Genomic DNA, 52,894 nt, shown 5'->3' with positions numbered 1-52,894 from the left:
GCGCAGCGACCATGACAGGACGGTATGGCATCCGAAGTGGCAACCATACGGTCCCACTGGGAGGTGGCGTTTACGGCCTGACTCAATGGGAAATCACGATGGCCGAGATGCTGAAGGATGTAGGATACAGCACGGCCATGTACGGGAAATGGCACCTTGGATGGACCGAAGGGCGCTATCCAACGAATCAAGGATTCGATGAGTTTTACGGCGTTGAGACCACTGATGTCACAGTCTGGCGCACGCTTCCGGTTTTGCCGATGCCAACATGGATGAGCCGGTTGTGATGCAGGGTGTTGCAGGTGAGCCAGCAACCATCGCTCAAGACTACGATCTGGACTATCGCGGCGAAATAGATGGCGACCTGACGAAAAAGGCCATCGAGTTTATCGAAGCAAAGAGTACCGAAGACGCGCCGTTTTTCATCTATCTTGCTTATACTCAGACCCACTATCCAAACATCGTGTCCGAGGAGTTCGAAGGCGCCACTGGAAACGGCGTCTGGGCCGACATTCTGTTTCAAACAGATAGCTATATCGGGCGCATTGTTGATGCGATTGAGGCAGCAGGCGTTTCCGACGACACCGTGGTGATATTTACTGCTGACAACGGCCCCGAAGCTCTTCCGGTTGGGAACGCCAACGTCTCGCCAGTTCCTGCGGTACATGGTACGGCCGGACCTTGGCGCGGTACTCTATTCACCAGCCTCGAAGGAAGTATGCGTGTACCCTTTGCAATCAAGTGGCCGGGAAAGATCCCTGCCGGTTCTGAAAGCAACGATGTTGTCCACTCAATGGATCTCTATCCGACACTTGCGGCTTTCGCAGGGGGCAAGGTACCTGATGACAGAGCCTTTGATGGTGTCGACCAGTCAAAGTTCTTTCTTGGTGACCAACCAAACTCAAACCGAGAAGGCGTGATCGTCTACATGGGTGAGCAGATATTCGGCGTAAAATGGAAGGATTGGAAAGTTCTTTTCAAAGAGAATACAACGGCTTTTGGTGCAACGGAGTCTTTCGACACACCAAGGCTCTATAACCTTTTGAATGACCCACACGAGCGTGAAAGCGTACTCTTCCCGCACACATGGGCGGCTGAAAAGGCTCTGCCACAGTTGCAGGAGCACCTCGATACATTCGAGAAGTTTCCTCCGATCCCCCCGGGAACGCCGGATCCCTATGAACCACCCAATGACTGAGTGACGGCTTTGTACGCCCAGCCGACGCTCGGACCCAAACCACCCTCGCAGCTTTCAGCGAGGGTGTTTTCCTTGTGAGGGCTCGTTGCGCCTTGCGTAGTTCTTGAATATACAACACTTCCGGTAAGAGGCTTGACGAAACGCCCGCACTCTTTTCAAGCTCTACAATGTCAATTTAGGTTCCGGTGTTCCCAATCACCGCCGACGATCTCTCCGCGAGCTCATCGGCTGGAAGGCCACGCCCACATGCGCTTCGCAGTACGGCTTACCTGCCTCAACCGGCAGGCCGCAGAACCAGAAATCCTCGGTTGCGGGGTCGCCGACGGGCCATTTGCAGGTTTTCTCAGTCAGTTCCATCAGCGTCAGCTTCTTGGCCTTTTTCTCGACCTCGTTGACCTTGGCCAGAGCCTCGGGGCTGATTTCGTTGGCCGAAGGCTGCGGCGGCAGCGGTTGACCGGCCGGGATGATCTGGCGGCGGGCGGGCACGGCGGGCTTCGCCTCGGCCGTCGGAGCGGGTGCGGGGCGCGCGGGCTCGGTCTTGGGCGCGGGTTTCGGTTTGGCCTCGGCCTTGGGCGCAGCGGGTGCCGGTTTTTCCTTCGGTTCGGCCTTGGCCGGGGTCGCGCCGGTTGCGCGGTTCGACAGGCCCAGACGGTGAACCTTGCCGATCACCGCATTGCGGGTCACGCCGCCCAGTTCTTTGGCGATCTGGCTGGCCGACTGGCCCTCGCCCCACATCTTTTTCAGCAGTTCTACACGCTCGTCAGTCCAGGACATCATTTGCCTTTCAAAAGCGGAAAGCGGCCCCGGATTCGGGCCGCCTTGGGAAATCATCTCGGCGCCCTATTCTAATCACTGCCGCCCGAGTTACAAGCGGTTCTCGAATCAGCTATGGGGTGGGTCATGCAGAATCTGATCGAACAGGACGCGCGCCGCTTTGGCGCGGTGAATTGGATGGGCCTTTTCACCCTCGCGCAACGCGAAACGCTTCGGTTCATGGGGGTGTGGACACAGACCCTTTTGGCCCCTTTGGTAACGGCGGGCCTGTTTCTGCTGATCTTCAACATCGCCATCGGCCCCAGCCGTTCGGACGTTATGGGTGTGCCGTTCCTGACCTTTCTAGCGCCCGGGATCATGATGATGACCGTGATCCAGAACGCTTTTGCCAATACCTCCTCGTCGATGGTGATCGCCAAGGTGCAGGGCAACATTGTCGATACGCTGATGCCGCCCTTATCGCCGCTGGAGATCCTGTTGGGTTATCTGGCAGGCGGGATTGCGCGGGGCGTTCTGATCGCGCTGGTGGTCGCCTTGGCTTTGGCCCTGGTGTTGGGGATCGTGCCGCAATACCCGCTTATCGCGTTGATTTTTGTGGTACTGGGCGGGGCTTTCATGGGCGCACTTGGCCTGTTTGCCGGGATTTTCGCCAATAAATTCGACCAGATGGCGGCGATCACCAATTTTATCGTCACACCACTGGCATTCCTGTCGGGCACATTTTACTCGGTAGAGGCTCTACCACCCGTATTGAACCGCCTGAGCCACGTGAACCCGGTTTTCTATCTGATCGACGGGCTGCGATATGGGATGATCGGGGTGTCCGATAGCTCTGCGTGGCTGGGGATGGTTATCTGCGCAGGCGCAACCCTTTTGGTAGGCGCGGCGACCTGGCAGATGTTGCGAACAGGTTATCGGCTCAAGGCCTGACGCTGCCGTCCTTCGCGCCAGACGAGGATCAGACCTCCGGTCAGGATGATCGTGGCGCCCAGCGTGCTAATCCAATCAGGCACAACGCGGAAAATGGCGAAATCATAGAACGCGGCAAAGATGAGCGTGACATAGCTGATCGGTGCTACAAATGATGCGTCCGCCCGCGCCATTCCGTTGACGAAACACGCCTGTGCACAGGCCATCAGCACTCCGATTCCGGCCAGCGCCGCCCATTGCTGCGAGGTGGGCATCTGGAACACGAAGCTGACCGCGACCGAGGCGATGGTCAGACCCATTGCATTGTTGATCAGCAGAATCTGGATGGGAATCTCTCGGCCCGAGAGCTTTTTGATGAAAATCAGCTCCATCCCGATCACCACGGCAGCCGTCAGCGCCAGCAACGCGGCGGGTTGAAAACTGTCGGGGGTTGGGCGCAGTAAGATCAAAGCTCCGGCCAAAGCGACTGCTGCAGCAAGCCAGCGCCAAGGGCCGATGGTCTCCCTCAGTAACGGAATGGCCAGAATCATGGCGAAAACCGGGTTCAGGAAGGATATCGCAGTGGCATCGGCGAGCGGGATAAACGCGACCGAGGCGAACATCAGCGTGATCCCGACCCATCCGAAACTGGTGCGCCCGATATGCAGCCCCCAATGCGGGCGGCTCAGGCGCGGGCGCAGAATGCCAACTGCGCTGACAATGACCATAAACGCGAACATAAACCGCCCGTGGCTGATCTGCATCGGGTGCAGGGCTGGGCCCAACTCATCTGTTCCCAACGCCTTGGCCAGCAGGGTTGTCCCGGCAAGAAGCGCGCTGGCTGCAATGATCAGCAAGGCCGCGAGCGGCGGGTTATGGCGGGCGGGTGTCATGGGCCAGCGGTGCGCCAAGGAGCTTCAAATAGCAAGGGACAAGTTCGCCTTTGGATGGAAATTCGACCACGCGTCCATTTCGGGGTTCCCAGTTGGTGCAGACCTCGCTATACGCGCTTGCATGATCAAGACTGCACATATCCTGCGCCTCCGACGTCGACGCATCACTGCGTAACCGGCCTGTTTGATCTATTGCGCACTGTAATTCTGCGCAAACTCCACCAAATCTGTTGACGAATAGGGCCTTCGTGTTTCACTCACGAGGCTCAACTGATCCAAAAAGGATGATCCCATGATCCCGTCCGTTCTGCCGACCTATAATCGCGCGCCTCTGACCTTCGTGAAAGGTGAGGGCGCCTGGCTGACCGAGGCGGATGGCCGACGTTTCCTTGATCTTGGCGCCGGGATCGCCGTGAACGCGCTGGGCCATGCGCATCCGGCGCTGGTGAACGCGTTGTCCGAACAGGCGCATGCGCTGTGGCACGTGTCGAACCTCTATCACATTCCCCAGCAGCAGGCCTTGGCCGACAAGCTGGTGGAACATACCTTTGCTGATACGGTGTTTTTCACCAATTCCGGAACGGAATCCTGTGAACTGGCCGTGAAAATGGCCCGCAAGCATTTCTATGACAAAGGTCAGCCAGAACGGGTCGAGATCATCACATTCGACGGTTCGTTCCACGGTCGCTCCTCGGCAGGTATCGCCGCTGCGGGGTCCGAGAAGATGACCAAGGGCTTTGGCCCGCTGCTGCCTGGCTTCGTGCACCTGACATTTGGCGATCTGGACGGTGTAACCAACGCCATCACCGAGAAAACCGCCGCGATTCTGATCGAACCGGTGCAGGGCGAAGGCGGTATCCGCCCTGTCCCCGACGCGGAAATGAAAGCGCTGCGCCAGATATGCGACGACAATGGCCTGCTGTTGATCCTTGACGAAGTGCAATGCGGCGTGGGCCGAACCGGCAAGCTCTTCGCCCACGAATGGGCTGGGATCACGCCGGATATCATGATGGTTGCCAAAGGCATAGGCGGAGGGTTCCCCCTGGGCGCCGTCCTGGCCACCGAAGACGCCGCCAACGGCATGACCGCAGGCACTCATGGATCGACCTATGGCGGCAACCCGCTGGGCTGCGCCGTGGGCTGCGCAGTGATTGACCAAGTGGCAACCCCTGCCTTCCTCGAAGGTGTGAACCGCAAGGCGGGCCTTCTGCGTCAGAAACTCGAAGGGCTGATTGCCGACCACCCGGATGTTTTCGAAGAGGTGCGCGGCACTGGTCTGATGCTGGGCCTGAAATGTAAGCCCACCAATATCGACGTGGTGAATGCGGGCTATGACAATGAGGTCATCACCGTCCCTGCTGCCGACAATGTGATCCGCCTGTTGCCACCGCTGACCCTGACCGAGGACGATATCGCGCAAGCCATGATCCGCCTGGAAAAAGCGGCGCTGCAGGTCCAGGCCAATCTGACCACTGCCTGATCCTTCTTATGTTCAAAAATACCTCGGGGGCCGCCATTCGGGCGCCATTGGTTCAAGATCCAATGACGACGGGCAGCGCCCCCGGCAACCAAAAGCCAAAAGCGAAACGAAATGAACCATTTTCTCGACATTCACAAAACCGAAGCAAGCGACCTGCGGGCTATGATCGACCAGGCCGGGGCAATGAAACAGGCGCGCCTTGGCCGCCCCAAAGCCGCCGTTGATGATGAACAACCCCTCAAGGATCGGATGGTTGCTCTGATCTTCGAAAAACCTTCGACCCGGACGCGCGTGTCTTTCGATGTCGGCGTGCGCCAAATGGGCGGGCAAACGATGGTGCTGTCCGGCAAAGACATGCAACTGGGTCACGGAGAAACTATTGCCGACACCGCGCGCGTGCTGTCGCGCTATGTCGACATGATCATGATCCGTACCTTTGACGAGACGATCCTTACGGAAATGGCCGAATTCTCGGATGTGCCGGTCATCAACGGCCTGACCGACCGCACCCACCCCTGTCAGATCATGGCCGATGTCCTGACATTTGAAGAACATCGCGGGCCGATCGCAGGAAAAAAGGTGGTCTGGACCGGCGACGGCAACAATGTCTGCGCGTCCTTTCTTCATGCGGCCGGTCAATTTGGCTTTGACCTCACATTCACAGGCCCCCCACAGCTTGACCCCGAGGAAGAGTTCATGGGATTCGCCCGCCAAAAAGGGTCGCAGATTGTGGTCGAGCGTGATCCGTTCAAAGCCGTCCAAGGCGCCGATCTGGTTGTAGCCGACACGTGGGTCTCGATGCATGACAGCCAGTCTGCCAAGGAACGCCGCCACAACCTTCTGCGCCCCTATCAGGTCAATACCGAACTGATGTCACATGCTAAGCCGGACGCGCTGTTCATGCATTGCCTGCCGGCCCACCGCGAAGAAGAGGCGACATCCGAGGTCATGGACGGCTCGAACTCGGTGATCTTTGACGAGGCCGAAAACCGTCTGCACGCGCAAAAGGCTGTGATGCGCTGGTGTCTGGGCGTCTAACGCCTGCGCAGGTCCCATACACGCAATCTGGCGAGCGTCCAAACGCTCGTCACCAGAACCAAACCACATAGGGCGGCTTTGGTCAAAACCTCCATCGTGCCTTCAATCAGGAGCGCATGAGCGACGGTCCCGGCAATTGTCACAGAGGCTAAAACGGTGTGCAAAAGCCGCCAGATGCGAAACCGCAGGGCCAGCCGCTGCCTCAAAACGCCCAACCCACAAGCCACGAATGCAGTCCACATGGAGATGACGCCCCACACTGAGAATGGAGTGGGTGATGTGAAGGTCAAAGCATCTACAACATCCGGCGGACTGGTGATCCACAATCCGGCGACGTGGATGATTATGGCACCGATCAAAATCAGGCCAACCCAGCGGTGCAGGCGGCGGCTGAGAAGTGGCGCTACTCCCGGTAGAGCTTTTGAGGCCAATAGCGGCTGCAACAACAATAAGCTCAGCGACAGCACCCCCGCGAAACCTGCAACGATGTAGATAGGGCTTCGCCAGGCCAGATAGGGGCTGAAGCCAGCAGCAATGACTGGCGCCAAAAGCGCAACAAACAAGGCCACCCAGACCAATGCGGTGCGACGAGCCACTTAGATCGGTTGCAACACGAAATGCGCCGCAAGGGTTTTGTCCCGTGCACTGGACATCACAGGGCGTAGGAAAACCGTCTCAAATTCGCCGCTATCATAGGCCAGATGCCCATGCGGTTGCCCAAAAGCAGGCACTATCTGCGGCATCTCCAGCCGGAATGCACCTTCCGCGTCGGTTAAGGTTGCGCCGTGGCTTTGGGGGTCGCGCTCATGACCTTCGGTTGTGTGCGCCCAGATTTGAATGCGTTGACCGGGCAGAGGGGCACCGTCACCTGCGCGGCGCACGGTACCCGTCATCCAGAACCCGCCGCCACCAATCCGTTCGACCACAGGTGCGCCGGGGCGATAGTTGTTCGATCCTCCGCGCATCGACGGCGTCGGCGCCAACCCTTTGGCGCGCGCAGGAACCAAAAGGCCCGAGGCCAACACAGCCCCGCCTCCTGCGATCAGAGAACGACGATTGAGGGGCGAACCGGTCATGCAATCCTCCTGCGGTTTGACGCTAGATATAAAATAGCACGATCTCAGCTTATTCCGAGGAGGATATGCGAATTGTGAAGTGGCTCTAGGATGCGGGGGCCACTTCTGGGCGTTCGGAGCAGGGTTTCTTTGCCGCGACTAATCGAATGGTATGTGATAACATAATTGCAATGAAATGATGTAACTCGCAATGCGCACTAGTTATGTGCAAAAATCGCAGTATTCATGATGCTTTTTGGGTTATATGTTGCATTCACGAACAGAACCTACGTTTGCAACTGAGGACACCGGAATGAGTTGGAACCCCACCCACAGCCCCGAATGCCTGTCTGAGAGCGCCGCGCTTGAAACACTGATCATTCCTCGGGCTCGCGATCTCGGCGGGTTTGAGGTGCGACGGGCGCTGCCTTCGGTAAAACGTCAGCTTGTCGGACCATTTATTTTCTTCGACCAGATGGGCCCGGCGGAATTTATCACCGATGGTGGCATTGACGTGCGCCCGCACCCGCATATTGGGCTGGGTACCGTGACTTACCTGTATCAGGGTGAATTCGAACATCGCGACAGTCTGGGCACCCATCAGATGATCTATCCAGGCGAGGTGAACTGGATGGTGGCGGGGCGCGGTGTGACCCATTCGGAACGCACAAGCGCCGAAACACGCGGCAAAAAGCACAGCCTGTTCGGCATCCAGACCTGGATCGCACTGCCGGACCAGCACGAGGATATGTCCCCCGATTTCGAACATCACAAGCAAGGTGCGTTGCCGCATATTCAGGACACAGGGGTCAGTGCGAGGCTCATCCTTGGATCGGCCTATGGCGCGTCCAGCCCCGTAAACATGCTGTCCGAAACTTTTTATCTGGATGTTCAACTTGACCCCGGCGCGGCCATTCCCTTGCCCGACGATCACGAGGATAGGGGCGTCTACGTGACGCAGGGCTCGATCGAAGTTGCAGGCGACGTTTTCGAAGCCGGCCGCATGATGGTGTTCCGGCCAGGCGATCGCCTTTCGGTCAGGGCAGGACCAGCAGGGGCGCGGCTGATGCTGTTAGGGGGCGCAACATTGGGGCAAGATCGGTATATCTGGTGGAATTTTGTCTCATCCTCGAAGGAAAAGATCGAGACCGCCACGCGGGAATGGCAGGCCGCCGATTGGGCGAAGGGTGCTTTTCAACTGCCCCCCGGAGATGACGCCGAATATATCGAGATTTCTGAACAGCTTGCACGCACGAAGCCCAGATTGGCGCGGTGACGGCACGTCACGTGACCTTGCCCCAGTGGCCTATCCCGGCAATTCTTGTCTGAAGGGGAGGGCGCCATGAAAATCGCCATAGCGGGTGCAGGCAGTATCGGGTGTTATTGCGGCGGGTTGCTTGCTAGTGCCGGTCACGAGGTCACTCTGCTAGGGCGTGCCCGCGTTTTGGATCCGATCCGGGAACATGGCCTGACCCTTACGGATTTTGCCGGGCAGAACCGGCACATTGACACTTTGACCCTAGCCGAGGATCCGGTGTGCATGGCAGATGCCGAGGTGGTCATCGTCACCGTCAAATCCGGAGCGACGGCAGATATGGCTGCGCTGATTGGGCAATATGCGCCGCAGTCGGTAGTGCTGTCCTGGCAAAACGGGATCGAGAATGCGCGTGTACTGCGCGCTGCCTTGCCCGATCAGGATGTCCGCGCCGGAATGGTGCCGTTCAACGTTGTTCCTATGGAGGGCGGGCGGTTTCACCGGGCCACCTCGGGCGAGATTGTCATCCAATCCGGCGCAGGAGGTTTGGGGCAGGCGCTGGGATCTGCGGAATTGCCTGTTGTCGAAAGAGACAGGATCGAGGCCGTTCAGTTGGGCAAGCTGGTCATCAACCTCAACAATGCGCTGAACGCCTTGTCCGGGATGACGTTGAAACAGCAGTTGATGGACCGGAACTGGCGTCAGCTCATGGCCGACCAAATGGCCGAGGCTCTGGCTGTTCTCAGGGCTGCGGATCATCCCGTTGCATCGACCACACCGTTGCCTGCTTGGGCTATCCCGCATGTTCTTCGCCTGCCGACGCCGTTGTTTTCAAAAATTGCGGCGCGGATGCTGACGATAGATCCTAATGCGCGCACCTCTATGGCATATGACCTGATGGCCGGGCGCGTTACCGAGATCGACAGCCTGCAAGGCGAGATTATCCGCCTCGGAGTGCAGCATGGCGTGGCGACGCCGTATTGCGCGGGTGTGCAGGCTTTGATCGAAGAGGCGCAGGATCAGCCTTTATCCGTTGATCAGGTCAGGCGCGCTGTGGATTAGTGGAAGGCCGTCAGAAGGCCGAAGATCATCGCCGACATGACGGCCGAGGCGGGTACTGTCACGATCCACGCCCCAAGGATCGTCATGAAATGCGACCGGCGGACAAGCTTGCGGCGTTGGCGTTCCTCGCGGGCACGTCGTTGCTCGGGCGGGCGCTGTTGGTTGGACTTTTTCCAGCGGCGATCTGTCTCCCATTCGCGGAAGAAACCCACCCCGAATACTGCGCCGATAGCGATATGGGTGGTGCTCACGGGTAAGCCCAGCCAACTGGCCAGAATGACGGTCAGAGCCGTGGCGAGGGCGATGCAAAAGGCGCGCACCGGGTTCAGTTTCGTGATCTGGGTACCCACCATGCGGATCAGGCGCGGGCCGAACAGGAATAAACCGAAAGAGATTCCAAACGCGCCGATCAGCATGATCCATTGCGGCACGGCTACAGTGGCGGCAAGGTCGTGGAATTCGGACACGTGGACGATCCCGGCCAAAGGGCCAATCGCGTTCGCCACGTCATTTGCCCCATGCGCGAAGCTGAGGAAAATGGCAGCGATGATCAGAGGAAGGCCAAACAGAGATTTCATCGCCCGGCGGCGGTTCTCTATGTTGCGGGTCCGCCTGTGCACCCATGGGATCGTAAGTCGCCAGAAAACAAGCCCCAAACCTCCACCGGCGCTCAATGCGATGACAGGATCAACTTGGACGACCCGCTCTAACCCTTTTACCGCCATATAGGTCGCAAAAGCGCCTGCCATCAGCCCCACCAAAATAGGAACCCAGCGGCGCGCGGCGGTGATTTTGTCGTCCTGGCGCAGAATGCGCGCGCGGATAAAAGCCAGGAACATGGCGGCGACCGCGCCGCCAATCACGGGCGAGACCATCCAACTGAGTGCTATGGTGCCGACGGTGCTCCAGTTCACGGCGCTCAGACCTGCGGCTGCGACGCCTGCGCCGACCACGCCCCCAACGACCGAATGCGTGGTCGAAACCGGGGCCCTCACCCAAGTGGCGATATTGACCCACAACGCCGCCGACATCAGGGCCGCCAACATGGCCCAGATAAAGTGCGCTTCTGTTGTGACCGAAGCCGGATGTACGATATCGCGCGAAATAGTCGTCACGACATCACCCCCGGCCAGCAGCGCACCTGCGCTTTCGGCGATGGCGGCGATTGTGATGGCGACACCCATCGGCAACGCGTTGGCGCCCACGGCGGGGCCCATGTTGTTGGCGACATCGTTGGCGCCCACATTGATCGCCATATAGGCGCCGAATACGGCGGCTGCGACCACAACCAGACGCCCGTCGGCCTGCCCAAACAACACTGCAGCGGTCAATCCCGCCAACACCACAAAGGCCAACGCAACGCCGGAGGCCAGCAGCGGGCGCGCAACGAACGCATTCGCGTGTTCAATACGCGAAATGCGGTGCAGGTCGCTGTCCAGCGCCTTCCATCGGCTGTTGGTGTGGATTTCAGTCATTGGGTTTTGCAAGTGGTTGCGGGCTAGCGCAGGCCGATACAAGGTTCGGGCCTGCTATTCAACCTTCTGCCCTTTCAGGGCTTGCGAATGTGTTAATACCGACGAAGAAGCGCACGCAATTCGGGCTCGTTCACCCGCTCTGCCGCCTCGGACGGGCGAACCCAGTGCCGCTCGCGCTGGCCGAGCTCCGGGAACTCGTCCGCCAACTCCTCTACCTCAATTCGGTACACGCTGGTCAGAACCGGAAGCAAAGATCCGTCGTTTAGCTTTTTGTCATATGTATAGCGCCCCACCGGGTCCCGGTGGATATGTGCGGCCTGAACGCCGGCCTCTTCCCATGCCTCTTGCGCAGCCGTTTCCGCACCGTCTTTGCCATCCATGGGCCAGCCCTTTGGGATGATCCAGCGACCGGTGTCGCGGCTGGTGATCAGTAGCACCTCGATCCCACTATCGGTTTGGCGCGTGCACAACGCTGCGACCTGCACCCTGCGGGGACGCAGGAACAGGGGGCGAAGGATCTCCTCCCAGGTATTTCGCAACCAATGTGACATGTATTTTTTACGTCGGCCTGCCCGAGCGCCTCCTCAAGCGGTCAAATAACAACGAAAGAAGATATATTCAATAAACCGGAGGGGCAGGCCTAATTGCGTCGTTTCGCACGCAAGGTTGGGTCGGCCTGTGTGGGGTCTTCGGGCCAGGGGTGTTTGGGGTATTGCGCGCGCATGTCCTTTCGGACATCAGCGTAGGAGCCCGCCCAGAACCCCGGCAGGTCGCGTGTGATCTGAATGGGGCGTTGGGCCGGGGACAGCAGGGTGATCTTCAGCGGTTCGCCTCCGACAACCGGATGGCGCGTGACACCGAACAGTTCCTGCAACCGGACCGAGATTTCCGGGATCGCCCCGCCATAATCAATCGGTACCTTGCGGCCCAACGGCGTCTGAAACGCGCCCGGCGCACGTCGGTCCAGTTCCTGCGTCTGGGTCCAGTCTAGCCGTGCACGCAGGGCAGGCAGCAGATCAAACCGCTTCCAGTCCTCGGCCGAACGCACGCCCGACAGCATGGGCAGCAGCCAGTCCTCTAGAGTGTTCGTCAGCCCCTCGGCTGAGAAATCGGGCAGGTTGGCACCTTCGGCGCGGACAAGTTCAACCCGCGCCGCCAGCCGGGCGGAGGCCCCTTCGAGCCGCAAGCCGAGGTCGCGGACACCGTCCAACATCGCCAGTGCCAAGGTTTCGTCGGGCACGTCCTTCCAGATACGGTCATCCAAGGTGATCGCGCCCAACCGTTCCTGCCTGCGGGCGATGACGCGGCGGTCGCGTTTGGACCACGCACAACTTTCGACCCAGGCGATCTGATCCGCGAAGAGATCACGGATTTCACGTTCCGAGATCTGCGCAGCCATGCGCACGCGCGCCTCGCGCGGATTGCCGTCGGTGTCGGTGACAACCAGATAGGGGGCTGCGGCCAGGGTGTCCGTGCTGTCCAGCACCACTCCCTTGCCACCCGACAAGACATAGCGCGGCTCATCGCCTTTGCGGCGTTGGCCGATGCGGTCGGGATAGGCCAGCGCGGCCATGGCGGCGGGGCTCAGGTCGGATGGGCTGCCCTTGCTGCGCAGCCGCTTGGCCTCGGCCTTGATGCGATCAAGCGCACCCGTATTTACTTGCCAGACGCGGTCGCGTTGAAAAGTGCGCAGGTCACGCAAGGTCTCATACCGCAACAACATATCAACAGGCGCGCCAAGCAGCGGGTCGCGCTCGGCCATCAACGCGGCCAGAGGGGCGGCGTCCGGCCCGGCACGTTCCAGCATATGTCCCAGCCTTGGGTGCAGGGGCAGGGCAGCCAGCGCGCGACCGTGATCGGTGATCCGCCCCTTGCGGTCCAGTGCGCCCAGCATGGTCAGCAAGGCGCGGGCCTCAGACATCGTGCCTTCGGGCGGAGGGGTCAGAAAGGCCAGATCACCCGGTTCTGCCCCCCAAAGCGCCAGTTCCAGCGCCAGACCAGTCAGGTCGGCTGCCTCGATCTCGGCCGGAGGGTAGGCGGAAAGGGCGCCCTCTTCGCCCTTGGACCAAAGGCGATAGCAAACGCCTTCAGCCACGCGTCCGGCACGGCCCGTGCGTTGGGTTGCCTCGGCGCGCGTGACGCGTTCCGTCACCAGCCGCGACATGCCTGATCCTGGATCAAACCGCGCCCGCCGTGCCTGTCCCATATCGACCACAACGCGGATGTCGGGAATGGTTAGAGAGGTTTCGGCAATCGACGTGGCCAGAACGACCTTGCGCCCCGTCTCGACCGGACCAATCGCCTTGCGTTGGGCGGCGAAGGGCATCGCGCCGAATAGGGGGCGCACAACACACACATCGGGCAAGCGCCCGGCCAAGGCGTTTTCGGCGCGGCGAATCTCGCCCTCGCCTGGCAGGAAAACCAACATCCCGCCGGTTGTTTCGCGTTCGGCCTGCACCACCAGATCGACCAGAGCATCCAGCCGTCGCGCCTTCGTGCCCAAAGGATGGTCCAGCCAGCGTGTTTCAACCGGAAAGCTGCGGCCGGACGAGGTTACTAGTGGCGCGTTCATCAACCGCCCGACAGGTTCGGCGTCCAACGTGGCAGACATGGCCAAAAGGATCAGATCGTCGCGCAACGCGCCTGTCACCTCAAGGCACAGCGCCAGTCCCAAATCGGCATTAAGGGACCGTTCGTGGAATTCGTCAAAGATCACCGCGCCAACGCCGGGCAGGTCCGGTTCGGATTGTAGCATCCGGGTCAGGATGCCTTTGGTCACGACCTCGATCCGGGTGTTGGCCGACACCTTCGCTTCGCCCCGCACCCGGTAGCCCACCGTTTGCCCCGCGCGTTCGCCCAGCGTTTCGGCCATGCGTTCCGCTGCCGCACGGGCAGCCAGACGGCGCGGTTCCAGCATCACGATCTTGCCGTCACACAACCCCGCCTCGAGCATCGCCAGTGGGACCCGCGTCGTCTTACCTGCGCCTGGAGGCGCTTGTAGTACGGCCCGCCCTGCGGATTTCAGGGCAGCCAGCAGCTCAGGAATGGCGTCGTCGATTGGCAGGCGAGTCATGCAGGCTTTATCCGCCAAGCGCCGCGCGGCGTCCAGTTCAGCTGTTCCGGTTTCGCCAGAGGACAGGACGATCAAGCTCACCTTTACCCAAAGCGGGTCCGCACAGTGGGCCTGAGCAGCGACGGTGAGGGGGACAAAAACCAATCGCCAGGGTCACAAAAACAGCGCAGCGTGTTGGCATCCAGCGGGTTCTTCGCACAGTCCGGTCTGGACAAATCGGCTGTGGCGACGGCAAGTAGTGGAGCCGCAGGAGGTTGGGACGAAAATGGACATAGACAACCTGAGTGACAGAATTTTGGACGGAGACCGGCGTGCGCTGGCACGCGCGATCACTTTGGTCGAAAGCGGCCGTGCTGACCACCGGGCGCAGGCGGGTGAACTATTGGCGCGTCTGGCCAATTCCGGGCGGCAGGCGCTGCGTATCGGGCTGTCGGGCACGCCGGGCGTTGGCAAATCCACATTTATCGAAAGCTTCGGCATGATGTTGATCGGGCAGGGGCTGCGCGTTGCTGTTCTTGCGGTCGATCCCAGCTCGGCCCGGTCCGGCGGGTCCATTCTGGGCGATAAGACCCGGATGGAGCGTCTGAGCCGCGAACGCGCCGCCTTTATCCGCCCGTCCCCAAGCCAAAGCCATCTGGGTGGTGTGGCCCGTCGCACCCGCGAGGCCATCGCCCTGTGCGAGGCCGCAGGGTTCGACGTGGTTCTGATTGAGACCGTTGGCGTGGGGCAATCCGAAACCGTGGTGTCCGAGATGTCGGACTTGTTCCTGCTCTTGCTCGCACCGGCGGGCGGGGACGAATTGCAGGGGGTCAAGCGTGGCATCATGGAAATGGCGGATGTGATTCTGGTCAACAAGGCGGATGGGGACCTCAAGGCTACCGCGACCCGTACCTGCGCAGATTATGCGGGAGCATTGCGGCTGTTGCGCAAGCGCCCGCAGGACCCTGAGGGCTTTCCCAAGGCAATGACGGTTTCAGCCGTGGAAGAACACGGGTTGGAACAGGCTTGGGTCGAGATGCAGGCGCTTAGCCAATGGCGCCGTGAAACAGGTCAATGGGCAGTGAACCGGTCCGATCAAGCCTGTTTCTGGTTCGATCAGGAGGTGCGCCATGCCCTGCTGGCCAGGCTGGAAACGTCCGAGGCCAAAGCTGAAATGGCATCGTTGAATGCCAAAGTCGCGCAAGGGTTGCTCAGCCCGGCTGCTGCTGCGCAACAGATGCTGTCTCATCTGGCTTAGGGGGCTGGTCAGAGGGGTGTTCTTTTTGCGAATTTTCTTGGCAAAACCATGATGTGACGGGTGCGCCCCGGCGTCATGCAGCAAAGTCAAAGAATTCCGTTGATCCGTCTTGACCCTCTCGGCGATTCCCACTAAACGCATCCAACCAGTTTTCGGGCGCGACTTCGGGTTGTGCCCCTTGTGATTTGGCTGAGGGCGTTTTGCCTGGCCTCCAGAAACAAAGGAAGAAACCATGTCGCGCCGTTGCGAACTGACCGGAAAAGGCCCGATGACTGGCAACAATGTCAGCCACGCCAAAAACAGAACTCGTCGTCGTTTCCTGCCCAACCTGAACGACGTCACCTTGCAGTCCGAAGCTCTGGGCCGTGGCGTGAAGCTGCGCATCTCGGCGGCTGCGCTGCGCTCGGTCGACCACCGCGGTGGTCTGGACGCGTTCCTGGCCAAAGCTAAGGACGAAGAGCTGTCGGCCAACGCGCTGAAAGTGAAAAAAGAAATCGCTAAGGCACAGGCCTCCGCCTAGGCTTTTTCCGATCTGCGAATTTTGGCCCTGCACCTGTCCGGTGTGGGGTCTTTTCGTTTGTAGTCAGGGCATTACGAGAAAAGCACTTCCAGCGTGACAATGTTCACATACAGTTGGCTGACGTGGGGTTAAGTTTAGTCATATTCATCTGGCGGAGTTCACTCTCATGTCTTTCAAATCTTACGATTTTCTTGCCCTGTTGACCGGTTTTTTCGGCAATACCTTTGGGACAGGTTTTCGGATGCAACGTCAGGTGAACCGGCTGCATACGAGCTTGACCAAAGGGTCCGTAAAACGACCGGAATTGGACCGCTGACGGTTCATTTCAAACCAAGGGCTTCTAGCGCTGCCGATTGTGCTTGAAGCCCGCTTTCCCTCGGGCTTATACCGTGGGTCAGAGTGAGACCCGTTCTGAAATATCTCTTGCCTTGCATGCTAACGCTGCTGGTTGTCCTGACCGGTCAGAGCGTTGCGGCCTCGCGCGGGGTGGATGCCGCTGTTGGGCAGATGGTGCTGTGTACGGGTACGGGGCCGGTGGTGGTCTATATGGATGCCGAAGGGCAACCGACGCAACCGCCGCACTATTGTCCGGACTATGCGCTGACATTGCTGGGGGCGATTGACGCGCCGCATGTGGACGTTCCGCCTGCGCCGCGCCCCAAGGTTGCCGTGCCGGCACGCACGCGCGGAAATCTGATCGCGGCACCCCGTCCACATCATCCGGCGCGCGCGCCTCCGGCCCGGATTTGATCGCAAAATCAGTTCGTTCAAATTCTCAAGTCAGGAGAGGCGCAATGCCCTTTTCATCCAAATTCATGGCGGTGCTGGCCGCTGTTACCTTTGCTTCTGCCGCTATGGCGCAGGACACTATCACGGTCGAGGATGCCTATGCGCGTTCGGCCGGTAAAGCAGCCAAGGCCGGGGCGGCCTTTATGGTGATCCAAAACAGTGGCGATGCCGAGGACCGGCTGATCGGTGTGCAATCCGACGCGGCGGCACGGGTCGAGTTGCACACGCATCAAATCGACGCGAATGGCGTCGCAAAGATGATCCATGTTGAGGAAGGCTTTGTGATCCCGGCGGGCGAGTCGCATATGCTGAAACGCGGCGGTGATCACGTGATGTTCATGGGACTTGCCGCTCCGTTCGAACAAGGTGAGACGGTTCCTGTGACGCTGATCTTCGAAAAAGCCGGTGAGGTCGTTATCGAGGTTCCCGTCGATTTGGAACGTCACGATACGGGCGGCCACGGGTCGCATTCTAACTAGGCCTACGCCTGTCTTCGGGCCGCGATGCGGCCGTCATCCATGCGTCAGGCCGGGTAAAACCCGGCCTGTTTACGCCTCAGCGGTTAACGACACGCGGGGCGACCCGGTCATGGGCGCGTTTGAAGCGGGCTGCCAGAAAGAACATGACGGCAGAGAAGGCCAGGGCCGAGAAGGCGATCGCCCAGCCAAGCGCGACCATACCACTACCGGGCCAAAACAACAGGACCAGCCCGATGATTAGGGCAACGATCCCCGAATTGCGAACAGTCCCCGCATCTGGGTTGTGTTCGGGCATTTGTCGCCACGCCATCAGCGCGCCGATCCCCACGATCAGCGCCCATGCGCCTAGCAGGAAAAAGGTCAAGCGCGCGACGCCTTCGGGCCAGATCAGTAGTACCAGACCGATCAGCAGCGCGCCGACGCCGACACCGCCGATCAGGCCGCGCCGCCCGAATCCCAGCAGGGTGAGGCCGCCATCCAGTACCAGCAACACCCCCACCAGCCGCAGCAGCAGTGCGATACTACCCGTGGGCCAGAACAGCGCTGCAATTCCCAGCGCGCCTGCCAGAAGGCCGCGCAGCAGGAAGGTCCACCACAGATTGGCCAGTTGATCGCCCAGCGCATCGCGGCTGTCCATGCTGTGTGCCTCAAGGATCTCTGGCTGCGGGTTGTTCGGGTCGGTCATTGGGGCCTCCGGTATTGGCAGGGTTATTCAGCCCCAAAATAAATCGTTTTTCAACCGCAGGTTAGGATTGGGTCAGCAATCCGTCGACCCACTGCGGCACGATCTGAGTGGCTGGGCCCAGAATGACTTCATCATACCGCGAGGCGCCATCCGAGGGATCAAGGTTTAGTTCAACCGTTCGCGCTCCGGCCAAGGCAGCTTCGTGTACGAATGCAGCTGCCGGGTAGACCTGGCCCGACGTGCCGATTGATGCAAAAACGGTCGCCCCTGCCAAGTGATCGTAAATTAGGTCCATGTGATACGGCATCTCGCCAAACCAGACTACGTCGGGCCGGGCGGACGGCGCAGCGCAAGCGGGGCAAACCTCGCCCACGGACATCTCGGGTGGGGCAGTCCAGCGATGATCGCAAGTGGCACAGAGTGCTCCTGCAAGCGTGCCGTGCATGTGCAGGACGTTTTCGGCCCCGCCAGCCTCGTGCAGGTTGTCAACATTCTGGGTGACGATCACAACCTCCGACGGAAAGTCGCGTAGCAGGCGGGCGAGCGCCAGATGGGCGGCGTTGGGCTGCGCTTTGGCAGCCTGAATACGGCGGGCGTTGTAAAAGCCGTGAACCAACGCTGGATCGCGTGCAAAGCCCTCGGGCGTGGCGACGTCTTCGATCCGGTGCTGGGACCACAGACCGCCTTCGTCGCGAAATGTGCCCAAACCGCTTTCGGCGGAAATCCCGGCACCTGTCAGAATGACGATCTTTCCCATCTTTGCCTCACGCGCTACACCTTGCCTCATGAGCCACCGTATCCTGTTTGTCTGTCTGGGCAATATCTGCCGTTCTCCTGCCGCCGAAGGTGCTTTTCGTACCCGTGCGCCCCATTTTGTCACCGACAGTGCCGGGACCTCGGGCTGGCATATCGGTGATCCGCCTTATGGGCCGATGCAAAAAGCGGCGCGGGCGCGCGGGATTAAGCTGGACGATCTACGGGCGCGGCAATTCGTGGCCGAGGATTTCCACCGGTTCGATCTGATCATCGGGATGGATGCCGACAACATAGCGAATATCGAGGATCTGCGGCCTGCGGGCAACGACACCCCGGTTCGTTTGCTGATCGATTTTGCACCGCAATCTGGTGCGGACCATGTGCCCGATCCTTACTATACCCGCGATTTCGACGGAGCGCTGGACCTGATCGAAGCGGCCGTCGTAGGCCTTGAGACGCATCTGCGCGCTTAGCCCATCACCTTTAGCCGGCTCTCCAGCCATGGCAGTTGCGATAGCGCCGGGTCCACGATCTGGCTGCGCATCAGGCGGCGCATCATATCGGCCACCTCTTGCGGGACCTGATCGGACCAGTCAGTACGGGTGAACAGGGAAATCATCCGGGAGAAATCCCCAAACGGGGCTGGGTGCGCCTCAAGCCCTTCATGGAACCGGGCGGCGCGCATGAACCCCAAGGGCGTGGTGATGGCCCAGCCGAGGCCACGCGCGACCATTGCCATCAGCGCAAGATGCGAGCCGATCTCGAACCGTTCCTCGAACTCTAGCTTCTGGCGGGCCAGATGTGCCTCGATCTGGCGGCTAATAAGCTGTTCACGGGCGTAGCGCAGAAACGGATGCGTCTGCACCGCATCCTGCGCTCCTTTGGGAGTGACCAGAATGAACGGATCCTGCACCAGCGGGTATTCGGCCACGCCCTCAAGAACTTCACCGGAATGGGCCGAGACGGCCAGGTGCAGGCGCTGTGCCTCGAGTTCGGCAAACAGATCAAGGCTTGGCAGGGTGATCAACTTGAATTTCGAGCGAGTCAGGCTGTCGGCCAGCAATGTCGCCAGCCGGGGTGTCAGGTCATTGTCGAAATCGTCGATCAGCCCGATGGACAGGGTGGTCAGATGGCCCAGATCCATCACGGTCAACTCGCTCTGAGCCATTTGCAGTTCGGCAAGAACGGTCTCGGCGCGGGCCAGAAAGCTGCGCCCGGCCTGCGTCAGCCGCATTGGTCGGCGTCCGTGGTCGACCAGTTCGGTGCCCAACGCGTTTTCCAGATTGCGCAATTGCTGACTTACTGACGGCTGGCTGAGCCCGGTGATCTCGGCCGCCTGTGCAACCGACCCGGTGCGCGCCAAGGCCTCGAACACTTCAAGGCCTCGCAGAGTCAGCCCTTTCATCACCATCGCACATCCCTTTCGCTGCGCCTTTTCTGGGGCGCAGGACGGGTCAGGTCAAGGATGCTGAGGTGTTTAGCTACAGATCGCCTGCGCCATCTGGCCGAAATTCTGATACCGGTCCCACAGCGCATCATCGCGCGCGCTGCGCGACATCTTCAACTCCTGCGCCTTATGAGGATCAGCGAACCATTTCGAGACGGTCTTTTGGTCGCTGCGCGTCAGCGCCTGATCGGCCACGCGCTGAATGCAACTGCATCGGTCGCGTGTCGCTGCCGAACGGTCGGATGCCAGACATGCCTGTTTGATCTGAGCAGCCTCAACAGCCAGCGGAGTGGTCGCCACGGACGCAGCACAGAATGCGATCAGGAGGAACTTTTTCATGCTCGAGCCTCGTTTTTGCCTGCCCGGAGAGATCTTGCGCCCCTCTCGGCCTTTGGTGGAGTATGAATCAAACTGGATTCGGGATCAATCGGGCGTTTCAAAATTGTGATTGCGCAGGGGAACGAAGTCGCATTTGCTAAGGCAAGCCATCGGATTTGAGAACACAATGCTTAAGAAATACGGCCGTACATTCCACCTGCCGCAATCCACCGGAGCCACCGGCGATGACAAAATCATGCGCAGTGTCGACTGGCTGGGCGCCGCAAATGAGGTTGTCTTCACCGAGAAAATGGCCGGGGAGAATACGACAATCCACAGTCAGGGCTGCCATCCGCGCAGCCTTGATGCCCGATACCATCCGTCGCGCGATTGGATGAAAGCCTTTGCGGCTGGCATCTCGCCTCAACTGGCCGGGGATGAGCGCATAGTTGGCGAGTATCTCTTTGCGCGCCACTCTATCGCGTACCGCGCGTTGCCATCCTATTTTCTGGGTTTTGCGTGGATTAAGCAGGAGGAGGTTCAGGCCTGGGACGCGACTCTCTTGCGCTTTGCCGAACTTGGGATCGCTCCCGTACCGGAATTGTATCGCGGTCCGTTTTCGGATCAGGTTGTCAGTACGGTTCTTTCCGATCTTGATCTCGATAGACAAGAGGGTTTCGTAGTTCGAAGCACGGCCGCCTTCCCGGAGCAGGATATGCCAACCCACCTAGGCAAATACGTGCGCGAAGATCATGTGCAAAGTAACACGCATTGGATGAATGCCTAACTGGTCAAAAACGAGCTAGCCTGACAAGCTGTAAGCCCGGCAAACAAAGGCGTTCGACGGGGGCTGTCCCACCTTGACCAGCGCCCGTTTTCGAACCATATCCCGTCGCTATGACAGACCTCGCTCATATCCGCAATTTCTCCATCGTCGCGCATATCGACCATGGCAAATCCACCCTTGCTGACCGGCTCATCCAAGAGACCGGAACGGTCAAGGATCGCGACATGAAGGAACAGCTGCTCGACAGCATGGATATCGAGCGGGAACGCGGCATCACCATCAAGGCCAACACGGTTCGCATCGACTATACGGCTGATGATGGCGAGGCATATGTGCTGAACCTGATCGACACCCCCGGTCACGTGGACTTTGCCTATGAGGTCTCACGGTCCATGCGCGCGGTCGAGGGCTCGCTGCTGGTCGTCGACTCGACCCAAGGGGTCGAAGCGCAGACGCTGGCCAACGTGTATCAGGCCATCGACGCCGATCATGAGATCGTGCCGGTGCTGAACAAGATCGACCTGCCCGCATCTGACTGCGACCGCGTGGCCGAACAGATCGAGGATGTGATCGGCATCGACGCGACCGACGCCATTCAGGTCTCGGCTAAGACGGGGCAGGGCATCCACGAAACGCTGGAAGCCATTGTTCAGCAACTGCCAGCACCGCAGGGCAATCTGGACGCGCCGCTCAAGGCGATGTTGGTGGATTCGTGGTACGACGCCTATCTGGGCGTGATCGTCCTGGTCCGCATCATGGACGGCACGCTGAAAAAGGGGATGCGGGTCAAGTTCATGTCGAACGGGACCCTCCATCATGTGGACCGCGTCGGAGTCTTCCGCCCCGAGATGGAGATGGTCGACAGCCTAGGCCCCGGTGAGATTGGCTTTCTGACCGCTTCAATCAAACAGGTCCGCGACACCCGCGTCGGGGATACCATCACCAATGACCGCAACGGGACTGAGGACGCGCTGGACGGCTTCAAGCCCGCGCAGCCGGTGGTGTTCTGTGGCCTCTTTCCCGTCGACAGTTCCGAATTCGAAGACCTGCGGGACGCGATCGATAAGCTGGCGCTGAACGACGCTTCGTTCTCGTTCGAAATGGAAACCTCGGCGGCACTTGGTTTTGGCTTCCGCTGCGGCTTCCTTGGGCTGTTGCACCTTGAGGTCATTCGCGACCGGATCGAACGTGAATACGATATCGAGCTCATCACCACCGCGCCGTCGGTGATCTATCACGTCTACATGAAAGACGGCGAGATGATCGAGCTGCACAACCCTGCCGACATGCCCGACCCCTCCAAGGTCGACCATATCGAGGAACCGCGCATCAAGGCGACCATTCTGGTGCCCGACGAATACCTCGGCGACGTGCTGAAACTGTGTCAGGACCGCCGTGGCATCCAGCTGGATCTGACCTATGCGGGTAGCCGCGCGATGGTCGTCTATGACCTGCCCCTGAACGAGGTCGTCTTTGACTTCTACGACCGTCTGAAATCGGTAACCAAGGGCTATGCGTCCTTCGACTACCAGATGACCGGCTATACAGAGGACAATCTGGTCAAGATGTCGGTGCTGGTGAATGACGAACCCGTCGATGCGCTCTCGACCATGGTCCACCGCGACCGGGCCGAGATGCGGGGCCGGGCGATGTGTGAAAAGCTCAAAGACCTGATCCCGCGCCATATGTTCAAAATCCCGATCCAAGCCGCCATCGGAGGCAAGGTCATCGCCCGCGAGACCCTCTCGGCCCTGCGCAAGGACGTGACCGCCAAGTGTTACGGAGGCGACGCCACCCGGAAACGCAAACTGCTGGATAAGCAGAAGGCGGGGAAAAAGAAGATGCGCCAGTTCGGGAAGGTGGATATCCCGCAGGAGGCGTTTATTTCAGCGCTCAAAATGGACAGCTAAGGCTGTCCATTTCTTCCTCTTGGTTTGTCTAAGTTTACGCGGATTCTGGATCGGCGTCCGATTGTCCGAGGTCGGTGAGTTCAGTCCAGACCGCCTCAGGTATGTCCCAATCGGCCCACTCAAGCGTTTGGTTTACATGCTGGGGCCACGTCACCCCGCAAACTGTTGAAGCAATGTTTGCATCTCGAAGCGAGAATTGCAGCGCCAGCGCGCCCATTGGAATGTCGTATCGGGCACAGATATCTTCGACCGCGCGCACAGGCGCGAGCATTTCTTCTGTTGCTGGCCGGTAAACGTAAAAGTGGTGAACCGCGCTACCTCTTGCCAGAATTCCTCCCGCGTAGGGTGCTGCATTTAAGACGGTGACACCCTTGGAAACGGCTTGTTCGATTAGGGGCGAAGCATTCACGTTTACAAGTGTGTGCCGGTTATGCGTCATCACAACATCGAAGTCCCTGTCGCGCAACATAGGCGACAGGACGTCCAGCCGTCCGCCGGCCAAACCAACGGCAGTTGCAAGGCCTTCCTCTTTGATTTTGAACAATTCGTCCAGCGTACCTCCGCTGCGCGTGATCTCTGACATATTACCAGCGTATTCCGGGTCGTGGAGGTGAAGGATGTCGACGCTGTCTACGCCGAGTGCCATCAGGCTTTGCTCTAGCGACCGCCTAGCTTGGGTAGCGTCGAACACGCTCGTCTCCATGTCGCGGTCGATTTTCGTGGACAATACACAGCCTTCTGGCAAACCACCGAGTTCACGAATTACGCTCCCAATGCGGTCTTCACTTCGGCCCATAGCATAGCCGCGGGCGGTATCGATAAACCCGTCGGGGCGGGTAAGTATTGTGCGCAAGGTTTCTCGCGCCCTATTCTCATCAACTTCGTAACCATAGATTTGCGGAATGCTACCTATCCCTGTTGACCCAAAACCAATTCGAGGAATTCGTACCCCGGTTAGACCGATTTCGTGAAACGTCGTCATTGCTCCCCTCCCTGAAATTTCGAATCAGAATATATAAATATTCTGCGGGACCGTTATGCACTTCAAGCTTGAGGGCTGAGTAAAATCACTTGAAATCCAAACAGGATATCCGAATCTGTGATCCAGCTCACAGCCCAACTTTTTAAAACTTGTTAGTGTTGACCTAGCGGCAACTTCGGCAGGAGGCCCCTATGTCCATTGTCCCCATCATCGCGCTCGGATCGGCAGGTCTCTATTCCATCGCCATGATTGCGATGAAGTTCTGGTGGAAAATCCCCGGTCTCGGCCTTAGCCTGTTGATCGTGGCAACCCTGCTGGCCGCCGCTACGCTGGAGCTTGCCGCGCTACGCGAGGAGCGGTTGGGTATCATCTATACCGGCATTCTGGGGGCCGAGGTTGTGCTGATCGCCATCGCCTCGTTCTTCTTGTTCGGCGAAAACTTCTCGATGCGGGAAGGGATCGGGATTGCCTTAGTTGTCGCCGGAACCGCCTTGGCGTGGGCCTGATTAACCGCAATCTGAACCCTTCATGAAGCTTCCTTCACAAATGTTGTAACGCGTCCACCTCCTCCCAATCTGTTGAGCAGGCCAGCATCGGCCCGGACACAAACGGAGGAGAGACCATGACCAGATTTATGACTGCCGGAGCAGCCGCTTTGGCCACGAGCCTCAGCCTTGCCACCGCAGCCGCAGCCGATACGCCTGACCTGCGCGGGACGTGGACGGGCAGCTATACCGCCGTCGGGCCGAACCGGACCTCGACCGGGGACGCGCCTCGGTTCAACAACGCCGAGTGGGTTCTGGATATCCAAAAGCAGCAGGACAATGTGTTTTGGGGGCCCAGTAAGTGGCGTCCGAATGCGGCTCAGACCTGGCGGGTGATGGACGCGACTGGCACAATCAGTCTGGATGACCCGACCCGGATCAGCATCGTCGAAAGCTCGGCCAATCCCGAGATCGGTGTGAATGCGCTGATTGATGCCCGGTATGAGGACGGCAAAATTTATGCGGATTTCCGTAGCCTGCGTCGTGGAACGACCTACAGCACCGTTCTGGAACGGCAGGTGAACTGAAGCGACCCTGGCTCGGACGGGCTGTAGGGGGTACCGGCTGCTAAGGTATGCCGCGGCGTAGTAGGTAATTCCGGCCGGGTCAGGGCGCTTCTCAGGACTACCCGTCTCCGCAGGGAGGAGGCGGTTCGGGCGGCGGCGCGCCCCACATGCAACAGGCTTTTGGTCCTTTCCGCCAGATACGCGGCGTCTCTTGGCGGCAGGGGATTGGGCCCGCGACCTTCAGCGCGGTGTTGCAGTGGTTCGATGCTGTCGCCCGAGCTCTCTGGTTTTTCAGGTCGAATTGCGCGGTTTGATTCGGATTGGCAACATGATTCTGCCTCTGCACCTTCAGGAAACCCATTTGCGGGTGCAGAAACGGGTGCGAAGGAGGCCATTTTTCACAGACGGGAGTTTTCCGTACTCAACAGCCCCTCGCGGCTGGGTTTCCAGACTTGTCCACAAATTCATCCCTGCGGATATCAACACTTTATCCACGGCTAATTTTCATGCTGCGGTGCTATTTTCTTGCCGGACTGCGGATCGGATGTAACAGTTTCGTTATCGCCAAGGCCTTTAGGGGTCACGGCGGGACGCAAAGGCCAAAGGGGCTACGCGGATGATGGGGAACTTTCGGGTTTTTCTGTGATCGCAGCGGGTTACCGGCTGGTTTCAAGGTGGTCCGGGCATCATGGCCGGATCGTTTCGAAACCTTATCAGATGGTTAATGCGGGCTGTGACGCGCTTTCACGAGCGTGGCACGGTGGTCGCGGTTCCTGCGGGGGCCGAGACAACTGGAACGGTGCGTCCCTCGGGTGTGCCGAACCGGCAAGGCGTCAGGAGTGTTCCGCAAGGGCACATGCAAAGACCGCGTCTGCGCACCTGACGCCTTTTCCTTTTCCCGGGCTATTGGGCAATCAGGCTGCCACTTACCTTTCGCCAAATGCGAGAAGGGGTTCTTGTGTGACCACAAGAACCCCAACGTCGTGTCAGATATGCAATGCCGCGTCTATGCACCTGTGGCTCTATTATAGCCACGATATGCTGGATCATTCAACAATATATTGAGGGCGGCAAAGTTCTTGCCCCAAAATGGAGGGGATCAGATGTTTTCCTGAACGTCGCTTGCCGTGTTGGTAATTGCGTCCCCGGCTTTCTCGATATCCCGACCAACGCCTTTTGCAGTTTCGCAGGCGGTCAGGGCCAGCAGGGTCAGTCCAATCAGAGCGGTGCGGATCATCTGTGTCTCCATAGGTGTTTGCTACGCCGTGCCTAGCAGTTTTTCAAAAGCGAAACCAGCGTTTTGCAGCGGAATCAGTCCTTGCGGATGAAAGGGCCAAAAAGCGCGGTCAGCAGGAAGATTATAGCGGCGGCACAGACGATGCTGGGACCCGCCGGTGTGTCGGCCAGATAGGCACCGCCGAGCCCACCCAAAGCGGCGAGGGACCCGATCACGGCGGCGAAAACAGCCATGCTTTCCGGGGTTTTGACCAGCGACCGCGCCCCGGCTGCCGGAATGACCAACAGTGCGGCGATCAGCAGGATGCCAACCACTTTGATTGCGACTGCAACGGCCAGCGCCATGGCGAGGGTCAGCCAAAGCTCCTCGCGTTTGGGGTCGAAGCCTGATGCATAGGCCAGATCGGGGTTCAGCGTGGCGACCAGCAAAGCAGACCACCGGAGTGTCATCACTGTCAGGATCAGCGCTCCTCCGATCCAGATGGTGGCAAGGTCCCCTTTGGTCACGGCCAGAATGTCGCCAAACAGAAAAGCGTTCAGGTCAAGACGTACATCTGACAACAGCGCCACCGTCACCAGACCTGCCGCCAGCGCGGTATGTGCGATGACGCCCAGCAAAGTGTCCATGGCAAAACCTTTGCCGCGCAACAACGTTACGGCCAAACCCATGGTAAGGGCCGAGGCCAGGATCGCGGGAAGAAGCGGAAGCGAGAAAGCAAGCGACAGCGCGACCCCAAGGACCGAGGCATGGGCCGTGGCTTCTCCCATATAAGCCATTCGGCGCCAAACGACGAAACAACCCAAAGGGGCCGCGGCAATCGCCACGCCAACACCAGCCAGCGCTGCGCGCACCATGAAGTCATCCAGCATCAATGTGCCTCATCATGCGAGTGATCATGGTCATGCGAATGACTGTGCTGATGCTGGTAGAGCGCCATGGTCCCCTTAGTGCCACTGCCGAACAGCGCACGGTATTCAGGCGCATCAGCAACCGTTCGCGGCGACCCTTCACAGCAGATATGTCCGTTTAGGCACAGAACCCGGTCCGAGGCCGCCATGACCACGTGCAGATCGTGACTGACCATGACGACTGCGCAGCCGATATCGCGGCGCACCTGCTCGATCCTTTGGTAAAAGGCCGCGGCGCCCGGTTGATCCAACCCTTGCGTGGCCTCATCCAGCAGAAGCACTTGGGGTTTCTCCAAAAGGGCGCGGGCCAGAAGGACACGCTGGAACTGCCCGCCGGACAGTTTGGTCATTTGCCGGTTTCTGAGATCCGGAACACCAGCCAATTCAAGGGCCTGAACAGCCTCTTGTGCCGAGACCCGTCGGGGTAGGCCGAGGAAACGCTGAACGGTCATCGGCAGGGCCGCATCCAACGCCAATTTCTGAGGGACATATCCAATGCTCAGGTTTGGCGCACGGTGGACTGTTCCTTCTGCTGGCGGGATCGCACCGATCATGGCGCGCAACAAGGTTGACTTGCCCGATCCGTTAGGACCGACAATCGTCACGATCTCAGCCTCGGACACCGATGCGTTGACGTTTTCCAGAATTGTGCGCCCATCCACCCGGATCGTCAGGTCCTTGAGAGTGATCAGTGGGGTCGTCACGCCTGTGTTCCAATACATTCCGGGCACAGGCCCTCAGCCTCGACCACGACGCGTTCGATTTGAAAGCCGGATGTGTTTGCGGCAACGCCCAGACGGCCCTGCGTCAGTTCGGTTTCGGTTTCGGCGACCGCTTTGCAAGATCGGCAAATAAGAAAGGCTGGTACGTGATCATGGGTGGGGTGCGCGCATGCGGCATAGGCATTGAGCTGCTCAATGCGGTGGACAAAGCCGTGTTGCACCAGAAAATCCAGTGCCCGATAGGCCACGGGGGGTTGTGACCCCATGCCTTCCGCAGCCAGCACGGCCAGGATGTCATAAGCACCCATAGCCTTGTGTTTTTCCAGCAAAATCTCAAGAACCCGCCGTCGAACTGGCGTAAATTGCAAACGTTTTGCTTTGCATTTCGCCTCAGCTTGGGCGAGGGCGGTATGTACGCAATGGGCGTGATCGTGCTGTCTGAAACCGACGGTGCTCATCCGGTGCTCCGAATTATTTTTGGCTTGATATGTTATAACGTCGGGCATATCAAGCGACCCAGAAATGTAATAACATATCACTCGAGGGTAAATATGCGACGGTCAGTTCTTTGTGCTGTGGGTTCAGTGTTGGCAAGTCAGGCGGTCGCCGAGCCGCCTAAAGTAGCGACGGATATTGCGCCTGTTCATTCGTTGGTCGCACAGGTCATGAACGGTGTTGGAGAGCCCGCGTTGATCATCCCGGCCGGATCTTCGCCGCATGACCACGCCATGCGCCCATCCGAGGCGCGGGCGCTGCAATCGGCCGATGTCGTGTTCTGGGTCGGTGAAGAGCTAACACCATGGATGGAGAAGCCGCTGGATGCGCTGTCTGGCGACGCGCGTCTCGTCACTTTGTTGGATGCGGAAGGTACAGTGCTGTATGAATTCCGCGACGTGGTTGCAGATGGTCATGACGATCATGACGATCATGCGGGCCACGATTCGCATGATGAACACGAAGAACATGACGATCACGATCACGCCGGGCATGACGATCACAAAGATCATGAAGAACATGCGGGGCATGACGATCATGACGGTCATGACGGTCATGATAAAGATGTTGAGCACGCGGCGCATGAGGATCATGATGACCACGCCGGCCACGACGAAGATCATGACGAGCACGCAGGCCATGATGACCATGGTCACGATCATGAAGGCGTCGACCCGCACGCTTGGCTCGACCCTGCAAACGGGCGTGTTTGGGTCCATGTCATTGCTGAGGCGCTGGCCACGTCAGACCCTGAGAACGCCGCCATTTACAGGGAAAATGCAGAGCGCGCCAAAGCGGAGCTGCTTGAGTTGGAAGCCCAGATCGCTACAAAAATCGCTGGGATGCAGGATCACCGGTTTATTACGTTCCACGACGCCTATCAGTATTTCGAAAACCGCTTTGGACTGCAAACCTCTGGCTCCGTAAGTCTCGGCGACGCGTCCAACCCTGGGCCTGCGCGACTGGCCGCGCTGCAAGAGAAGGTAGCAGAGGATTCAATCCAATGTGCCTTCGCCGAACCTCAATACGACACGCGCCTTGTCGAGACAGCGATCGAAGGTTCTGGGGCCGGAGTTTATGAATTGGACCCGCTTGGCGTCGACGTCACCCCCGGAACCGATCATTACTCGGCTATGTTATTGGGGATGGCGCAGGGCTACGTGAATTGCGCCAGCGGGTCCTGAGCCGCGCTTAGGCCGCTTCTTCGGTGCAAAACAGTTCGTAGACAAGTTCCAGCATCCGGCGGGGGCGATCATCTGCCAAACGGTAGAAGATCGCCTTGCCCTCGCGTCGGGGCGAGACCAGCCCCTCAAGACGCAGGCGAGACAGTTGTTGGGACACTGCGGCTTGTCGCGCAGACAAAAGTTCTTCCAGTTCGGTGACCGATTTTTCGCCAGAGACCAAATGGCACAAGATCATCAGCCGCCCTTCGTGGCTAATGGCTTTCAGGAAGTTCGACGCGTCCGTTGCGTTCCCCGCGATCTGTTCGAGGTTCTGAGGTGACATATCCTGTGAAATCTGGGGCAGTGCCATTAATATTTTCCTTGTGGGCCCGGTCGACGGGCGAGTGTTTTCGATTTTCAATGATCTCCGCCGTGCGGAGGCCGTCTGCCTGTATTTTGACCAATTGCCCCCATATGCATGAATCAAAATGACGTGATGGGATGATGCTTGCACATGATTGTGAGGCTCTTTGTGCAAGATGCGTGTTTTTCGAGTCCGAACGATCTCATTTGCACAAGAAGATACAGAAGTCTTTGGCCCCCCTTGCAGCCCCTCAGTGGCAGCACTAAGACTCGGGTAACGTTTCTTCGGGTATTGTCCCGATCCATAGCAAAGCAGGCAGGTTCCGTATGTTCGATCCCGTTGATACCTATATGAATACGCTCGTCCCCATGGTGGTCGAACAGACAAGCCGTGGTGAACGCGCCTATGATATTTTCTCGCGCCTTCTGAAAGAGCGGATCATTTTCATCAACGGCCCGATCCATGACGGGATGAGCCATTTGATCGTGGCCCAGTTGCTGCATCTTGAGGCCGAGAACCCGAACAAGGAAATCTCGATCTACATTAATTCGCCCGGCGGCGTAGTGACCAGCGGTTTGTCGATCTACGACACAATGCAGTATATCAAGCCGAAATGTTCGACATTGGTGATCGGTCAGGCGGCCTCGATGGGGTCGGTTCTGCTGGCCGGGGGCGAGAAGGGGATGCGCTTTTCGCTGCCCAACAGCCGGATCATGGTGCACCAGCCCAGCGGTGGTTATCAGGGTCAGGCCAGCGATATCATGATCCACGCGGCCGAGACGCAAAAGCTGAAGGATCGTCTGTATGACATTTACGTGCGCCATACAGGACAGACAAAAAAGGCGGTTGAAAAGGCGCTGGACCGTGACAATTTCATGAGCCCGGAAGAAGCAAAAGAATGGGGCCATATCGACGAAATCGTCGAAAACCGTGCAAAAGTGGACGGGGACGACGCCTAGGAATCTGTGCCCGTGTTGACCACGTTGGGTACATTTTTGAGATTGTAGCCGCCCCGGTGGTGGCCTAAGCTGCACCAACAAGCGGCAAACGCGGCCCCCGGGCGGGGCCGCAGAGACGAAGCCCGAAAGGTATAACATGGCGACGAATTCAGGCGGCGACGGCAAAAATACGCTCTATTGCAGCTTTTGCGGCAAGAGCCAGCATGAGGTGCGCAAGCTGATTGCCGGACCCACAGTATTCATCTGTGACGAATGCGTCGAACTGTGCATGGACATCATCCGCGAAGAGACCAAGGCCAGCGGCCTGAAGTCAAGCGACGGGGTGCCGACGCCCAAGGATATCTGCGAGGTTCTGGACGATTACGTGATCGGTCAGGCCACCGCCAAGCGCGTTCTGTCGGTTGCGGTTCACAATCACTACAAACGTCTAAACCATGCTCAGAAAGCGGGCAGCGATATTGAGCTGGCGAAGTCCAACATTCTGCTGATCGGCCCGACCGGCTGCGGCAAGACGCTGCTGGCCCAGACGCTGGCGCGTATTCTGGATGTGCCCTTCACCATGGCGGATGCGACGACCCTGACCGAAGCCGGGTATGTGGGCGAGGATGTCGAGAACATCATTCTGAAACTGCTGCAAGCGTCGGAATACAATGTCGAGCGTGCGCAACGCGGCATCGTCTATATTGACGAAGTCGACAAGATCACGCGCAAGTCCGAAAACCCCTCGATCACCCGCGACGTTTCGGGTGAGGGCGTGCAGCAAGCGCTGCTGAAACTGATGGAAGGCACAGTGGCCAGCGTTCCGCCGCAGGGCGGACGCAAGCATCCGCAGCAGGAATTCCTGCAGGTGGACACCACGAATATCCTGTTCATCTGCGGTGGCGCATTTGCGGGTCTGGACAAGATCATCGCGCAGCGCGGCAAAGGTTCGGCCATGGGCTTTGGTGCTGATGTGCGTGACAATGATGACCGGGGCGTGGGCGAGATTTTCAAAGATCTTGAGCCCGAAGATCTGTTGAAATTCGGCTTGATCCCGGAATTCGTTGGCCGTCTGCCGGTTCTGGCAACGCTTGAGGATCTGGACGAGGATGCTCTGGTTACGATCCTGACCAAGCCCAAGAACGCGCTGGTCAAGCAATACCAGCGTCTGTTCGAGCTGGAAGATGCCGAGCTGGCCTTTACCGATGACGCACTTAAGGCGATTGCCAAGAAGGCGATCGAACGGAAAACCGGGGCACGTGGTCTGCGCTCGATCCTGGAAGATATCCTGCTGGATACGATGTTCGAACTTCCAGGTCTTAAAAACGTGACCGAAGTTGTGGTCAACGAAGAGGCCGTGACCTCAGAGTCGCAACCGCTCATCATCTATGCGGATGCAGCGGAATCTGCGTCAGCCGGGTAAACCGCTTAATTTCAAACACATACGGCGCGGTTTTCCGCGCCGTTTTCTTGTGAGGCGCAGGAATGATCAAACGTATTTCGTCCGGTGGTGAGTTTGAAGCCAAACTCGGATATTGCCGGGCTGTTGTTGCAGGTGGCTGGGTCCATGTTGCGGGCACAGTCGGGCAAGGCAATGACGTGGTCGAGCAGTGCCGTTCGGCGTTGACGATCATTGAAAAGGCGCTGGCCGAGGCCGGAGCTGGGTTTGCTGACGTGGTCCGCGTGACGTACATGTTGCCTGACAAGGCCGAGTTCGAACCCTGCTGGCCAATCCTGAGCGAGACATTCGGCGCGAACCCACCGGCGGCAACGATGATCGAATGTGGGTTGATCGACCCGAAATACCGGATTGAAATCGAAGTGGCCGCATATCTGCCGGAATGACAGGTGTGATCCTTGTGAGACTGGACCTTGGCGCGCCTTTGGTCCATATCTGCGGAAACAGAATTGCCGGAGGCAGCCCATGGGTATCCTGAACAATCTCTTGCGAGCCGTGACTTGGTGGAACGGGGCGACCTTGAACACGCAGATTTATACTGCACGCAAGGGTGAGAAGGTTGGCGAAGATGACCAGGGTAACGTCTTTTATCGCAACGCCGATGACAGCAAGCGCTGGGTGATCTTCAATGGTGAGGCCGAAGCCAGCCGCATTGATCCTGACTGGCACGGTTGGCTGCACCGCACGTGGGATGAACCACCGACCGACAAGCCGCTGGCCCATAAATCATGGGAAAAACCGCATCAGGAAAACCTGACGGGCTCGGCGCTGGCATATGCACCGGCTGGGTCGCTGCGCCGCCCGGACCCGATTGAACGTTCCGATTACGAGGCCTGGAGCCCCGAATAAACGAGGCAATTTATGTCGAGCTATAACGTAACCGAAGTCCTAGTTGGCGGCGCTGTTTTAGCCTGTGCCGTTGCGTTTGGCATCTATGCCAGCCAATCCACCGGCCTGTCGCAGGGCGGTACAGGGTACGAACTGGGGGCCTCGTTCCGGTCGCTGGAGGGCGTGGGCGTAGGGACAGATGTGCGCCTTGCCGGGGTTAAAATCGGAACTGTGACGGGGGTAACCCTGAATTCCGATACCTACCGCGCAGATACAACCTTTTCGATATCGGACGGCATTCTGGTGCCTGATGACAGCGCGATCGTGATTTCCTCCGAAGGGCTGCTGGGCGGCAACTTCGTTGAGGTAATGCCTGGTGGTTCGCCCTTTTATTTTGAGCCGGGTGACGAAGTTACCGACACGCAGGGCGCGGTCAGCCTGATCTCTTTGCTGGTTAAATTCGTTGCCGGGGACGGCAGCTGATGCGACGCGCAGCCCTTGTCGCGGCATTGTTGACCGCAACGGGCGTTTCGGCCCAGCAAAAGGTCCAATCCGGGCCGGGCGCGATGTTGCGCGGGTTGGACAAAGTCAGCGGCCAGACCGTGGATATCCAGATGCAAAATGGTCAGACCGAGGCAATCTTTGGTCTGGATGTCGCCTTGGGCGACTGCCGATATCCGGCCGAGAACCCGACAGGTGATGCTTTTGCCTATCTGACAATTTGGGAAAATGGCAAGACGGATCAACTGTTTGACGGTTGGATGATTGCGACAGCTCCGGCGTTGAACGCCCTGGATCACGCGCGCTATGACGTCTGGGTCATCCGTTGTATCACGCCTTCGGCGGATTGATCCAAAGCCGTGGCAAAGTCCGCCTCAAGGTTGATCGCCTCTTCCAGTTCCTGCCGATATTGCGCGCGCGGTATCTCAATCGCGCCCAGCGAGGCCAAGTGCGCCGTCAGAAACTGCGTGTCAAACAGCTGAAACCCGGTTCTGCGCAGCCGGTCGATCAGATAGGCTAACGCGATTTTCGACGCGTCCGTACGGCGGGAAAACATGCTCTCACCAAAGAAAGCTGCGCCAAGGGTCACGCCATAGACGCCGCCAACCAACGCGGATTCGTCCCACACCTCCAGCGAATGCGCATGGCCCGAGCGGTGAAGCTGTTGGTAGAGCAGGTGCAATTCGCTATTGATCCATGTATCTGCGCGGTCGGCACAGCCATCGACCACCGAAGCGAAGTCTTGATTGATGCTGATCGAGAATCCGCATTTGCGCATCCGCCGCGCCAGACTGCGAGAAATGTGAAACCCGTCCAGCGGAAACACGCCGCGAAACTTGGGATCGACCCAGAACAACTCCGGGTCGTCGCGGTGCTCGGCCATCGGAAAAATGCCGACGGAATAGCCATGTAGCAAAAGTTCCGGCGAGAGGCTCATGCAGGACATCCCGCGGTCGAAAGGCCAAGGCCCTTCGACCGGGTTGTGTTAATCGGCCATGTTCTCCGCAAGCCAGTGCTCCAGCCAGTGGATGTTGTAGTCACCGCTGTGAAGATCAGGCTCTTGCAGCAAGGCGTGGAACAGAGGCACGGTGGTGTCGATCCCGTCCACGATCAGCTCGCCCAAGGCACGTTCCAGACGCGCTAGCGCCTCGGCCCGGTCGCGGCCCTGTACGATCAGCTTGGCAATCAACGAGTCGTAGTAGGGCGGGATCGAATAGCCGTCATAGAGCGCCGAATCCATCCGTACGCCCAGACCACCCGGCGCGTGATACGCTGTGATCTTGCCGGGGCAGGGCGAGAAGTTGGGCAGCTTTTCCGCGTTGATCCGAACTTCGATGGCGTGGCCATTGATCTCCAGATCGTCTTGACCAAACGACATGTCTTCGCCGGCCGCCACGCGGATTTGCTCGCGCACTAGATCGACGCCGAAAATGCCCTCGGTCACCGGGTGTTCCACCTGCAGGCGGGTGTTCATTTCGATGAAATAGAACTCGCCGTTTTCGTACAGGAACTCGATTGTACCCGCGCCGATATAGTTGATCTTGGCCACCGCGTCCGCGCAGACCTTGCCGATCTTGGCGCGTTCCTCGGGGGTGATGCATGGCCCGGGGGCCTCTTCAAACACTTTCTGGTGGCGGCGCTGCAGGGAACAATCGCGTTCGCCCAGATGGACGGCATTGCCCTTGCCGTCGCCAAAGACCTGAATCTCGATATGGCGGGGCGTGGTCAGGTATTTTTCGATATAGACCTCGTCATTACCAAAGGCAGCCTTGCCTTCGGCACGCGCGGTCATGAAGGCGCTTTCCATCTCATCCGCATTCATCGCGACTTTCATGCCGCGTCCGCCGCCGCCGGCGGTGGCTTTGATGATGACGGGATAGCCGAATTCCTCGCCGATACGTTTGGCGTCTTCCAGCGTGGGGACGCCGCCGTCGGAACCCGGAACGCAAGGCACGCCCAGTTCTTTCATCGTGTCCTTGGCGGTGATCTTGTCACCCATGACGCGGATATGTTCGGCGGTCGGGCCGATGAAAGTTATGCCATGATCTTCTACGATCTGCACGAACTCGGCATTCTCGGAAAGGAAGCCATAGCCGGGATGGATCGCCTGTGCGCCGGTGATCTCGCAGGCCGAGATGATGGCGGGCACGGACAGATAGCTTTGCGGGCTTGGCGGAGGGCCGATGCAAACCGATTCATCCGCCATGCGCACATGCATCGCGTCGCTGTCGGCTGTCGAATGCACGGCGACCGTCTTAATCCCCATCTCGCGCGCGGCGCGGATGACGCGCAGGGCGATCTCGCCTCGATTGGCAATCAGGATTTTGTCGAACATGGGCCCGCCTTACTCAACGATGACCAGAGGCGTGCCGAATTCCACAGCGTCGCCGTCGCCCACCAAAATACGCTTGATGATGCCGGATTTCGGCGCGTGGATGTGGTTCATGGTTTTCATCGCTTCCACGATCAGCAGCGTGTCGCCCTCGGACACCGATGCACCGACCGAGATGAACGCAGGCGCGCCCGGTTCGGGCTGCATGTAAACCGTGCCCACCATGGGCGAGGTCACGGCACCGGGGTGGCTGGCGGGGTCTTCGGCTGCCGCAGGGGCTTCGGTCGGAGCAGCAGCAGGTGCTGCTGCTGGGACAGCGGCGGGGGCTGCTGCCGGGACGGCAACCTGAACAGGAGCGGCTGCGGCTTGGTTCATACGGCTGACGCGCACGTTCAGGCTGTCTTCTTCGCCATATTCGCGTTTGACCTGCAACTCGGTCAGGTCGTTTTCGCGTAGCAATTCGGCAAGAGCCTTGATGAATGCCACATCCGCTTCGTGTTTGGTGTCTGTCATGAGTGTCCTCGACGGTTCCCCTTGGCCCGTCTGTGCGTTGCGGGCTTTGATCTGATTACGCAGCGTTATAATCTATGCGTCCAGCCATGAAAAGCGCGTCTCGGCCTGTCTGAACCGGGTTTGGTTAAGTTTTCGGTAGGGAAATAAACCTAGAGCGGCATTCCAGAAAGTTTCGCTACCAATTCCGGTAGTTTTCGCGCTCCGAATTTCTCCAGCAGCCGGGCACGGTAGGCCTCGATAGTGCGGTAACTCAGGCCCAGTTCCACGCCGATTTCCTTGGCTGACAGGCCACGGCAGGACAGGATCGCGACCTCGCGTTCGCGCGTGGTCAACTCGACCAAGGGGCGTTCTTCCGAGATGTCGGAAAAACTCCAGATTCCATGCCTGAATGGGTCGTCCGGCGTTAGGGACCGACCGCGTGCACGGCACCAGAACAGGTCGCCATTGCGCCGCCGCATGACCCGTTCGTCCGTGTAATATCCTGTGTCACGCATCACTTGAAGGCTGCGCGCGCCAATCCGTTCCCAATCCGCGACCGAGGGGTAAAGGTGCAGCAGAGGCATGTTGCGGTACTCGAATTCTTCCCCGCCAAAGGTGCGGGCGAATTGCAAGTTGCACCGTCGGATGATCCGGTTCTCCAGCTCGACAAGGCCGATTGGGGCATATTCGAAGGCGGGGTCGCTCATCCCGCTATGGTGCCGGGATTTTAGTGGGATGAGAAGGGGGAAGGCCGGGAATATGTTCCTGGCTTGACCTGTGATTTTGTTAAGGTTGTAAAGATGGTGGGAAAATTTGACTATAAGTAATAGAAATATATCAAAAGTTCCGAAAATTCCACGGACAATGACAGGGAAAGTGCAGCTATGAGGGACGCGCTGACAGGAAGTCGAATCCGCGAAAGGCGTCAGATCGCTGGTCTACGTCAGGCCGAACTGGCGCGCCGTGTGGGTATTTCGGCTTCTTACCTGAACCTGATCGAACATAATCGCCGCCGGATCGGGGGGAAATTGCTGGTCGATATTGCGGCGGCTCTGTCGGTTGAGCCTTCGGTCTTGACGCAGGGGATCGAAGCCACCCTAATCTCGGCCCTGCGTGAGGCTGCGGTAGACGCAGTTGGTCAGCAGGCTGAGGTTGATGCGCTTGAGGAATTTGCTGGGCGGTTTCCCGGTTGGGCGGGGGTTCTGGCGCAGATGCACCGCCGGGTGGTTTCGCTGGAACGCACCGTTGAAACCCTGTCCGACCGTCTGACCCATGACCCGCATTTGGCGGCGTCGATGCACGAGGTGCTGTCGACCGCCGCCGCGATTCGGTCCACAGCCGCCATTCTGGCTGAAACACATGAGATTGAGCCTGAATGGCAGGATCGATTCCACCGCAACCTTCACCAGGATGCGGAGAGGTTGGCAGATAGCTCCAAATCGCTGGTGGCTTACCTGGACGACACCGAAACCACCGATGATCGGAGCGGGGTGCCGCTGGAAGATGTTGAGGCGTTCTTTGAACGTCACGACCATCATTTCCCCGAGATCGAGGCTGGTGCGGACCCTGCAGACTTGGACCTGAGCGGTTTTGATTCGACGGCGGCCCGGACTGTGACCCGCGGGTTTCTGGACGTCTATGCAACCGATGCACGTGCTATGCCTTTGGACGCGGTGAAAGCGGTGCTGGACGGTGCAGAGCCAGACCCGCTGAAACTGGCTGCTCAATTCAACGTGGATATCGCGACCGTCCTGCGGCGACTTGCGGCTTTGCCCGAAGGCGTGCTGCGGCGACCGACAGGGCTGGTTATTTGCGATGCATCCGGCAGCATCCTGTTCACCAAATCCGTTCCGGGCTTCGCAATGCCCCGATTTGGCGAGGCCTGCCCCCTTTGGCCCCTGTTTCAGGCGCTGAATCGCCCTCTGGTTCCGATCCGTCGCCGGATCGTGCAGCTTGGTCGCTCGGCTGCCGAGTTCGATTGCTTTGCCTACGCGTGGCCGCAAGGGGTCGCAGGCTACGATGATGCGCCTGTTTACCATTCGGTCATGTTGGTCCGGTCGGTTGAAGAGGGCCAGCCCAGTGATCAGGCCGTCGCACGTGTAGGTCCCAGTTGCCGGGTGTGCCCCAACGATGATTGCGCGTCGCGCCGCGAACCATCGATTCTGAGCGAAGGTTTTTGACAGTTTCCCGACAGACGGCGTAAGCTGGCGCTGACGGTTTGTGGATGGATGATCCGTCTCGGGGAGGAATACGACAAATGAGCCGCAAGGTTCTGTTGATTGAGGATGAGCCCAACATTGCCGAGGCCATTCGGTTCCTGTTGACGCGTGAGGGTTGGCAGGTCGAAACGCACTCGGAAGGGACGGACGCGATCGAGGTGATCCAGGGCGCACAGCCTGATCTGGTGATTCTTGATGTCATGTTGCCGGGCAAAAGTGGCATGGATATTCTGCGTGACCTGCGCGAACTGGACGATATGCGCAGCTTGCCGGTTTTGATGCTGACCGCACGCGGGCAATCGCGCGACCGCGAGATGGCTGAAAACGCTGGGGTCAGCCGCTTTATGACTAAGCCGTTTTCCAATGCCGAGGTGCTGACAGCCGTACGCGACTTGCACGCTCAGGCCACGCAATCATGAGCAACGGCGGGGATCGACAGCCTCCGGGCGTTCGGCCTTCGCTGTTTCTGGAACGCCAGAGTTACCGCCGCCGCCGGCTGATGGACGCCGCGCGACTGCTTCCGATTCTGGGGGCTGCGCTGATCGCCATTCCGTTGCTGTGGCCGGAATCCGAAGGCGACAACGGTGTGCCCCTGTCCTCGGCCATGTTCTACATTTTCTTTTGCTGGGGCCTGCTGATCGGGGTCAGCTTGATCTTTGGCTTCGCAGCTAGGCGCAGCGCTAGCCGAGATGACGCCGAATCGGATGCGGACAAATGGCAACGCTGAACGTTCTAATCCTTGTTTGTCTGGGCTATGTCGTGCTGTTGTTTGGCGTCGCTTTTGCGGCAGACCGGTTGGCGGCGGCAGGCAAGGGTGCGTGGTTGCGCTCACCTCTGATCTATACGCTGTCTCTGTCAATCTATTGTACTGCCTGGACTTTTTACGGCGCTGTAGGCAATGCTGCCCGCTCGGGGCTGGAATTCGTTACGATCTATCTTGGCCCCACGCTGGTGATGATCAGTTGGTGGTGGGGTCTGCGCAAACTGGTGCGGGTGGGGCGCAGTCAGCGGGTGACGTCAATCGCCGACCTGATCTCGTCCCGGTATGGCAAGTCGAACACGCTGGCAATCGGCGTGACCATACTGGCTGTGCTAGGCGGCACGCCTTATATCGCGCTGCAACTGCAATCCATCACTCTGTCCTTTTCGATCTTTGCCGAGGCCGACCCCACAGGGCTTTACCGCGAAGGATCAAGCGTGTTTTGGGTTGCGGCAGGGCTGGCTGTTTTCGCCATTTTGTTTGGAACGCGAAATCTGGACGCCAACGAGCGCCACCACGGCGTGGTCACTGCAATTGCGGTTGAATCCGTCGTCAAACTTTTTGCGCTTCTGGCGGTGGGCATCTTTGTCGTCTGGGGCATTGCCGGCGGTGTCGTGCCAATGATGGACCGTATTGACGCCTCGGAGATAGGTCAGTGGAACGTCGATGCCGGTCGCTGGACAACCTTTGTCTTTCTGTCCGCTGCGGCCTTTGTCTGTCTGCCCCGCATGTTTCAGGTCATGGTCGTCGAGAACGCAGATGAAGCGCATCTGAGGACTGCCGCCTGGGCCTTTCCGCTATATCTTCTGTTGATGAGCCTGTTCGTGGTGCCGATCGCTGTGGTCGGGCTTGACCTGTTGCCCGACGGCTCGAACCCCGATCTGTTTGTGCTGACGGTACCGCTGTCGCAGGGCAATGAATGGCTGGCCATGCTGTCATTTATCGGAGGATTTTCGTCGGCCACATCCATGGTGATCGTCACCGCCATGGCGCTGTCGACTATGGTGTCGAACCATGTGGTTATGCCCATTTGGCTGAGCACGCAGGAGGGGGGCGGATCCGTCTCGGGCGATGTGCGCAACGTTGTTTTGATGGCGCGACGCGTGTCTATCGCAGTGATCATGGCGTTTGGGTACTATTATTACCGATTGTCAGGAGGAGGAGCGGCGCTTGCGTCAATCGGGTTGGTGGCTTTTGCCGGAATTTCGCAAATCTTACCCGCTTTGGTCGGCGGGTTGTTCTGGAGAGGGGCCACGCGGACGGGCGCGCTTGTGGGGCTGACGACCGGGTTTCTGCTTTGGATATATACGTTGTTGCTGCCCGGAATGGGCGGTGTCCTGATGACCGACAGCGTCTTGCAGCACGGACCTTTCGGGCTGGGCTGGTTACGCCCGCAGGCGCTGTTCGGGATCGAGGGCATGGATCCAATGGTCCACGCGGTGATGTGGTCGCTGTCGTTGAACACGGTGGCGTTCTGCGTGGCTTCGCTGCTGAGCTTCCCTAGCCCGCTGGAACGGTTGCAGGGCGCGCAATTCGTCAATGTGTTTGACCATTCCGTTGCCCCGCGTGGCTGGAGTGGGTCGGTCGCACAAAGCGAAGACCTGATGATCATGACCCAGCGGATTCTGGGGGCCGGTCCCGCGCAGGAATTCTTTCAGGCCGAAGCCCATCAACAGGGTGGCCGCACGCGCCTGCCCGAACCGACGCCTGTCTTTCTGGAGCGCCTGGAACGGGAACTTAGCGGTTCGGTCGGGGCGGCGACGGCCCACGCGATGATCGGTCAGATCGTGGGAGGCTCGTCGGTTTCGGTCGAAGACCTGCTGGCGGTGGCCGACGAATCGGCGCAATTATTGGAATATTCCAGCCAGCTTGAGGTGAAGTCAGCCGAACTCAGTCGCACTGCGCGGCAACTGCGCGAGGCCAATACCAAGCTGACCCAAATCTCGGAGCAGAAAGACAGTTTCCTCAGCCAGGTCAGCCATGAATTGCGCACCCCCATGACCTCGATCCGGGCGTTTTCCGAGATCATGCGGGACACGGACGGGCTGAGCGACCAGGAACAGACGCGCTATGCTGCCATCATCCATGACGAGGCCCTGCGTCTGACGCGGCTGCTGGACGATTTGTTGGACCTCAGCGTTCTGGAAAGCGGCCGGGTCAGTTTGAACATGGGTGGCGATACGCTGCGGTCCGTGCTGGATCGGGCTGTTTCCAGCGCTTTGGCCGGAGGAAGCCATACTTTGACCGTTCGGCGTTCAATCGCGTCTGAACGCCTGCCGCTCCATACCGATCTTGATCGTCTGGGGCAGGTCTTCATCAATCTGATCACGAACGCCCAGAAGTATTGCGACGCGGATGAGCCGGTTCTGACGATTTCCGCCCATGATGTAGGGGGACAAGTCGTGGTCGATTTCACCGATAACGGCAGCGGCATTCCTCCCGAGGCGCAGTCGATGGTGTTTGAGAAATTCGCTCGGATCGGCGGTGACAAAGCCGGCGGGGCGGGATTGGGTCTGGCGATCTGCCGGGAAATCATGCAGCGCCTTGGCGGAGAGATCACCTACTTGCCCGGTCAAGGCGGCGCAGCGTTCCGCGTTCGCGTGCCGTTGGCCTATCGGCAGGCCGCGCAATAGCGTTTTTGTAAAGACATTGGTAACCGCCGCTGGGTTAGACCAGAGAAGATGAAGTAAATTGGCGGTTTAGGCTATGGCACAACCGGTCAACGCGGTGTTGGCGCGCAAACTCTCGGTCGGGCAAGAAGGGCAGGGGGATGGCCCTCGTTCTGCCCTGCGCGCTTTTCGGCTGGGGTTTGCCCGCGCCGCGGGGGATCGGTTGAACTTACCTCTTTCAGTCATCGGGGCGAAGCAGTCAGCAAGATCTCCGGATGTACTGGGCGATTTTGCAGGCGACGATTGGTTGTTGTTGCGCTTCTCAGATCCCGATGGGGTCGCGGCAGCGGTATGTATGGATATCGGGGTGGTATCGGCCATCCTTCAGGTGCAAACGATCGGAGAGGTCATGCCTGACCCTCCTGCCGGTCGTTCGTTCACAGACACGGATGCCGCCATGGTCGCGCCAATGGTCGAAGAGGCACTGCGTCGCGCCGATGCTTTAGCCGATCCCACTGGCGGCCAGCCTGGCCTAACCGGTTATGAATTCAAAGCCCGTCTTGCTGATATGCGATCGTTGTCCCTGGCCATGGTTGAGGACGCATATTTGACCTTTGATCTGACGGTCGAATTGAGTGGCGGGTTGCGTCAGGGCCATATTGCACTGCTTTTGCCCGAGCGGGCGGGCACGGATGCTGAAATTGTGCCCGAAGACCCCTCGGGGCCGAGCCTGGAGCAGGCAACCGGGGTTGTGCGGGCCGAATTGAACACGGTGATTTGCCGGATGAACCTGCCGCTGGCTGCATTGTCGGGGCTCTCGGCGGGCGATGTATTGCCGCTTACCGGCTCCCGGTTGGATCGGGCCGAGGTTCTGACCATAGATCGCACCCGTGCCGCGGTCGGACGATTGGGCCAATGTGGCGGGATGCGAGCAGTGCGGCTAAATGAATATGCACCACTGCCAGCACTGGCCAATACCGAAGAGTTTCTGGAAGCCCGGTTGGCCACCGAGCAACCTCACCACGCAGAAACAGCGAGGCAAGAAGGTCAGCCCTCGATAAAGGAGCCCGATCTGACAGCAGAGACACTGGAATTCAACGACTCTGATCAGATCGCCGCCGAAATTTCCAAACTCGCTGGTTTGGAAAACAACCCGGATGCATTTGGGTAAAGCGGTAGATCAGTCTGTCGAGCCGCGAATTTGGTCCAGCGTCGGGCGCAGGTTCTCCAGTGCGTAACCCGCCTTGGTTGTGGCCTCTAGAATGTCATCGGTGCTCATCCGGTCACATTGTCCCAAGGCCCAGACAACCGAGCATCGCGTGCCAGAGGCGCAATAGGCCAGAACCGGCCCGGTGCAGTTTTCGGCAAGGTCACGCTGACGGGCCACGTTTTCCGGCGTCATCGTCTGGTGGGTCAGTTCCAGAACCTCATATTCCAGCCCTGCCGCCCGAACAGCCTGACCGATTGCGTGAGACTGCATATCGACCGGCACCTCAGTATTCGGGCGGTTGCAGATAACCTTCACGAAACCTGCATCGACAATGGCTGGGACATCCTCGACCGTGATTTGCGGCGAGACGGCGTAGCGGGGGGTGATGGGGCGAATCTCCATCCTGTTTGATTAGGCCGCGTTGGCCGCCCTGTCCAGTTTCGACCCCACCGCAGGGGCCGCATACATCCCCGCAATCATCGCAAGAAGGAACACAATCCCGCCAACTCCCCCATATGAGATCGACGCAATGGCCGGTCCGGGGCACAGGCCCGACAGCCCCCAACCCATCCCGAACATAACCGAGCCGATGATCAGGTTGCGGTCAAGCTCGGGAGCGGATGGGGCCGGAAACGTCCCGCCAGTCAACGGGCGGCGGTGCTCGGCCAGTCGCCAGGCAAAGAACATGGGCACGATCGCGCCGCCCATCACAAAGGCCAGCGTCGGGTCCCAATTTCCGAAAATGTCCAACCAACCCTGAACTTTGGTGGTGTCGGTCATGCCCGACAAAAGCAGCCCCGCGCCGAAAAGGGACCCTGCGAGGAGGGAAATCACCATACGCATCAGATCAACCCCAGCAGGTGGCGCAGGAACACCAAGATTACGGCACCGGCGCCAATATAAATTACCGTCGCCACGATGCCGCGCAGCGAAAACCGGGAGATGCCGCAAACCCCATGCCCCGACGTGCAGCCATTGGCGATCCGAGTGCCGACCCCAACCAGCAGGCCCGCAATAATGACGACCGAGAGGTTGCCTGTCAGATGTGTCGCGGGCGCGGGAGATAGAAGCAGGCTGAGAATCAAGGGCATTCCGACAAGTCCTGCGATAAAGGCCAGTCGCTCTTTTGTACGGTCCGAGCCGTCGATCAGCCCGCCTAAAATACCGCTGGCCCCCATGATGCGACCGTTACCCAACAGGTAAATGGCAGCGCCCAACCCGATCATCAGGCCGCCGCCAAATCCCCAAATCCATTCCGTTTGCATTGTTTGCCCTTTCGACGGATCTTTACAGCTTGTTCAGTGGAACCTTCAGAAAAACATCGCCTTTTTCGTCCGCTGGTGGCATCTGGCCGGCCCGCATGTTAACTTGAAGGGAAGGAAGGATCAGACGCGGCATTCCCAGGGTCGCATCGCGCGCATCCCGCATCTCGACGAATTCTTCGATCGGGCGGCCCTGACCGATATGCACGTTCAGCGCCTTTTGTTCGCCCACGGTGGTTTCCCACGCGAATTCATCGCGGCCGGGGGCTTTGTAGTCGTGACCAACAAAGATCCGAGTCTCGTCGGGCAGGGAAAGGATCTTTTGAATCGAGTCATACAAGACCTCCGAGGACCCACCGGGAAAGTCACAGCGCGCGGTTCCGAAATCGGGCATGAACAGGGTATCGCCGACAAAAGCCGCATCGCCGATCACATAGGTCATGCAAGCCGGAGTGTGGCCGGGCGTATGCAGGACATCACCCCGCATCTGGCCGATGTGAAAACTGTCGCCTTGGCGGAACAGGGCGTCGAATTGACTGCCATCGCGCTGAAACTCGGTCCCTTCGTTGAAGATTTTGCCGAAGGTTTCCTGAATGGTGACGATCTGGTCGCCGATGCCAATTTTCCCACCCAGTTCCTGCTGAAGGTAGGGCGCAGCCGACAGGTGGTCGGCATGGACATGACTTTCCAAAATCCATTCAACCTTCAGCCCGTTGGCGCGGACATGGCTGATGATCTCGTCGGCTGAACTGGTGCTCGTGCGACCCGAGGCATGGTCGAAATCCAGAACGCTGTCGATAATCGCGCAGGCTGTGCCTTCGGGTTCTTGCACCAGATAGGACACCGTGAATGTATCGGTGTCGAAAAATGCCTTGACCTTGGGTGTCATCTTGCCCTCCGCTTGTCTTTCTCTTTATATAGTAAGTCTGGAATATATCGCAATCAAGCTTGCGTGACTTGATGCCTGTCAAGGCAGATTAGCCGGAAATCGACTAGACTTTAACCGTTCCGCAATTCGCCGCCGATTTTGCCTTACGTAACGGCAAGTTTATGCGCGACCGCGGGCGTGGATCAGCTAGTCTTAAAACAGTTACCTATATGGGTGTAGTCAGACAGCATTTGGGAGGATGACGATGTCTACAAGCAATTTGTATTCCGAAGCCGCACAACTGGAAGAAAAGTTGCAGGGTGCCTGTTTGGAAACTCGTCTGGCCTTGCAGCCTAGCGTTACAAAGGTAATCGATCGGATGCGCCAGCAGGGCGTTCACGTGCCATCGCGGCTGCGTCGCCTGGATGCGGCCCTTTGCGAAGATGCAATGGAAGCGCAGTTCGACAACTTGCCAGTTTGACGTACAGGTTTAGCTGAACGAAATTCCCAGGATCACCAGCATCAGGCCCAGGACCGACAAAAACAGGGACGCCAGATTCCACGGCAGAACCCCCTGAACAACGGCGCGCAGTTCATCATCAGACAGGCCCGATTTGCGGGCCTTCATCACGCGCAGGATACACCAGACCAGCCCCAGGAGACCGGCAAGCGACAGGGCGGCTCCGCCCCAGGTGATGAGTTCGAACATTTGGCCTCGCAATCTTTTGCTGATGCGCATTGCGCTTACCGGATCGCATTGTGGCGCACAAGCCCGGCCTGCGATTGAACGCTTGCGGCGCCGGCGGGTGCGATGTATCCGGCATATTGCCGCTGCCACCGCGGCCGGACCGCAACCTCTGGGAGAGACGTAGATGGAAGAAATGACCGAAGACCAGGCCACCGCCAATTACCGCGTGACCGCCGGAGAACTGCGCCAATTTATCGAGCGGTTCGAGCGTCTGGATGCCGAGAAAAAAGACATCGCAGAGCAGCAGAAAGAGGTTATGGCCGAAGCCAAGGCCCGCGGCTACGACACCAAGGTGATGCGCAAGGTCATTGCCCTGCGTAAACGCGACGAGGACGACATCGCCGAGGAAGAGGCGGTCCTTGAAATGTACAAAGAAGCGCTTGGCATGAGCTAAAGGCCCTTTGCAAACGCCCACACCCGGCGTTTGCCCATCCCTCAATACCTAGAGGGGCGCGTTGCGCGGGCTCAGAACCTGAACCCCGCTCATATTTGCCAACCGAGCTACGTCCTGTTCGTACAGCTCCGAGAATGCATCAACGATTTCTGCGTTCCATCCGGGAAGCTCAAGCTCCTCTTCAAGCCTGTCCGTTTCGGCGTGTTCCTCAAAAATGTGGAACAACTGGACCTGAAGGGCTTCAGGATCGTTGGCTTCAGTGTCCAAGGCTGCCTGCGCCAGAACTTGCCCCTCTGCAGTCAACAACGACAAGATCAGGTCATATTCTCCGGTCAGGGCTGCGGTTTCGGGTATCCCGCTGACTTGGCGCACAACATTGCCCCAGATGAGGGGGGTGTCTTCGTTGCACCAAAGCGTAATCTTCACATCCGGGGCGAGATCACGAATATCCTCGATCATGCCAATCCAGCTCAGACAGCTTAGATCTGTTGTGCGCAGAATCTCTTCGCGATCTGGGTCGGGCAGGGCCATCAGCAGTTTCGGGATAAAACTGCCTGGATTTCTAAGGGCGAAATACAGATTTATAGGTTCTTCTGGAAAGGCCTGCTGCAACAGCGCCATCCTGCGCCCGGCATCGGGATAAAGTTGGCCGTCGCGCAGAAGATTCCCCTGATCACCCACGAAATTGTCGTTCAGGAAAATGGCACGCTTGGTCGCCGCGTCCACAGGCAAGGCCAGTCGCATTTTCTTGATTGCGTCAGGTGACAGAGTTCGAATATCCGGCCCGCCGAAATTCGGTTTGAAATACTGACGATACCGACGAGGGCCAAAGAACCGCGCGCCACACTCGCTGAGCAACGCACCATTCGCCTGAAGCGACCTTTGCAGCCGCCCCTGATCCGTAAAAGCGGCCCCAGCGTGGATCGCAAACTGCATATCCGGCTCTTGTCCCTGCATCTTCTTGCCTCGTTTGTCGGGTTACAGGTTGCAACCCGCGCAGTCAAACCCGCCTCAACTAACCCTTCGCTTGCCTCGCCAACGACGAAACAAGAATTTCCCTAAGTTGCGGTGAAATTTCGGGCTTGCAGTCGCGCGGCAGAGAAAGTAATCGACACCCAGTGCCCCTATAGCTCAGCTGGTAGAGCAACTGATTTGTAATCAGTAGGTCCGCGGTTCGAGTCCGTGTGGGGGCACCATTTCACATTAAATTACAATGACTTACGCTCAGTGCTTTGCCGGCTGTGTCCAACGTTAGCGTTAACTGTGTCCACCGAATGTCCGATAAGTCCAAAAAAGGACGATTTTTCAGAAGGGTAAACTAAGAAAAATCAGTTACTTAGCTGATATGGAGGGGATGATTTCGGGAAATTTGTAATCAGTAGGTCCGCGGTTCGAGTCCGTGTGGGGGCACCACTTTAACATCCAGTTGCGTCCGATTTTGACTGATAGTAGCTTGTAGTTGAAGGATTTCTACTATCGGATTGTCCGATGTTGTCCTGCCACGTGCGCTGTAATCTACCCCCAAATGGGGTACCAAATTGGGGTACGTGCCACACGGTGACTGGAAGGTACCCCCAATGCCTGTTTTGAGCGACGCACGGATTCGGGCTCTGAAAACTAGGGAGAAGCCCTACAAGCAGGCCGATTTTGACGGGCTTTATTTGCTGGTGAAGCCGATCGGTTCGAAACTCTGGCGCTTCAAGTATCGTTGGTTCCAAAAGGAAAAGCTGCTGGCGCTGGGCAAGTATCCTGAAGTGACACTGGCCGATGCGCGACGGAAACGGGACGACGCCCGCAGCCTGATCGCAAATGGCGAAGATCCTTCCAGCGTGCGCAAAGACAAAAAAGCCAGAGAAGAGGCAGAGAACAACGCTACCTTCTCCAAGTTGGCGGCAGAACTGCTGGAAAAGAAGCGCAGCGAAGGCCGTGCCGAAGCAACGCTGACAAAGACCGCCTGGTTTCACCGGCTACTTTCCGCAGACATCGGGAAAATGCCGATCACGCAAATAACAGCACGGGATATTCTGGTTCCGCTGCAGAAGATGGAAAAAAAGGGCAATCACGAAACCGCCGTACGGATGCGGTCTGCTGCCGGGGCCGTCTTTCGCTATGCCATCGCCCTGCGCCCCGGAGAGTTGCGAATGGCGGAGTGGGATGAGATCGACGAGGCCAGAATGGCGTGGACAGTTCCGGCACATCGCTCCAAGATGCGGCGGCCTCACACAATACCGCTTTCCCGCCAAACCTTCGATCACTTGAAGGAACTGCGCGACCTGACGGGTTGGGCAAGTTGCTCTTTCCATCGGTACGTTCATCCAAGCGCTGCATGAGCGACAATACTTTGAATGCCGCGCTGCGCCGCTTGGGATACGAGAAGGACGAGATGACGGCGCATGGCTTTCGGGCAATGTTTTCCACACTGGCCAATGAGTCCGGCCGCTGGCATCCGGACGCCATTGAGCGAGCCCTCGCCCATGTGGAAAAGAACGAAATCCGCCGGGCATATGCACGCGGAACACACTGGGATGAGCGAGTTGATTTGACACAGTGGTGGGCAGATCAACTTGATAAGATGAAGAAGGAAAAACTGGGACATGATTGAATGTGAACAAGCCCCGGTAAAACCTAATGAACAATTGATCCAAGCTTGGGTCTATCAGAGCAGTTGGTCCCTCAAAGACGCGGTCCTACTTGCGTTGGGCATTTCGCTGGATGATGCCGGAGCCGCAAAGGAGCTGGATGATCACAGTGCGCTACTAACTAGAACGAAGCGGTCGGGTGAACGATTTGGCGCGCCTGTTTTTTGGCTTTGGTGGGCAGAGCGCAACAACCTACCGTTCCATGCAGATTGGTGGCTAGCCATCACACCGGAACGCCCGATCGTATTTGACGGTCAGCATTTTGCGCATCGAAGGAAGAAAATTCTTTCCCCTGAATACGCTGGGCAGGAACGGAGTCTGATCGGGGAATGGGTCCGAAAACCTTATTGGACAGCCCGAGAGGCAATCGATTTGTCGCTGAACTTTAAGCCATTCCGCACAGAAAGCTGGCGCGGTAACGCCCCGGAAACCGGAGAGACGATACGTGAGCGTGACGACAGGTTCCTGATATTGGAAAGGGCGTTAGAGATCGGGGAAATCAGTGAGAAGGCGCCTGCAAAGGACTATCTGCTTTGGCTGGCGAAAAGGGGGTATTATGTGTCCTTAGCGTGGCGGCGTGCCGTGGGGATGCCGCCTCACGATGGCCAGCATCCGGATACCGTTGTCGAGAATGCGGAAATCATCGCGGAGAACGAAAAACTTCGAGATATGCTGCGAGCGAAAGATGAGCGCCTGTCTGCTTTGGACGCAAAGCTTGAGGCCTCTTCCTCCCCCGAAAACAGCCGGCCGCAAAAGTCTGCAAGCACTACACGGATCGCAACGCTTCAAAAAGCCCTCATTGCATGCGCAGTGGACGGTCACAGTTATACGCCCATCCAAAAACGCTCTGACGTGCCGAAGCAGATTGCGGACAAAGGTGCTGAACTTGGCTGCGGGGTGGATCAGCAAACGGTTCGTAGGCTTCTAAAGGAGGCAAGTGAATTGCACGTCAACAGCAACTATTGGAGCGACTGAACCCTAAAAAATATAATTCACATCGTGGATCCACGATCGGACTTCGTGGATAATCGCTGCACAAGACCGGACCTTGTCAGCCTTGGACCATCTGTAACAAACATAGATGGACTACGATGCAATTTGACGATCTTCCCAACGAAGCGCTGCTGCGCGAAAAGCAGATCCTGCACCCTCACGGTCCCGTGCCTGTATCCCGTTCGACGTGGTGGGCAGGCGTCCGTGCTGGGCGCTTCCCTCAGCCTGTACGTCTCGGGCCTCGCACAACAGCTTGGCGTGTTGGTGACATCCGCGAACTCTTGCGGGAGGGCACTTAATGTACCAGCCCCAGAGCTTTTCTGTTTCCCATAACTGGGCATCTCTGAATGGGGGTGCCGATGGCTAAATTCAGCTACAATTCTGCAATGGGGGATCTGTTCGCAGATCCCTCTACTGCCGTTTCGCAATCGCATGTGTCTGAGACCAATCAAGGCGGGGTTCAGGCTCAAGGGCAGTTTCACTCCAATCCGCCCGCGCTGACGTCAGTGCAGGTTGCTGCATTGGAGGCGATAGAAGCTGAAAACCTCGGCGAGGACGAACGCTATCTCAAAGACGTTGAAGTGGCCAAACGCTTCGGCATCGCTCGCCAAACAGTTTGGAAACGCGTGGAGCTTGGCGTTCTACCCGCACCGATCAAGCTGCCTCCAAACAGCAGTCGCTGGCGCCTATCCAGTCTGCTGTCGTTTGAGAAAAAACTGGCTGAAGCATCACGCCAAACCAAAAAGAAAAATCGCAAGTCGGGGCGCGAAATATGACACGGGCCCACTACAAGGTGAAGGTCTGCCAAGACCAAGTCTATTCGGTAGATGAACTGTGTAAAATCTACAATGTTCGCCGCAATGCCATCACCGACTGGATGAAATCCGGCCTGCGGAAATCAGACGATCTGCGTCCTTTTATTTTTCGTGGGGCTGAGCTGCAACGCTACCACAATGGCCAGAAGCGCAAACCGCTCGCTAAACTGAAACAGGGTGAGTTCAATTGTTTGAGCTGCGGCAGCGCATGGTATCCCGCTCCACAGTCGATCTCGCTGATGACAACCTCCAGTCATAGGTACATGGCGGTGGGCGTCTGCGCTACCTGCGATGCCCAGGTAACAAAGTTACTGAAAGCGTCAGAATACGACAGAATAGAAATATGCCTTATGTCGGGTACCAGCCTGGCTCTGATAGACGAAAGTAATTGTGAGATCCCAGCTGATACCGGGAATAAACCCGGCTTTCGCGAGACGGTTTGGTACCCGACAAACGATCGGATCGTGCATGAGTGGCAAGTCTATGCTGGGCGCTTTGAGACTTCGACCAAACGCGCCCATCTGCGGAGCATCCGCATGCTGGAGGTTTTCCTAGGAGGCAAAGCCTTCGATAAGGTCACGCCAAAGGACGCCGCAGACTTTCGTGATCATTTGGTCAATCTTGGCCAAACGCTCAAAGAGCATGGTGGTTTGGGTAATTCTACCATCCGGCACCACGCGTCGCAGGTTCGCCAGTTCTTCGAATGGCTCCGGCTTCAGGACGGCTACAAGCGTTTGAGTCAAAACATCCCACTCTATCTGGAGCTTCCAAAGGCGGTACACGCCAAAACCCTGCCGCGTGATGATCGCGACTATCTGACGATCGAGCAGGCGGAAAAGATGTTGGAGAAGATGCCTGATCGCACGATTGCGGAGCGCCGTGATCGCGCAATGGTTGCTTGTGCTTATGCCAGTGGGTTACGCGCCGCAGCGCTCACTACGCTGAGACTGAAACATATTGACCTTTGTAAAGGGGAGCTGGTTCAGGACGCCTTAGAAATGCGCGCAAAGAATGGGAAGAGCTTTCGCAGTGTTTTCTTCCCGCGTACTGAAGCCTTCCAAGAGGTTTTGGTAAGCTGGCTTTCGGAGCTAATGGTAATGGGCTTCACCCAAGACGACGCTGTCTTCCCTGAGCTTGCACATCTGAAACAACGAGGATCAGAGATCAGCCCCGTACCCCCGATGAAATCCTCCTCAGCCGTGAGCTGCGCCTTTGATCTCGCCACCTCCCAGATCGGACGCAAATGCACACCGCACTCTGTTCGTGATACGCTCAAGGCGCTTGGGGATGAGCTTTGCACCTCTCCCAAAGACCGTAAAGCCTGGTCCCTAAATCTTGGCCATACGAACGAAAAAATCACTGAAATCTACTATGGAAAAATGTCGGACCATCAACGTCGCAGCATTATCGAGGGGCTTTCTACTGGTGGTTTGCTAACCGCCAAGGAAAACGCGATGGTGCGCGACTTCTATGAAAGCCGCTTCGAACGGGGCAGTGACGAGTACAACATGGCAAAACGTTTGGCCGAAAGGCGTGCGGCTGCCCGCGATGGAGATGAGGTGCTGGAGTAGGGGGCATTTACCGCGCTGAACACGAGCGGCGGAGATGCGCAGAAGGTAGACTTCGGAAATCTACGAGAACAGCGCAAAAAATTTCTTTCACCAAACGCCGAACATGCTGAGACGGGGTTAGGCAAACTTACCGCTCACAATGTTCCAAAAGAATCTCTGTGAGGAACTAAGAATCCTTCAGGATTGCGTAATAA

63 protein-coding genes and 1 tRNA gene (1 of these 64 cut by a window edge) are annotated in these 52,894 nt (G+C 58.4%); 37 read left to right on the top strand and 27 right to left on the bottom strand.

Annotated elements, in window-relative coordinates:
- Both ACR0DB_RS03110 and ACR0DB_RS03105 read left to right on the top strand, forming a co-directional pair.
- A protein-coding gene (locus ACR0DB_RS03110) for a sulfatase-like hydrolase/transferase (protein WP_480548815.1) crosses the window boundary here: on the top strand, positions 1 to 287 show its 3' portion. It extends 238 nt beyond the left edge of the window; 287 of the gene's 525 nt are visible here — the last part of the coding sequence; the start codon falls outside the window, past its left edge; its stop codon occupies positions 285 to 287.
- Positions 269 to 1,198: a sulfatase-like hydrolase/transferase gene (locus ACR0DB_RS03105; protein ID WP_480548813.1), complete on the top strand. Its 930-nt coding sequence runs from the start codon at positions 269 to 271 to the stop codon at positions 1,196 to 1,198. The genes ACR0DB_RS03110 and ACR0DB_RS03105 overlap by 19 nt, the downstream gene beginning before the upstream one ends.
- Positions 1,199 to 1,393: 195 nt before the next feature.
- On the opposite strand, the gene ACR0DB_RS03100 is transcribed toward ACR0DB_RS03105, so the two are convergent.
- Complete coding sequence (locus ACR0DB_RS03100) at positions 1,394 to 1,972, bottom strand: GcrA family cell cycle regulator (RefSeq protein ID WP_170770617.1); 579 nt, start codon at positions 1,970 to 1,972, stop codon at positions 1,394 to 1,396.
- Positions 1,973 to 2,098: 126 nt separating this feature from the next.
- On the opposite strand from ACR0DB_RS03100, the gene ACR0DB_RS03095 reads away from it, so the two are divergent.
- Positions 2,099 to 2,902: an ABC transporter permease gene (locus ACR0DB_RS03095; protein WP_170782827.1), complete on the top strand. Its 804-nt coding sequence runs from the start codon at positions 2,099 to 2,101 to the stop codon at positions 2,900 to 2,902.
- Here the strand turns inward: ACR0DB_RS03095 and ACR0DB_RS03090 are convergent.
- On the bottom strand, positions 2,884 to 3,774 hold the full coding sequence (locus ACR0DB_RS03090; RefSeq protein ID WP_480548811.1) for a DMT family transporter: 891 nt from the start codon (positions 3,772 to 3,774) through the stop codon (positions 2,884 to 2,886). The genes ACR0DB_RS03095 and ACR0DB_RS03090 overlap by 19 nt on opposite strands.
- A gap of 292 nt (positions 3,775 to 4,066) precedes the next feature.
- On the opposite strand from ACR0DB_RS03090, the gene ACR0DB_RS03085 reads away from it, so the two are divergent.
- Positions 4,067 to 5,254 (top strand): acetylornithine transaminase, encoded by a 1,188-nt coding sequence (locus ACR0DB_RS03085; RefSeq protein ID WP_480548809.1) that lies wholly within the window; start codon positions 4,067 to 4,069, stop codon positions 5,252 to 5,254.
- 111 nt (positions 5,255 to 5,365) lie between these two features.
- On the top strand, positions 5,366 to 6,292 hold the full coding sequence (argF, locus tag ACR0DB_RS03080; protein ID WP_480548807.1) for an ornithine carbamoyltransferase: 927 nt from the start codon (positions 5,366 to 5,368) through the stop codon (positions 6,290 to 6,292).
- Here argF and ACR0DB_RS03075 read toward each other — a convergent pair.
- Positions 6,289 to 6,888 carry a ferric reductase-like transmembrane domain-containing protein gene (locus tag ACR0DB_RS03075; protein WP_480548805.1) on the bottom strand — a complete coding sequence of 200 codons (600 nt, stop codon included), beginning with the start codon at positions 6,886 to 6,888 and terminating at the stop codon, positions 6,289 to 6,291. The genes argF and ACR0DB_RS03075 overlap by 4 nt on opposite strands.
- Entirely contained in the window at positions 6,889 to 7,368 is a 480-nt protein-coding gene (locus ACR0DB_RS03070; protein WP_170770038.1) for a peptidase associated/transthyretin-like domain-containing protein, read from the bottom strand.
- Between the two features lie 292 nt (positions 7,369 to 7,660).
- On the opposite strand from ACR0DB_RS03070, the gene ACR0DB_RS03065 reads away from it, so the two are divergent.
- Together ACR0DB_RS03065 and ACR0DB_RS03060 are read left to right on the top strand one after the other, a co-directional pair.
- On the top strand, positions 7,661 to 8,623 hold the full coding sequence (locus ACR0DB_RS03065; RefSeq protein WP_480548803.1) for a pirin family protein: 963 nt from the start codon (positions 7,661 to 7,663) through the stop codon (positions 8,621 to 8,623).
- Between the two features lie 66 nt (positions 8,624 to 8,689).
- The gene (locus ACR0DB_RS03060) at positions 8,690 to 9,664 is read left to right on the top strand and encodes a 2-dehydropantoate 2-reductase (RefSeq protein ID WP_480548801.1); all 975 of its coding nucleotides are present in this window, start codon (positions 8,690 to 8,692) and stop codon (positions 9,662 to 9,664) included.
- Here the strand turns inward: ACR0DB_RS03060 and ACR0DB_RS03055 are convergent.
- The 3 genes from ACR0DB_RS03055 to hrpB form a co-directional block, all read right to left on the bottom strand.
- On the bottom strand, positions 9,661 to 11,139 hold the full coding sequence (locus ACR0DB_RS03055; protein WP_480548799.1) for an inorganic phosphate transporter: 1,479 nt from the start codon (positions 11,137 to 11,139) through the stop codon (positions 9,661 to 9,663). The two genes, ACR0DB_RS03060 and ACR0DB_RS03055, sit on opposite strands and share 4 nt — an antisense overlap.
- 92 nt (positions 11,140 to 11,231) lie before the next feature.
- Positions 11,232 to 11,690 (bottom strand): NUDIX hydrolase, encoded by a 459-nt coding sequence (locus ACR0DB_RS03050; RefSeq protein WP_170770042.1) that lies wholly within the window; start codon positions 11,688 to 11,690, stop codon positions 11,232 to 11,234.
- 89 nt (positions 11,691 to 11,779) lie between these two features.
- Positions 11,780 to 14,212: an ATP-dependent helicase HrpB gene (hrpB, locus tag ACR0DB_RS03045; RefSeq protein ID WP_480549099.1), complete on the bottom strand. Its 2,433-nt coding sequence runs from the start codon at positions 14,210 to 14,212 to the stop codon at positions 11,780 to 11,782.
- A gap of 265 nt (positions 14,213 to 14,477) precedes the next feature.
- Here hrpB and meaB point away from each other — a divergent pair, with 265 nt between their 5' ends.
- From meaB to ACR0DB_RS03025, 4 genes are all read left to right on the top strand, one after another.
- The gene (gene meaB / locus ACR0DB_RS03040) at positions 14,478 to 15,449 is read left to right on the top strand and encodes a methylmalonyl Co-A mutase-associated GTPase MeaB (RefSeq protein ID WP_170770043.1); all 972 of its coding nucleotides are present in this window, start codon (positions 14,478 to 14,480) and stop codon (positions 15,447 to 15,449) included.
- A 232-nt stretch (positions 15,450 to 15,681) separates the two neighbouring features.
- Entirely contained in the window at positions 15,682 to 15,969 is a 288-nt protein-coding gene (gene rpmB / locus ACR0DB_RS03035; RefSeq protein ID WP_170326827.1) for a 50S ribosomal protein L28, read from the top strand.
- Positions 15,970 to 16,401: 432 nt separating this feature from the next.
- Complete coding sequence (locus ACR0DB_RS03030; RefSeq protein ID WP_480548797.1) at positions 16,402 to 16,719, top strand: hypothetical protein; 318 nt, start codon at positions 16,402 to 16,404, stop codon at positions 16,717 to 16,719.
- A 44-nt stretch (positions 16,720 to 16,763) separates the two neighbouring features.
- Positions 16,764 to 17,237, top strand: coding sequence for a copper chaperone PCu(A)C (locus ACR0DB_RS03025; protein ID WP_480548795.1), 474 nt, complete (start codon positions 16,764 to 16,766; stop codon positions 17,235 to 17,237).
- Positions 17,238 to 17,313: 76 nt separating this feature from the next.
- Here ACR0DB_RS03025 and ACR0DB_RS03020 read toward each other — a convergent pair whose 3' ends face one another.
- Together ACR0DB_RS03020 and ACR0DB_RS03015 are read right to left on the bottom strand one after the other, a co-directional pair.
- Positions 17,314 to 17,922 (bottom strand): HdeD family acid-resistance protein, encoded by a 609-nt coding sequence (locus ACR0DB_RS03020; protein WP_480548793.1) that lies wholly within the window; start codon positions 17,920 to 17,922, stop codon positions 17,314 to 17,316.
- A gap of 61 nt (positions 17,923 to 17,983) precedes the next feature.
- A complete protein-coding gene (locus ACR0DB_RS03015) occupies positions 17,984 to 18,679 on the bottom strand; it encodes an NAD-dependent deacylase (RefSeq protein WP_480548791.1) in 696 nt (231 codons plus the stop codon).
- Positions 18,680 to 18,707: 28 nt separating this feature from the next.
- Here ACR0DB_RS03015 and ACR0DB_RS03010 point away from each other — a divergent pair, with 28 nt between their 5' ends.
- On the top strand, positions 18,708 to 19,151 hold the full coding sequence (locus ACR0DB_RS03010; protein WP_480549097.1) for a low molecular weight protein-tyrosine-phosphatase: 444 nt from the start codon (positions 18,708 to 18,710) through the stop codon (positions 19,149 to 19,151).
- Here ACR0DB_RS03010 and ACR0DB_RS03005 read toward each other — a convergent pair.
- Together ACR0DB_RS03005 and ACR0DB_RS03000 are read right to left on the bottom strand one after the other, a co-directional pair.
- Positions 19,148 to 20,089 (bottom strand): LysR family transcriptional regulator, encoded by a 942-nt coding sequence (locus ACR0DB_RS03005; RefSeq protein WP_480548789.1) that lies wholly within the window; start codon positions 20,087 to 20,089, stop codon positions 19,148 to 19,150. The two genes, ACR0DB_RS03010 and ACR0DB_RS03005, sit on opposite strands and share 4 nt — an antisense overlap.
- A gap of 66 nt (positions 20,090 to 20,155) precedes the next feature.
- On the bottom strand, positions 20,156 to 20,464 hold the full coding sequence (locus ACR0DB_RS03000; RefSeq protein WP_480548787.1) for a hypothetical protein: 309 nt from the start codon (positions 20,462 to 20,464) through the stop codon (positions 20,156 to 20,158).
- 166 nt (positions 20,465 to 20,630) lie between these two features.
- Here ACR0DB_RS03000 and ACR0DB_RS02995 point away from each other — a divergent pair, with 166 nt between their 5' ends.
- Both ACR0DB_RS02995 and lepA read left to right on the top strand, forming a co-directional pair.
- Positions 20,631 to 21,230 (top strand): RNA ligase family protein, encoded by a 600-nt coding sequence (locus ACR0DB_RS02995; RefSeq protein ID WP_480548785.1) that lies wholly within the window; start codon positions 20,631 to 20,633, stop codon positions 21,228 to 21,230.
- 110 nt (positions 21,231 to 21,340) lie between these two features.
- Positions 21,341 to 23,140, top strand: a complete 1,800-nt coding sequence (lepA, locus tag ACR0DB_RS02990; RefSeq protein WP_480502740.1) for a translation elongation factor 4 — start codon at positions 21,341 to 21,343, stop codon at positions 23,138 to 23,140.
- 34 nt (positions 23,141 to 23,174) lie between these two features.
- On the opposite strand, the gene ACR0DB_RS02985 is transcribed toward lepA, so the two are convergent.
- Positions 23,175 to 24,122 (bottom strand): aldo/keto reductase, encoded by a 948-nt coding sequence (locus ACR0DB_RS02985; protein WP_480548783.1) that lies wholly within the window; start codon positions 24,120 to 24,122, stop codon positions 23,175 to 23,177.
- A gap of 191 nt (positions 24,123 to 24,313) precedes the next feature.
- On the opposite strand from ACR0DB_RS02985, the gene ACR0DB_RS02980 reads away from it, so the two are divergent.
- Positions 24,314 to 24,628 carry a hypothetical protein gene (locus ACR0DB_RS02980; RefSeq protein WP_480548781.1) on the top strand — a complete coding sequence of 105 codons (315 nt, stop codon included), beginning with the start codon at positions 24,314 to 24,316 and terminating at the stop codon, positions 24,626 to 24,628.
- Positions 24,629 to 24,744: 116 nt separating this feature from the next.
- Complete coding sequence (locus tag ACR0DB_RS02975; protein ID WP_237215606.1) at positions 24,745 to 25,194, top strand: hypothetical protein; 450 nt, start codon at positions 24,745 to 24,747, stop codon at positions 25,192 to 25,194.
- A gap of 1,078 nt (positions 25,195 to 26,272) precedes the next feature.
- Here the strand turns inward: ACR0DB_RS02975 and ACR0DB_RS02970 are convergent.
- The 4 genes from ACR0DB_RS02970 to ACR0DB_RS02955 form a co-directional block, all read right to left on the bottom strand.
- Entirely contained in the window at positions 26,273 to 26,410 is a 138-nt protein-coding gene (locus tag ACR0DB_RS02970; RefSeq protein ID WP_170770051.1) for an entericidin A/B family lipoprotein, read from the bottom strand.
- Between the two features lie 74 nt (positions 26,411 to 26,484).
- Positions 26,485 to 27,279 carry a metal ABC transporter permease gene (locus tag ACR0DB_RS02965; protein WP_480548779.1) on the bottom strand — a complete coding sequence of 265 codons (795 nt, stop codon included), beginning with the start codon at positions 27,277 to 27,279 and terminating at the stop codon, positions 26,485 to 26,487.
- On the bottom strand, positions 27,279 to 28,022 hold the full coding sequence (locus tag ACR0DB_RS02960; RefSeq protein WP_480548777.1) for a metal ABC transporter ATP-binding protein: 744 nt from the start codon (positions 28,020 to 28,022) through the stop codon (positions 27,279 to 27,281). Before ACR0DB_RS02960 ends, ACR0DB_RS02965 begins: the two co-directional genes overlap by 1 nt.
- On the bottom strand, positions 28,019 to 28,498 hold the full coding sequence (locus tag ACR0DB_RS02955; protein ID WP_480502737.1) for a Fur family transcriptional regulator: 480 nt from the start codon (positions 28,496 to 28,498) through the stop codon (positions 28,019 to 28,021). Before ACR0DB_RS02955 ends, ACR0DB_RS02960 begins: the two co-directional genes overlap by 4 nt.
- Before the next feature lie 93 nt (positions 28,499 to 28,591).
- On the opposite strand from ACR0DB_RS02955, the gene ACR0DB_RS02950 reads away from it, so the two are divergent.
- Entirely contained in the window at positions 28,592 to 29,719 is a 1,128-nt protein-coding gene (locus ACR0DB_RS02950) for a zinc ABC transporter substrate-binding protein (RefSeq protein ID WP_480548775.1), read from the top strand.
- Between the two features lie 7 nt (positions 29,720 to 29,726).
- On the opposite strand, the gene ACR0DB_RS02945 is transcribed toward ACR0DB_RS02950, so the two are convergent.
- Complete coding sequence (locus tag ACR0DB_RS02945) at positions 29,727 to 30,068, bottom strand: ArsR/SmtB family transcription factor (RefSeq protein ID WP_480502735.1); 342 nt, start codon at positions 30,066 to 30,068, stop codon at positions 29,727 to 29,729.
- Between the two features lie 320 nt (positions 30,069 to 30,388).
- Between ACR0DB_RS02945 and ACR0DB_RS02940 the strand changes: the two genes are divergently transcribed.
- The 6 genes from ACR0DB_RS02940 to ACR0DB_RS02915 all read left to right on the top strand — a co-directional run bounded on the left by ACR0DB_RS02940 (position 30,389) and on the right by ACR0DB_RS02915 (position 34,138).
- Positions 30,389 to 31,021 (top strand): ATP-dependent Clp protease proteolytic subunit, encoded by a 633-nt coding sequence (locus ACR0DB_RS02940; protein ID WP_480548773.1) that lies wholly within the window; start codon positions 30,389 to 30,391, stop codon positions 31,019 to 31,021.
- A gap of 136 nt (positions 31,022 to 31,157) precedes the next feature.
- Entirely contained in the window at positions 31,158 to 32,423 is a 1,266-nt protein-coding gene (clpX, locus tag ACR0DB_RS02935; protein ID WP_170770058.1) for an ATP-dependent Clp protease ATP-binding subunit ClpX, read from the top strand.
- Positions 32,424 to 32,485: 62 nt separating this feature from the next.
- Positions 32,486 to 32,845, top strand: a complete 360-nt coding sequence (locus ACR0DB_RS02930) for a RidA family protein (protein WP_480548771.1) — start codon at positions 32,486 to 32,488, stop codon at positions 32,843 to 32,845.
- Between the two features lie 79 nt (positions 32,846 to 32,924).
- Positions 32,925 to 33,308, top strand: coding sequence for an NADH:ubiquinone oxidoreductase subunit NDUFA12 (locus ACR0DB_RS02925; protein ID WP_170770060.1), 384 nt, complete (start codon positions 32,925 to 32,927; stop codon positions 33,306 to 33,308).
- Between the two features lie 12 nt (positions 33,309 to 33,320).
- The gene (gene mlaD, locus ACR0DB_RS02920) at positions 33,321 to 33,770 is read left to right on the top strand and encodes an outer membrane lipid asymmetry maintenance protein MlaD (RefSeq protein ID WP_170770061.1); all 450 of its coding nucleotides are present in this window, start codon (positions 33,321 to 33,323) and stop codon (positions 33,768 to 33,770) included.
- Positions 33,770 to 34,138 (top strand): DUF2155 domain-containing protein, encoded by a 369-nt coding sequence (locus ACR0DB_RS02915; RefSeq protein WP_170770062.1) that lies wholly within the window; start codon positions 33,770 to 33,772, stop codon positions 34,136 to 34,138. Before mlaD ends, ACR0DB_RS02915 begins: the two co-directional genes overlap by 1 nt.
- Here ACR0DB_RS02915 and aat read toward each other — a convergent pair.
- The 4 genes from aat to ACR0DB_RS02895 form a co-directional block, all read right to left on the bottom strand.
- On the bottom strand, positions 34,093 to 34,725 hold the full coding sequence (gene aat, locus ACR0DB_RS02910; protein WP_480548769.1) for a leucyl/phenylalanyl-tRNA--protein transferase: 633 nt from the start codon (positions 34,723 to 34,725) through the stop codon (positions 34,093 to 34,095). The genes ACR0DB_RS02915 and aat overlap by 46 nt on opposite strands.
- A 48-nt stretch (positions 34,726 to 34,773) precedes the next feature.
- Positions 34,774 to 36,123, bottom strand: coding sequence for an acetyl-CoA carboxylase biotin carboxylase subunit (gene accC, locus ACR0DB_RS02905; protein WP_170782801.1), 1,350 nt, complete (start codon positions 36,121 to 36,123; stop codon positions 34,774 to 34,776).
- Positions 36,124 to 36,132: 9 nt separating this feature from the next.
- Positions 36,133 to 36,633, bottom strand: a complete 501-nt coding sequence (gene accB, locus ACR0DB_RS02900) for an acetyl-CoA carboxylase biotin carboxyl carrier protein (RefSeq protein ID WP_480548767.1) — start codon at positions 36,631 to 36,633, stop codon at positions 36,133 to 36,135.
- A gap of 149 nt (positions 36,634 to 36,782) precedes the next feature.
- A complete protein-coding gene (locus tag ACR0DB_RS02895) occupies positions 36,783 to 37,319 on the bottom strand; it encodes a LuxR C-terminal-related transcriptional regulator (protein ID WP_170770066.1) in 537 nt (178 codons plus the stop codon).
- A 177-nt stretch (positions 37,320 to 37,496) separates the two neighbouring features.
- On the opposite strand from ACR0DB_RS02895, the gene ACR0DB_RS02890 reads away from it, so the two are divergent.
- From ACR0DB_RS02890 to ACR0DB_RS02870, 5 genes are all read left to right on the top strand, one after another.
- A complete protein-coding gene (locus ACR0DB_RS02890) occupies positions 37,497 to 38,792 on the top strand; it encodes a helix-turn-helix domain-containing protein (protein WP_480548765.1) in 1,296 nt (431 codons plus the stop codon).
- Positions 38,793 to 38,869: 77 nt separating this feature from the next.
- A complete protein-coding gene (locus ACR0DB_RS02885) occupies positions 38,870 to 39,250 on the top strand; it encodes a response regulator transcription factor (protein ID WP_170770068.1) in 381 nt (126 codons plus the stop codon).
- Positions 39,247 to 39,558, top strand: coding sequence for a hypothetical protein (locus ACR0DB_RS02880; RefSeq protein WP_170770069.1), 312 nt, complete (start codon positions 39,247 to 39,249; stop codon positions 39,556 to 39,558). Before ACR0DB_RS02885 ends, ACR0DB_RS02880 begins: the two co-directional genes overlap by 4 nt.
- Positions 39,546 to 42,224, top strand: a complete 2,679-nt coding sequence (locus tag ACR0DB_RS02875) for an ATP-binding protein (protein WP_480548763.1) — start codon at positions 39,546 to 39,548, stop codon at positions 42,222 to 42,224. Before ACR0DB_RS02880 ends, ACR0DB_RS02875 begins: the two co-directional genes overlap by 13 nt.
- A gap of 73 nt (positions 42,225 to 42,297) precedes the next feature.
- Positions 42,298 to 43,371, top strand: a complete 1,074-nt coding sequence (locus ACR0DB_RS02870) for a FliM/FliN family flagellar motor C-terminal domain-containing protein (protein ID WP_480548761.1) — start codon at positions 42,298 to 42,300, stop codon at positions 43,369 to 43,371.
- A gap of 9 nt (positions 43,372 to 43,380) precedes the next feature.
- On the opposite strand, the gene ACR0DB_RS02865 is transcribed toward ACR0DB_RS02870, so the two are convergent.
- From ACR0DB_RS02865 to ACR0DB_RS02850, 4 genes are read right to left on the bottom strand one after another with little or no spacing between them, the layout of a single operon-like run.
- Positions 43,381 to 43,812 (bottom strand): protein tyrosine phosphatase family protein, encoded by a 432-nt coding sequence (locus tag ACR0DB_RS02865; protein WP_480548759.1) that lies wholly within the window; start codon positions 43,810 to 43,812, stop codon positions 43,381 to 43,383.
- A gap of 9 nt (positions 43,813 to 43,821) precedes the next feature.
- Positions 43,822 to 44,253: a DUF6691 family protein gene (locus ACR0DB_RS02860; RefSeq protein ID WP_170770073.1), complete on the bottom strand. Its 432-nt coding sequence runs from the start codon at positions 44,251 to 44,253 to the stop codon at positions 43,822 to 43,824.
- The gene (locus tag ACR0DB_RS02855; protein WP_170790449.1) at positions 44,253 to 44,675 is read right to left on the bottom strand and encodes a YeeE/YedE family protein; all 423 of its coding nucleotides are present in this window, start codon (positions 44,673 to 44,675) and stop codon (positions 44,253 to 44,255) included. Before ACR0DB_RS02855 ends, ACR0DB_RS02860 begins: the two co-directional genes overlap by 1 nt.
- Positions 44,676 to 44,697: 22 nt before the next feature.
- The gene (locus tag ACR0DB_RS02850; protein ID WP_170770075.1) at positions 44,698 to 45,561 is read right to left on the bottom strand and encodes an MBL fold metallo-hydrolase; all 864 of its coding nucleotides are present in this window, start codon (positions 45,559 to 45,561) and stop codon (positions 44,698 to 44,700) included.
- A 244-nt stretch (positions 45,562 to 45,805) separates the two neighbouring features.
- Here ACR0DB_RS02850 and ACR0DB_RS02845 point away from each other — a divergent pair, with 244 nt between their 5' ends.
- On the top strand, positions 45,806 to 46,021 hold the full coding sequence (locus ACR0DB_RS02845) for a hypothetical protein (RefSeq protein WP_170770076.1): 216 nt from the start codon (positions 45,806 to 45,808) through the stop codon (positions 46,019 to 46,021).
- A 9-nt stretch (positions 46,022 to 46,030) separates the two neighbouring features.
- Here the strand turns inward: ACR0DB_RS02845 and ACR0DB_RS02840 are convergent, their stop codons facing one another.
- Complete coding sequence (locus ACR0DB_RS02840; RefSeq protein WP_170770077.1) at positions 46,031 to 46,249, bottom strand: hypothetical protein; 219 nt, start codon at positions 46,247 to 46,249, stop codon at positions 46,031 to 46,033.
- A 163-nt stretch (positions 46,250 to 46,412) separates the two neighbouring features.
- Here ACR0DB_RS02840 and ACR0DB_RS02835 point away from each other — a divergent pair, with 163 nt between their 5' ends.
- The gene (locus ACR0DB_RS02835) at positions 46,413 to 46,682 is read left to right on the top strand and encodes a DUF2312 domain-containing protein (RefSeq protein WP_480548757.1); all 270 of its coding nucleotides are present in this window, start codon (positions 46,413 to 46,415) and stop codon (positions 46,680 to 46,682) included.
- Positions 46,683 to 46,730: 48 nt separating this feature from the next.
- Here the strand turns inward: ACR0DB_RS02835 and ACR0DB_RS02830 are convergent, their stop codons facing one another.
- On the bottom strand, positions 46,731 to 47,639 hold the full coding sequence (locus ACR0DB_RS02830) for a hypothetical protein (protein WP_480548755.1): 909 nt from the start codon (positions 47,637 to 47,639) through the stop codon (positions 46,731 to 46,733).
- A 163-nt stretch (positions 47,640 to 47,802) separates the two neighbouring features.
- On the opposite strand from ACR0DB_RS02830, the gene ACR0DB_RS02825 reads away from it, so the two are divergent.
- From ACR0DB_RS02825 to ACR0DB_RS02795, 7 genes are all read left to right on the top strand, one after another.
- A tRNA-Thr gene (locus tag ACR0DB_RS02825) sits at positions 47,803 to 47,878 on the top strand.
- 381 nt (positions 47,879 to 48,259) lie between these two features.
- Complete coding sequence (locus tag ACR0DB_RS02820) at positions 48,260 to 49,012, top strand: tyrosine-type recombinase/integrase (RefSeq protein WP_480548753.1); 753 nt, start codon at positions 48,260 to 48,262, stop codon at positions 49,010 to 49,012.
- Positions 49,009 to 49,284: a tyrosine-type recombinase/integrase gene (locus ACR0DB_RS02815; RefSeq protein ID WP_480548751.1), complete on the top strand. Its 276-nt coding sequence runs from the start codon at positions 49,009 to 49,011 to the stop codon at positions 49,282 to 49,284. Before ACR0DB_RS02820 ends, ACR0DB_RS02815 begins: the two co-directional genes overlap by 4 nt.
- Positions 49,277 to 50,296 carry a hypothetical protein gene (locus ACR0DB_RS02810; RefSeq protein WP_480548749.1) on the top strand — a complete coding sequence of 340 codons (1,020 nt, stop codon included), beginning with the start codon at positions 49,277 to 49,279 and terminating at the stop codon, positions 50,294 to 50,296. Before ACR0DB_RS02815 ends, ACR0DB_RS02810 begins: the two co-directional genes overlap by 8 nt.
- 116 nt (positions 50,297 to 50,412) lie before the next feature.
- Positions 50,413 to 50,613, top strand: coding sequence for a helix-turn-helix transcriptional regulator (locus tag ACR0DB_RS02805; RefSeq protein ID WP_480548747.1), 201 nt, complete (start codon positions 50,413 to 50,415; stop codon positions 50,611 to 50,613).
- A 60-nt stretch (positions 50,614 to 50,673) separates the two neighbouring features.
- Positions 50,674 to 51,090 (top strand): helix-turn-helix transcriptional regulator, encoded by a 417-nt coding sequence (locus ACR0DB_RS02800; RefSeq protein ID WP_480548745.1) that lies wholly within the window; start codon positions 50,674 to 50,676, stop codon positions 51,088 to 51,090.
- Positions 51,087 to 52,700, top strand: coding sequence for a tyrosine-type recombinase/integrase (locus ACR0DB_RS02795; protein ID WP_480548743.1), 1,614 nt, complete (start codon positions 51,087 to 51,089; stop codon positions 52,698 to 52,700). Before ACR0DB_RS02800 ends, ACR0DB_RS02795 begins: the two co-directional genes overlap by 4 nt.
- The last annotated feature ends 194 nt before the right edge of the window (positions 52,701 to 52,894 follow it).

It is taken from the genome of Ruegeria sp. AB6, from assembly GCF_056542685.1.
The sequence above is the reverse complement of the archived record's forward strand: the minus strand, read 5'-3'. Positions and strand labels throughout refer to the sequence as shown.

Excerpts from the sequence above, each read along its gene's own strand:
- ACR0DB_RS03105 (WP_480548813.1), top strand. The coding sequence starts at position 269 with ATGGATGAGCCGGTTGTGATGCAGGGTGTTGCAGGTGAGCCAGCAACC.
- ACR0DB_RS03100 (WP_170770617.1), bottom strand. The coding sequence starts at position 1,972 with ATGTCCTGGACTGACGAGCGTGTAGAACTGCTGAAAAAGATGTGGGGC.
- ACR0DB_RS03095 (WP_170782827.1), top strand. The coding sequence starts at position 2,099 with ATGCAGAATCTGATCGAACAGGACGCGCGCCGCTTTGGCGCGGTGAAT.
- ACR0DB_RS03090 (WP_480548811.1), bottom strand. The coding sequence starts at position 3,774 with ATGACACCCGCCCGCCATAACCCGCCGCTCGCGGCCTTGCTGATCATT.
- ACR0DB_RS03085 (WP_480548809.1), top strand. The coding sequence starts at position 4,067 with ATGATCCCGTCCGTTCTGCCGACCTATAATCGCGCGCCTCTGACCTTC.
- argF (WP_480548807.1), top strand. The coding sequence starts at position 5,366 with ATGAACCATTTTCTCGACATTCACAAAACCGAAGCAAGCGACCTGCGG.
- ACR0DB_RS03070 (WP_170770038.1), bottom strand. The coding sequence starts at position 7,368 with ATGACCGGTTCGCCCCTCAATCGTCGTTCTCTGATCGCAGGAGGCGGG.
- ACR0DB_RS03065 (WP_480548803.1), top strand. The coding sequence starts at position 7,661 with ATGAGTTGGAACCCCACCCACAGCCCCGAATGCCTGTCTGAGAGCGCC.
- ACR0DB_RS03060 (WP_480548801.1), top strand. The coding sequence starts at position 8,690 with ATGAAAATCGCCATAGCGGGTGCAGGCAGTATCGGGTGTTATTGCGGC.
- ACR0DB_RS03055 (WP_480548799.1), bottom strand. The coding sequence starts at position 11,139 with ATGACTGAAATCCACACCAACAGCCGATGGAAGGCGCTGGACAGCGAC.
- ACR0DB_RS03050 (WP_170770042.1), bottom strand. The coding sequence starts at position 11,690 with ATGTCACATTGGTTGCGAAATACCTGGGAGGAGATCCTTCGCCCCCTG.
- hrpB (WP_480549099.1), bottom strand. The coding sequence starts at position 14,212 with ATGACTCGCCTGCCAATCGACGACGCCATTCCTGAGCTGCTGGCTGCC.
- meaB (WP_170770043.1), top strand. The coding sequence starts at position 14,478 with ATGGACATAGACAACCTGAGTGACAGAATTTTGGACGGAGACCGGCGT.
- rpmB (WP_170326827.1), top strand. The coding sequence starts at position 15,682 with ATGTCGCGCCGTTGCGAACTGACCGGAAAAGGCCCGATGACTGGCAAC.
- ACR0DB_RS03030 (WP_480548797.1), top strand. The coding sequence starts at position 16,402 with ATGCTAACGCTGCTGGTTGTCCTGACCGGTCAGAGCGTTGCGGCCTCG.
- ACR0DB_RS03025 (WP_480548795.1), top strand. The coding sequence starts at position 16,764 with ATGCCCTTTTCATCCAAATTCATGGCGGTGCTGGCCGCTGTTACCTTT.
- ACR0DB_RS03020 (WP_480548793.1), bottom strand. The coding sequence starts at position 17,922 with ATGACCGACCCGAACAACCCGCAGCCAGAGATCCTTGAGGCACACAGC.
- ACR0DB_RS03015 (WP_480548791.1), bottom strand. The coding sequence starts at position 18,679 with ATGGGAAAGATCGTCATTCTGACAGGTGCCGGGATTTCCGCCGAAAGC.
- ACR0DB_RS03010 (WP_480549097.1), top strand. The coding sequence starts at position 18,708 with ATGAGCCACCGTATCCTGTTTGTCTGTCTGGGCAATATCTGCCGTTCT.
- ACR0DB_RS03005 (WP_480548789.1), bottom strand. The coding sequence starts at position 20,089 with ATGGTGATGAAAGGGCTGACTCTGCGAGGCCTTGAAGTGTTCGAGGCC.
- ACR0DB_RS03000 (WP_480548787.1), bottom strand. The coding sequence starts at position 20,464 with ATGAAAAAGTTCCTCCTGATCGCATTCTGTGCTGCGTCCGTGGCGACC.
- ACR0DB_RS02995 (WP_480548785.1), top strand. The coding sequence starts at position 20,631 with ATGCTTAAGAAATACGGCCGTACATTCCACCTGCCGCAATCCACCGGA.
- lepA (WP_480502740.1), top strand. The coding sequence starts at position 21,341 with ATGACAGACCTCGCTCATATCCGCAATTTCTCCATCGTCGCGCATATC.
- ACR0DB_RS02985 (WP_480548783.1), bottom strand. The coding sequence starts at position 24,122 with ATGACGACGTTTCACGAAATCGGTCTAACCGGGGTACGAATTCCTCGA.
- ACR0DB_RS02980 (WP_480548781.1), top strand. The coding sequence starts at position 24,314 with ATGTCCATTGTCCCCATCATCGCGCTCGGATCGGCAGGTCTCTATTCC.
- ACR0DB_RS02975 (WP_237215606.1), top strand. The coding sequence starts at position 24,745 with ATGACCAGATTTATGACTGCCGGAGCAGCCGCTTTGGCCACGAGCCTC.
- ACR0DB_RS02970 (WP_170770051.1), bottom strand. The coding sequence starts at position 26,410 with ATGATCCGCACCGCTCTGATTGGACTGACCCTGCTGGCCCTGACCGCC.
- ACR0DB_RS02965 (WP_480548779.1), bottom strand. The coding sequence starts at position 27,279 with ATGCTGGATGACTTCATGGTGCGCGCAGCGCTGGCTGGTGTTGGCGTG.
- ACR0DB_RS02955 (WP_480502737.1), bottom strand. The coding sequence starts at position 28,498 with ATGAGCACCGTCGGTTTCAGACAGCACGATCACGCCCATTGCGTACAT.
- ACR0DB_RS02950 (WP_480548775.1), top strand. The coding sequence starts at position 28,592 with ATGCGACGGTCAGTTCTTTGTGCTGTGGGTTCAGTGTTGGCAAGTCAG.
- ACR0DB_RS02945 (WP_480502735.1), bottom strand. The coding sequence starts at position 30,068 with ATGGCACTGCCCCAGATTTCACAGGATATGTCACCTCAGAACCTCGAA.
- ACR0DB_RS02940 (WP_480548773.1), top strand. The coding sequence starts at position 30,389 with ATGTTCGATCCCGTTGATACCTATATGAATACGCTCGTCCCCATGGTG.
- clpX (WP_170770058.1), top strand. The coding sequence starts at position 31,158 with ATGGCGACGAATTCAGGCGGCGACGGCAAAAATACGCTCTATTGCAGC.
- ACR0DB_RS02930 (WP_480548771.1), top strand. The coding sequence starts at position 32,486 with ATGATCAAACGTATTTCGTCCGGTGGTGAGTTTGAAGCCAAACTCGGA.
- ACR0DB_RS02925 (WP_170770060.1), top strand. The coding sequence starts at position 32,925 with ATGGGTATCCTGAACAATCTCTTGCGAGCCGTGACTTGGTGGAACGGG.
- mlaD (WP_170770061.1), top strand. The coding sequence starts at position 33,321 with ATGTCGAGCTATAACGTAACCGAAGTCCTAGTTGGCGGCGCTGTTTTA.
- ACR0DB_RS02915 (WP_170770062.1), top strand. The coding sequence starts at position 33,770 with ATGCGACGCGCAGCCCTTGTCGCGGCATTGTTGACCGCAACGGGCGTT.
- aat (WP_480548769.1), bottom strand. The coding sequence starts at position 34,725 with ATGAGCCTCTCGCCGGAACTTTTGCTACATGGCTATTCCGTCGGCATT.
- accC (WP_170782801.1), bottom strand. The coding sequence starts at position 36,123 with ATGTTCGACAAAATCCTGATTGCCAATCGAGGCGAGATCGCCCTGCGC.
- accB (WP_480548767.1), bottom strand. The coding sequence starts at position 36,633 with ATGACAGACACCAAACACGAAGCGGATGTGGCATTCATCAAGGCTCTT.
- ACR0DB_RS02895 (WP_170770066.1), bottom strand. The coding sequence starts at position 37,319 with ATGAGCGACCCCGCCTTCGAATATGCCCCAATCGGCCTTGTCGAGCTG.
- ACR0DB_RS02890 (WP_480548765.1), top strand. The coding sequence starts at position 37,497 with ATGAGGGACGCGCTGACAGGAAGTCGAATCCGCGAAAGGCGTCAGATC.
- ACR0DB_RS02885 (WP_170770068.1), top strand. The coding sequence starts at position 38,870 with ATGAGCCGCAAGGTTCTGTTGATTGAGGATGAGCCCAACATTGCCGAG.
- ACR0DB_RS02880 (WP_170770069.1), top strand. The coding sequence starts at position 39,247 with ATGAGCAACGGCGGGGATCGACAGCCTCCGGGCGTTCGGCCTTCGCTG.
- ACR0DB_RS02875 (WP_480548763.1), top strand. The coding sequence starts at position 39,546 with ATGGCAACGCTGAACGTTCTAATCCTTGTTTGTCTGGGCTATGTCGTG.
- ACR0DB_RS02870 (WP_480548761.1), top strand. The coding sequence starts at position 42,298 with ATGGCACAACCGGTCAACGCGGTGTTGGCGCGCAAACTCTCGGTCGGG.
- ACR0DB_RS02865 (WP_480548759.1), bottom strand. The coding sequence starts at position 43,812 with ATGGAGATTCGCCCCATCACCCCCCGCTACGCCGTCTCGCCGCAAATC.
- ACR0DB_RS02860 (WP_170770073.1), bottom strand. The coding sequence starts at position 44,253 with ATGCGTATGGTGATTTCCCTCCTCGCAGGGTCCCTTTTCGGCGCGGGG.
- ACR0DB_RS02855 (WP_170790449.1), bottom strand. The coding sequence starts at position 44,675 with ATGCAAACGGAATGGATTTGGGGATTTGGCGGCGGCCTGATGATCGGG.
- ACR0DB_RS02850 (WP_170770075.1), bottom strand. The coding sequence starts at position 45,561 with ATGACACCCAAGGTCAAGGCATTTTTCGACACCGATACATTCACGGTG.
- ACR0DB_RS02845 (WP_170770076.1), top strand. The coding sequence starts at position 45,806 with ATGTCTACAAGCAATTTGTATTCCGAAGCCGCACAACTGGAAGAAAAG.
- ACR0DB_RS02840 (WP_170770077.1), bottom strand. The coding sequence starts at position 46,249 with ATGTTCGAACTCATCACCTGGGGCGGAGCCGCCCTGTCGCTTGCCGGT.
- ACR0DB_RS02835 (WP_480548757.1), top strand. The coding sequence starts at position 46,413 with ATGGAAGAAATGACCGAAGACCAGGCCACCGCCAATTACCGCGTGACC.
- ACR0DB_RS02830 (WP_480548755.1), bottom strand. The coding sequence starts at position 47,639 with ATGCAGGGACAAGAGCCGGATATGCAGTTTGCGATCCACGCTGGGGCC.
- ACR0DB_RS02820 (WP_480548753.1), top strand. The coding sequence starts at position 48,260 with ATGCCTGTTTTGAGCGACGCACGGATTCGGGCTCTGAAAACTAGGGAG.
- ACR0DB_RS02815 (WP_480548751.1), top strand. The coding sequence starts at position 49,009 with ATGAGCGACAATACTTTGAATGCCGCGCTGCGCCGCTTGGGATACGAG.
- ACR0DB_RS02810 (WP_480548749.1), top strand. The coding sequence starts at position 49,277 with ATGATTGAATGTGAACAAGCCCCGGTAAAACCTAATGAACAATTGATC.
- ACR0DB_RS02805 (WP_480548747.1), top strand. The coding sequence starts at position 50,413 with ATGCAATTTGACGATCTTCCCAACGAAGCGCTGCTGCGCGAAAAGCAG.
- ACR0DB_RS02800 (WP_480548745.1), top strand. The coding sequence starts at position 50,674 with ATGGCTAAATTCAGCTACAATTCTGCAATGGGGGATCTGTTCGCAGAT.
- ACR0DB_RS02795 (WP_480548743.1), top strand. The coding sequence starts at position 51,087 with ATGACACGGGCCCACTACAAGGTGAAGGTCTGCCAAGACCAAGTCTAT.